Raw genomic sequence first — 55,788 nt, 5'->3', positions numbered from 1 at the left:
TTGGCGGCATTTCTCGTAGGGGCCGGTGCAGACACCTGCGCAGACGTGCTGGTCGAAGCGCTCATTCTTGCGCATCTAACTTAGCAACACATTCTTGCAAAATTCAATTCGCAAGGCTATACTTCCACTTTAGGAGGTGACGCCATGCTCGAAAAAATTTCACAAAAGCTAATCGGCTACCGCGTCAAAGCGGCGCGCGATGCGAAGGGCTGGACGCAGGATCAGCTCACGCAGGGTCTCGGCTTGAACGATCGGCAGTCGGTCTCAGACATCGAGAACGGCAAGCGCGCACTGAAACCGGAAGAACTTCTGGAACTGTCCGATCTACTGGATCGGGACATCGAATATTTCATCGACCCGTTCGCTGTGGCTGGCGAGGCGCAGTTCTCGTGGCGTGCCGCCCCGGAAGTGCCCGAGGACAGCCTCGACGGTTTCGAGCTGAAAGCTGGTCTATGGATCGGCCTGCTGCGCTGGTTGCGTGAGCAACAGAACAGTCAGACGAGCGTGCTCAAGCGTGCTTTGCGTTTGTCTGCGCAATCCTCGTTCGAAGACGCCCAGGAGCGCGCAGAAAGCTTGGCAGCCGAACTCGATCTTGGCGTCATTCCGGCAGAGTCCTTGATCGACAAGATCGAGCGCGAGCTCGACATCCCGGTGTTGTTCGTCGACACCGTGGAAGCTGAAGACGGAAAATCCATCTCTGGTGCGACCTGCCACCTCGAAGAAATGGGCGTCATCCTCATCAACCGCAACGAAACCGAGGCGCGTCGTTTCTACGATCTGGCGCACGAGCTTTTCCACGCGCTGACCTGGGATGTGATGAAGCCCGACCACCGCGAATCCAACTCCGTCGAAGAGCGCAACAAGAAGAAGCGCATCGAGCAACTGGCCGACAATTTTGCGGCCGCGCTGCTGATGCCGCGTGCGTCTCTCGACAAACTGATCGACCATGATCGGCAAGACGACATCGCACATCTCTGCGAAGTCGCCGCGCTGCTGCGCGTTTCGCCCGTGGCGCTCGCTTGGCGCTTGTTCAATTTGCAGCGCATCAGCAGCGATACCTGCCAGCGACTCAAACAAGAGAAACAACGGATATCCGTATCTGGCCCACCCAAAAGATTTTCAACTACCTTTGTGCGGATGCTGCACGAGGCGGTAGAAAACGGGCGGTTGTCGGCGCGCAAAGCCGCCAAAGCCATGGGTTTGGGATTGGGCGGTTTGACCGAGCTTTTTGCTCAGTACGACCTTGCAGCACCGTTCGAGCTGTGAGGTGCGTACCGTATGCAGAAAACGAACGCCGCAAGTGCCGCAAAAACCCGAGTCTTCGCTGACACCAATGTCATCCTCGAGGCATTCCGCACCAACTGCTGGACAGCGATCAGCAGCCACTTCGCCATCGAAACCGTCGAAAAGTGCGTCGAAGAAACGCTGACGGGCAACCCCGGTGATCCCCGCCATGTATCAGTTCCTCCGGCAGATCTAAACGCAGGTCTTTCCGGACGTCATCCAGTGACACGCAAGGAGCTTGCATCGCTGGTGCTCGCTCATCACTCATGCCGCACGCTCGACGACGGCGAACAACACCTACTGGCCTGGCTGCTTGCCAACAAACTGCTGCCATCCACGATCATCGTCGTCACCACCGCCGACAAGGCGGCATTGGTGGCAGCGCACGGCCTCGGATGGCTCGACTGCACGGTATCGCTGGAGGATCTTGCTCGCAGGGCCGGGGTGGGTCGCACCAATCTGGACGCGCTCGCGTTGCAGTACCGGGAGGACTGGCTATCGAGCATCAAAACCAAGATTCGAATGGGGATCATCCCATAACGAGAGCGCCAGATGATGGTGTCGTTGCCTTTGTCGTCGGCATAGAACTCCGAGGCAGGGCGAAATACATATTCGCGGTATCGCGTATGGTTTCTTGAAGGGCATGGAGAAAGGGGAAACAACAATGAAGGTTTTCAACGCGCGGCATTTCTTGCGGCATATCTCGATGCCGACGCTTCGAGAGTTCACTGAGCCCCATGTCTTAGGGCAACGGCTAACGATTGATTGGACACAACCTCCTGAGTCTTTGCCAGAAGCAATCTCGGACGCCGTTGATGCCATGACTGCATCGTCGCGCGATCCTGCTCTCGACGTCACGGAACGAGAGAGCCTTGAGAAAGACCTACTGCACTGGTACGACGATTTGCGCCGCGCCCACCTCCTGGGGCATGGACAGGCGATTGCCGAGTTCCGCAGCATTTGTGCCAACGACCCCGAAGTCACGACGGCATTCGCATCGCGAGATGAACGCGAGACCGCACTGTGGATGCTGACGAACCGCGACAAGGCATTCCGCGATGCCGAATTGCACATCGCTTTTCAAGCCAAGGCAAACGGCAAGTATTGGAAAAAACACCGCATCCAGCCGGGGCTCGATCCCACGCGTGACCGCGCCCAGTTGGAGACGTTTTGCCACGACGTGGCCAATTTGTACAAAAAGGTCGGCGGTGGCGATGGTGTTCATGTCGAAATCAGCGACCGCACTGCCGACGAGAGCGTGCAACTGACCATCTATGTCGAAGGGCCAGTGACCGCCCTGGCGCATTTCGCACAGAACAATTTCACCCGGATCACCACTCGCATCGCGCTGGAAACCGCCATCGTCTATCACCCCGCAACCGGCATCGTCGAGACTATCGTCAAGGGCGGCGCAAAGAACCATACAGCTGTGCTGGAACTGTTCGGCAAGCATGTCGTTAAGCAGGAAATCACACCTGAAGCCATCGAGAAAAAGCGCTTCAACTTGAATGCGATGCGTGATGGAATGATGGAACCATTCGATGATTGGTCGACCTACGGCGTCGATAAAGTACGCTTGCGCCGAGCGCGCTTCTGTCCAGTCGGACGTACCGGCATTAGCTTCCAGGTCGAAGCATCACCCGAAAAAGATCACGACGATGCGATCCAGCTTGCCCTCGGGTCGCTGAAGGTCGAGCATTCGTTCGAGGCCGAGTACAACATGGACGGTGCCAGCGTCATCGTCTACACGACTGCCACCGAAGACGGCAAATCCCCCCACTTCAGCTTTGATCTGTACTCGTCCGGCTCGTCCACGATCAAGAACCTGTCCGAACACAATCAGCCCATCGCCAACGCAGTATTGACCGCGCTGAATGTGATTGAGGCTGAAGAACAAGCGCCGGAGATGGAGTTGCAAGCTGCATGAGTGACAGCCAAGTCCAGGCGACCAGCCTGTTCTGCCGGTTGCTGGAGCAGTCGAAGCCGGAAATCAACGGACAGGCGCTTTGTGGTGGCGATAACGCCGTCGCCGCAACGCACCTGCTGCGTGAACGTGTGCTGGTGCTCGGGAAGCCGCAGGATTGGGTGACCTGTCCAGAATGCGGTATCGAAACCGCACGCGTGGTGCGCGATCTCACGCCAGATCTGATCGCTCTGCATTGCCCAGAGTGCGGCGATGTCTCGGCGTCACGGCGCTTACGCGAAACCCACAAGGTAGCGTTGCAGAAATTCATCGCCAGCTTGCTGAATGGTCTCAGCTTCGCTGCCAACAGTTCGAAGCAGATCGAACCCGATCTGATCTGGCGGCTTGGTACAACCGAGGCCACACGCGGCAAGGCCATCACATGGTATTTCGCGCGCCAGTTGTACCGCCCGGATATCGCTGTTCGCCTGCGCGAGCAGATCGCCCTCGAAAGAACTACCCAGTCCTGCGTGGTGTTGACCAGCAGCGAATTGCCGCTACCCGCAGGGTCGGCGATGACGGAGTTCGATGTGCGCTCCCTGTTCACGGTCGGGCGTGTCGGTCAGAGCACGTTCGAGTTCTTCCCGGATCGGCAGGCCGCGCCTGGGCCACAGGTCTTGGCCGAGGCCGCGCCGGGCACCACGCTGCGTTATGTCAGGACGGACGGCAAGGCGTTCATCGCGGGGGGCGAGTACCCACTGGAGCCCCGTCAGAAAACCATCTTGGTCGCGCTGTTCGACGACCTCGACCACGAAATGGACAACGACGCGCTCAAGAGTGCTTGCGGATCACAAGCGCAACGCTTCTCGCCCAGCAAAGTGTTCGAGCGCAATGCGCTCGTGTACCAGACATTCATTCGTTACCAACGTGGCGACGAGCGCTACGCATTGATCATTCCCGACGAAGACCGCGACTGGCTGCACTAACGCCCCAGTATCCGCAGCGTTTTTCCGCAATGGCCCGGCTCTGATTCTCAATCAGGCCGGGTTTTTTGCATTCAGGCCGCACTGATTGGATTTGAGGAACGCATCCGAGGATTCTGAGGAACGATCTGTGGCATCCCCTTCGAGACGATGACGTATCGGTTAGCAGTGCTGATTCAAGTGCCTGCAACCGGTGACAACCCATCATCGAAGGAGATGCAAATGCACAGCGAACAGCTGAAAACACGGCATCTGACCCAGCGCGAACTCGCAGACCGCTGGAATAAGTCGGAAGCCACGATTGAACGGTACCGGTCTGACGGCGTCGGCCCCCGTTTCTTGAAAATCGGCGGTGCCGTCCGCTACCGCCTGGAGGACATCGAGCAATTCGAGCGCGAGTGTCTGTATGACAGTCCGAACAGCCGCAGTGAAGTAGCTGCGGCGTCGACGGCATCGAAGGTACGCGGGGTGGCGGCATGAATATCGTCGCTCTCCGGCACGTCCTCAATCAAACCCCAGCGGACTACGCGTCTGCGCCGCTGGACGCCTACAAGCCCCTCGTCGAACAGTGCGAGCAATTGCAGCAACTGGCCAAGACCGTTCGTGAGTTTGTCGAGCAGGTCAATGAGTTGCGCTACGCCGAGGCCGCGCGCCAAGCGCGTCTGACCGAAGGACGTGACTTCGGCATCGTCCGTGTATTCGACCCCAGCGACCAGAACGAAACCGTCGTCTGCGACCAGCGAAAGATCATCGATTGGGATCAGGCCCAGCTCACCGCGCTGGCCACAAAGATCACCGCCGCAGGCGATGACCCGGCGCAGTACATGGACGTGACGCTCAAGGTGCCTGAGTCCAAGTACGCCGCATGGCCAAAAGCGCTGCGCGAGCAATTCGAGCCCGCCCGCACCGTCCGTCCCGGCAAAGCCAGCTACCGGCTTGCCTCCATCGATACCAAGGAATGAGGAGCCGACCATGATTCCAACAATTTTTGAATTTGAATCGCAGTCTGTCCGTGTGGTGGCCGATGAGACCGGCGCACCCTGGTTCAGCGCCAAGGATGTCTGCACGGTGCTGGGCTTTGGCAATGCGCGCCAAGCAATCGACTCTCACGTCGATGCCGAGGATGTCCAAAAACTGGACGCCCTTACTCCCGGTGGTCGCCAGCGGCAGAACCACATCAACGAGTCCGGCTTGTATGCGCTGATCCTCGGCTCCACCAAGCCGGAGGCCAAACGCTTCAAACGGTGGGTGACCACGGAAGTGCTGCCGTCGATTCGCAAAACCGGCTCTTACGTGTCGGCCAATGCAGTGGCGGCGCTGCCTGCTCCGACACAGGACAAGGTGAGCGCGTTGCTGCTGATCGGTGAAGCGGTAGCCAAGGTGCCGGGCGTGCGCAGTGGCATCGCGATGGCGGCGACACTGACCGCGATCTCCGACAACACCGGTATCACGCTGGATGCGCTGCGCAAGGCGCTGCCCGCTGCCAACGAGCCGATCTCTGCACTCAATCCGACGCAGTTGGGTGAACTCCTGGGCTGGTCGGCGCGGGCGGTGAATGCCCGGTTGCGCGATCAAGGGCTGCAATTCCGCAACGACCGCGACGAGTGGCAACTCAGTGAGGCTGGCTGCGCCTACGGCGAAGCCCACCCATACAGCCGCAATGGTCACAGTGGCTACCAGATTCTCTGGCGTGCTGACGTGGCTGACTTGCTCAAGGAGGTGGCGTAATGGCTCTCCCCATCATCAGCGCCGACGAGCGTATGCGCGAACCACGGTGCGCCAAGATCGTCCTGCTCGGCTTTCCGGGTGTGGGCAAGACCAGCCAGCTCAAAACGCTGCCCGAACAGGAAACGATGTTCGTGGATCTGGAAGCGGGTGACATCGCAGTGCAGGACTGGCGCGGCGATACCATCCGGCCGCGCTCGTGGCCGGAATTCCGCGATCTCGTGGTCTTCCTCGCCGGGCCTAATCCAGCAGCCACCGCCGATCAGCCATTTTCGCAGGCGCATTTCGATGCGGTCTGCCAGCGTTACGGCGATCCGGCGCAACTGGCCAAGTATCGCTACTACTTCGTCGACAGCATCACGGTGCTCTCACGTCTGTGTCTCGCATGGGCCAAGACGCAGCCGCAGGCGTTTTCGGATCGCACCGGCAAACCGGATACACGCGGTGCCTACGGTCTGCTGGGCTCCGAGATGATCGCTGCGCTCACCCACTTGCAGCATGTGCGCGACAAGCACGTCGTGTTCGTGGCGATCCTCGACGAGAAAGTCGACGAGTTCAACAAGCGCTATTACGCCCTGCAGTTGGAAGGCAGCAAAACCGCCTCGGAGCTGCCGGGTGTCATCGATGAAGTGGTGACGCTGGCCTTCCTGCAGCTCGAAGCGCCCGCCGATGGCGTTCCGGTTGAAGCAGGCAAAACAGTGGAAAGGGCCAAACCGTTCCGCGCCTTCGTCACCCACACCGACAACCCGTGGGGCTATCCGGCGAAGGATCGCTCAGGCCGTCTGGACGAGGTCGAGGAACCGAACCTGGCCAAGCTGATCGCCAAGTGCGCCGCTGGCCGTTCGCCGCCTGCTGCAGTCGCCAGCACCGCAGCCACCCCCACAACCAAGAAATGAATCAGGAGATCGATATGACCCAATGGAACGACTTTAACGATGCCGGACAACAAGCAGGATTCGACCTCGTCCCGAAAGGCACGCTGGTGAAGGTGCGCATGACCATCAAACCGGGCGGCTACGACGATGCGTCACGCGGCTGGACTGGAGGCTGGGCAACCGAATCAGAACAGACCGGCAGCGTTTTTTTGAATGCCGAGTTTGTCGTGCTCGATGGCCAGTTTGCCAAACGCAAGATGTGGTCGCTGGTCGGGCTCCACTCCTCCAAGAGCGACGAGTGGGCAAACATGGGCCGGGCATTTCTGCGTGCAGCGCTCAACTCTGCCCGTGGCGTGAGCCCACAGGACAACAGCGCGCACGCACAGACCGCACGCCGCATCCAGCACTTCGGTGAACTCGACGGGCTGGTATTCATCGGGCGCATCGACATCGAAAAAGACAGTCGTGGCGACGACCGCAACACGATCCGGCAGGCCATCGAGCCCGATCACAAGGACTACGCCCGACTGATGAGCGGTACGCCATCGACTGGCACGGCAGCTCCGGCTCCCGTGTCCCCATCCACGCCGGCGGCTAGCGCACGCGCCCCGATCAGCAAGCCCTCATGGGCGCAATAAGGAGGGGGTGTGAAATGCTGGGTATGCCATCGACAGGCGCGCGGTTACGGCCACACGGACAACCGTTTCAAAGTAGGCGAACCGCACCGCTATCCCATCGACTGGGTGTTTTGCTCCCGTCGCTGTCAGGATGCGTTTCACGCGCTGTATGGCGCGTGGGGCAAATCCGATCCATCGCTGTCCGACACGTTGACGCGGGAGGCACTCATGATTGATGTCTCTCCGCTCGAACAGCAAGCCATGCGCCGTTGCCTTCGCCCCTTCGGCGATGCGGCTGGCGAAATCGGCTTCGACAAGCCACTCGGTCACTACTCCGAGCAGGAAGCCCTGCGCGTGATCGATGCCATCGTGACGTGCTACGTCGATTCCATGACGCTCGCCCACGAGAACATGCGCTATCCGTCGGTACGGCTGGCCGGGCAAGACCTGCCCAAGCCCTGTGCCGATCCGTTCGCCGATATGGCCGACGACATTCCTTGGGAGGCGTGATGCTCGACTTCAATCACCGACCCAAGATGCATGAGCGCATCGCTGCACTGGTGGATGCCGCCCTGACGCAAGAGCGGCAAAGCCAGCCATCCCGAACCTACCTTGGCGCATCCAGGCTCGGGATTGCGTGCGAGCGCGCCTTGCAGTTCGAGTACGCCGGTGCCCCCGCCGACCCGGGGCGCGATTTTCCCGGTCGTGTGTTGCGCATATTCGAGGTAGGTCATTCGCTGGAAATGCTGGCGATCCGCTGGCTGCAAATTGCTGGCTTTGAATTGCAGACCCGCGACGCCTCCGGCGAGCAATTCGGCTTCGCGGTTGCCGACGGACGCATCGCTGGCCATGTCGATGGCATCGTGACCGCCGTTCCGGTCGAACTCGGGCTGTCCTGCCCGATGCTGTGGGAATGCAAAACCATGAACGACAAGAGCTGGCGTGAGTGCGCGAAGAAAGGCGTCGCGCTGGCCAAGCCGGTATACGCCGCGCAGTTGGCTGTCTATCAAGCCTACCTGCACGAAACCTGCCCTGGCTTGGCCGACAACCCGGCGCTTTTCACCGCGATCAACAAGGACACGCAGGAATTGTGGCTCGAACTCGTGCCGTTTGATGGACTGCTCGCGCAGCGAATGTCGGATCGTGCCGTGCGCATCGTTCGGGCTACCGAGGCAGAAGAACTCCTGCCACGCGGCTACGCCGAATCCACGCACTTCGAGTGCCGGATGTGCGCATACCAAGATCGCTGCTGGAGGACGCAATGATGACCTCCATCCAAGTACGGGAACACGCCAAGGCAGATCTACCGCGCCCCTTGGTCGGCATTCGCGCCATCGAGCGTCTGCTGTTGCGCCATGCCACCGGGCCGACTCCGGAGAAACGGCTGATCGTGGCTGTGATCTGTCAGGCGATGGTCGACTCTCGATGCGGCAACAAGGACGAGTTGCGTTCAGGCCGATCATTTCTGGAAGGCCGCGATCTGGAGGCGTGGGCAGCCTTGGTCGATTTGAATCCGGTGTTTCTGCGGGAAGTGGCGCGCAAGACCCACTACCTGCCGCACGAGCCACAAGCGCTCAGCGCCACCACAAGAACAACGAATGGGAGGAAGCATGCTGGATTTCAATCCTGCTCCGCCCACGCGTGATGTAGCCACCAGCAATGAGCGTGACGAGATTCGGGCGGCTCTGCTGTCGCAGATCGAGTCCGTCTTGCTACTGCTGCTGCCTGCTGCCAAGCGCGTCAAAGGCAAGCTGGTCGTCGGCGACGTGCTGGGCAGTCCCGGACGCAGCCTGGAGATCGAGATCATCGGCGAGCGCGCCGGGCTCTGGATTGACCGGGCAACCGGGAACGGCGGCGACATCTTCGACCTGCTTGCTGCCAATCTGGGATGCGACGTTCACATCGACTTTGCGCGGGTACTCGAGCTGGCGCGCAGCCTGCTCGGGCGTCCGATGCCGGTGACAGGTCGCACCGCAAGCAAGCGCAAAAAGGACGCTGCCACGGATGATCTCGGCCCGGCCACGGCCAAGTGGGACTACTTTGACGCCGACAGTCATTTGATTGCGTGCGTCTACCGCTATGACCCGGTGGATGAGGATGGCGTGCAGCGCAAGGAGTTCCGGCCGTGGGACGCCAAGCGCCGCAAGATGACGCCGCCCGATCCGCGTCCGCTTTACAACCAGCCCGGCCTGCTGCCCGCCGATCTGGTGATCCTGGTCGAAGGCGAGAAATGCGCGCAGGCGCTGATCGATGCCAGCATCACCGCCACCACGGCCATGCACGGTGCCAACGCACCCGTTGACAAAACCGACTGGAGCCCGGTCGCAGGCAAGGCAGTGCTGGTCTGGCCGGACAAGGACAAACCCGGATGGGAGTACGGGCTGCGTGCGGCAGAAGCAGTGTTGGCGGCTGGCGCATCCAGTTGCGCCGTGCTGCTGCCTCCGGACGACAAGCCTGCTGGCTGGGATGCCGCCGACGCGCTGGCCGAAGGCTTCGATGTCGTCGCCTTTATCGAGCGTGGCGAGCGCTACGTGATGCAACCCACCGTACCGTCTTCTGGCGCGAGTTCGGGTGACGGAACGGATGGAGAGCGCAGTGTCTGGGCGACGGAAGACGCGTTGGCGCTGGCCTTCACCCGCAAATTCGCCGAGGACTGGCGCTACGTCTGCGCGTGGGGGCGATGGTTGGTATGGACGGGCCAGCGCTGGCAGCACGAAGAAACCCTCAAGGCGCAGCACCTGATCCGCAACGTCTGCCGCGATGCGGCACTGTCGGTGGACAGCCATCGCACCGCCACCAAACTGGCATCCAGCAGCACCGTGGGCGGCGTCGAGAGGCTGGCGCGCACCGACCGCAGACACGCGGCCACCAGCGAAGAATGGGACGCCGACCCATGGCTGCTCAACACGCCCGGCGGCGCACTCAATCTGCACACCGGACTGCTCACGCCACACGAGCGCACGGATCGTTCGACCAAGATCACCACGGCGACACCCAAGGGCGAATGCCCGGTCTGGCTGACCTTTCTGGCTTCAGCCACCAATGGCGACGAGCCGCTGCAGAGTTATCTCGCGCGCATGGTGGGCTACGCGCTGACCGGGTCGACGCGGGAGCACGCGCTGTTCTTCATCTATGGCACTGGCGGGAACGGCAAATCGGTGTTCATCAACACCATCGCCAGCATTCTCGGCGAGTACGCCACCAGTGCGCCGATGGACACGTTCATGGAATCGCGCTCCGACCGGCATCCGACCGACATGGCCGGGCTACGTGGTGCGCGCATGGTGTGCTCAGTGGAAACCGAGCAAGGACGGCGCTGGGCGGAATCGAAGGTGAAGTCGATGACCGGGGGCGACCCGATCTCAGCGCGCTTCATGCGGCAAGACTTCTTCCAGTTTTCGCCGCAATTCAAGCTGGTGATCGCGGGCAACCACAAGCCCGCTATTCGCAACATCGACGAAGCGATGCGTCGCAGGCTGCACCTGATCCCGTTCACGGTAACGATCCCCGCCGAGAAGCGCGACAAGCACCTCACCGAGAAGCTGCTGGCCGAGCGTGACGGGATTCTGGCGTGGGCAGTGGCCGGATGTCTCGAATGGCAGCGCACTGGACTACGACCACCGCAATCGGTGGTGGAAGCCACCGACGAGTATTTCGAAGCCGAGGACGCGCTCGGGCGCTGGATTGCCGAGCGTTGCGTGCTGCACTCGAATGCCAAGGCACTGACCATCGAATTGTTCAATGACTGGAAGGCATGGGCCGATTCGGTAGGCGAATACGTGGGCTCGAACAGGCGGTTTTCCGACTTGTTGCTGTCGCGCCGCTTTGAGAAGTGGCGCAACGCCATCGGTATTCGAGGCTTTGTTGGCATTGGCCTGAAAGAACCCGCAAGCGCCCCGCAAACCTCCTATCCATACATCAACGATTGAGGACGACATCATGATTCAAAAACAAGAAATTCAAGGCCAACTGACGCAGCTGACCCATCAAGACGTTTACCGCTCACGCGCGCATACGCACACACACGTAGAGGAGTTACGACGTAATGAGTCGGCTGCGTCAGGCCAGCGCTTTTCCATCATCGCCATCGACTTGGGCACCACGACTGGCTGGGCCACGCTGCAAGAGGATGGGCTGATCCGGCATGGCAGCGCGGCCTTCCACGCCCAACGCTCTGGTGGACGATTTGAAGGTGGTGGGATGCGGTTTCTCAAGTTCCGACGTTGGCTCAGTGAGATCAAGGCCGGGCTCGACAAGGTCGATGCGGTGTTCTTCGAAGAAGTACGTCGCCATGTCGGAGTCGATGCGGCCCATGCTTACGGTGGTTATCTGGCCACGCTCACCGCATGGTGCGAGCACCACCAGATTCCCTACCAGGGCGTACCGGTCGGCACGATCAAGAAGCACGCGACCGGCAAAGGCAATGCCAGCAAAGCCGAGATGATTGCAGCAACCATGAAGCGAGGCCTAACAGTTGCCGACGACAACGAAGCCGATGCCCTTGCTCTGTTGTACTGGGTCATCGAGACGGGACAGATGGAGGTGCTGTCATGAAGGTACCGGCATCCCAATACCAATGCGCCCTTGGACGGCTGCAACCACAGCTCACGGATCTGGAAGCAATGAAGCGCAACGGCTGGCGCGACCAACACATCCTGGTGGTCAACGAGTCTGACGAACGCTTGGACTTCATCGAGCGCGAGATCGTGCGACGCATCGGTGAACGGCTGTACGGTGCAGGAGGGACATGTCATGGCTGAGTGGACGATTGATGACGTGGCTGCACGCTTCTCGGATGCTGCTGACACCGGACGACGCCTGCCTCCGGTACGTGTGCAGGGCTACTTCAATACGTGGCCTGCCTTCGTGCGCAAGGAGTGGGAAGCGTTCTCGGCTGGAGAGACTGTGTACCGGCCCTTCCCACCAAGCCCGGTTGACATCGACCGGATGCTGGAGACGATGCGTTGGGTGCAATGGCTTGACGTCGAGCAGCGTCACCTCGTATGGATGCGTGCCAAGCGGTATGGCTGGAGAGACATCTCCATCCGCTTTGCTTGCTGCACCAAGACGGCACAACGTCACTGGCAGCGCGCATTGCAGACTGTGACTGACCGGCTCAACGGTGTCATGGCCCGTGATGGCATGAACAATATTGAGCAATATTGACAAAGGCTTCTGGCTAATGCGGAACGCTTCGGGTTGCTTCGGGTTTTGGGACACGGCAGGTGTGTCGCATCTCGGGCGGTTTTACCCTACAGTGACGGCTATGGTTGCGAAAGGTGCGTCAGTAGCGGAGTTGGCCCGAGGCAAAAGGGGTCCTTCCTCGCCAAATCGCAATGCGGGGGGCGCGAGCGCGGCATTGCTCTAGCGTCCGACTGCAAACCGAGGTTTGCAGGGTTTGCAGTTTGCACCCCGCCACCATCGGCCACACATCACGAACCCGCCCACGGTCTTAAACGTCGGCGGGTTTTTCATTTCAATCCTGCAATGCCGCTTGCGGCCCGCGACGAGGTTCAACACCTGCTCGTCCGGGCTGCTTTTTTTGGGAAGCACAAACAGAACATGCTCAACGTCGAGTACCGCAAGGTCGAGGCGCTGATTCCTTATGCCCGGAATCCGCGCACCCACACCGACGAGCAGGTGGCCAAGATCGCCGCCAGTATCGTCGAGTATGGCTGGACGAATCCTGTGCTGGTGGATGGCGACAACGGCATCATCGCGGGCCACGGTCGCTTGGCTGCCGCCCGCAAGCTGGGACTGATTGAGGTGCCGGTGATTGAACTGGCGCACCTGTCGCCGACACAGAAGCGCGCCTACGTCATCTCCGACAACCGCCTCGCACTAGACGCAGGCTGGAACGAAGAACTGCTGGCACTGGAGTTGACCGAATTGTCCGAGGCGGGATACGACCTCGCGCTGACCGGCTTCGAGGACGGCGAAATCGAAGCCTTGCTGGCTGACGAGATTGCCGACGATGAAAGTGGGCAGGAGCAGGACGAAAATGAGCCCGATGCCGCCGACGATGTGCCCGACACTCCGGCGACGCCGGTGTCTCGCACCGGCGATGTCTGGGCCTTGGGTCGGCACCGGCTGATCTGCGGCGACGCCGCCGACCCGGTAGTGATCGCGGCGCTGATGGATGGCGCACAAACGAAGCTCTGCTTCACTTCGCCGCCCTACGGCAACCAGCGCAACTATGCCAGTGGCGGCATCACCGATTGGGATGGCCTGATGCGCGGCGTGTTCGCACGTCTGCCTGTGGCCGAGGACGCACAAGTCCTGGTCAACCTCGGGCTGATCCACCGCGACAACGAAGTCATCCCGTATTGGGATGGCTGGCTCGGATGGATGCGCACGCAATGCTGGCGGCGTTTCGCGTGGTACGTCTGGGATCAAGGGCCGGGGATGCCCGGCGACTGGTCTGGACGACTGGCTCCCAGCTTCGAGTTCGTTTTTCATTTCAACCGGCAAAGCCGCAAGCCCAATAAGATCGTGCCTTGCAAACACGCCGGTCAGGAATCGCATCTGCGCGCCGACGGCTCCTCGACCGCGATGCGCAGCAAGGATGGCGAGGTCGGCGGCTGGACGCACGCGGGCCAGCCCACGCAGGACAACCGGATTCCCGACTCGGTGATTCGGGTGATGCGCCACAAGGGCAAGATCGGACAGGACATTGATCACCCGGCCGTGTTCCCGGTGGCGTTGCCGGAATTCATTCTCGATGCGTACTCCAACATCGGTGACATCGTGTTCGAGCCCTTCGGTGGATCGGGCACGACGATGCTGGCCGCAGAGCGCACGGGCCGTCACTGCCGCGCCGTCGAAATCGCACCCGAGTACGTGGATGTGGCGGTCAAGCGGTTCCAGCAGAATTTTCCCGGCGTGCCGGTGACGCTGCTGGCCACCGGCCAGACCTTCGACGCCATTGCTGCCGAGCGACTGGCAGACACCGAGGTGGTGCAATGACCGCCTCTTGGTTGGCCGACAAGATCGAGCAATGGCCGACGACCAAGCTGCTGCCCTACGCCCGCAATGCACGGACGCACTCGGAGGAACAAGTCGCGCAGATCGCAGCCTCGATTGCCGAGTTTGGTTTTACAAACCCAATCTTGGCCGGGAGCGATGGTGTGATCGTCGCCGGTCACGGTCGGCTCGCCGCCGCTCAGAAGCTTGGAATGGAAGTGGTGCCAGTAGTCGTGCTCGACCATCTGTCCGCGACTCAGCGCCGCGCACTGGTGATCGCCGACAACCGCATCGCGGAGAACGCAGGCTGGGACGAAGCGATGCTGCGCGTGGAACTGGTGTCACTGCAAGATGATGATTTCGATTTGGCGCTGACGGGTTTCGATGCCGATGACCTGGCCGACTTGCTCTCTGGCGAGGACGCCGACGGCGCGGGCCAGACCGATGACGACGCTGTGCCGGAAATCACCGAGACGCCGATCTCGCGACCCGGCGACATCTGGCTGCTCGGCGGTCACCGTCTGCTGTGCGGCGACTCGACGCAGGCCGGGAGCTACAAGCAACTGCTGCAAGACGAACTGGTGGACATGGTCTTCACCGACCCGCCGTACAACGTGAACTACGCCAACACGGCCAAGGACAGGCAGCGCGGAAAAGACCGCGCGATCCTGAACGACAACTTGGGCGACGGCTTCTACGATTTCCTGCTGGCGGCGTTGACGCCGACCATCGCGAGTTGCCGGGGCGGGATCTACGTGGCGATGTCGTCCAGCGAACTGGATGTGCTGCAGTCCGCGTTCCGCGAGGCAGGCGGCAAATGGTCGACCTTCGTTATCTGGGCCAAGAACACGTTCACTCTGGGCCGCTCCGACTACCAGCGCCAATACGAGCCGATCCTGTACGGATGGCCCGAGGGTGCGACGCGCCATTGGTGCGGAGATCGAGACCAGAGCGACGTCTGGCAGATCAAAAAGCCGCACAAGAACGATCTGCATCCGACGATGAAGCCGGTAGAACTGGTGGAGCGTGCGATTCGAAATTCGAGCCGCCCCGGCAACGTGGTGCTCGACCCCTTCGGTGGCTCCGGCACCACGCTGATCGCCGCCGAGAAGACTGGGCGGCTGGCGCGCATGATCGAACTCGACCCCAAGTACGTCGATGTGATCGTGCGCCGCTGGCAGGAATGGACTGGCAAGCAGGCCACCCGCCAGTCGGACGGCGCTGCCTTCGATGATCAGGCGGCGAGCGATTCCTCGACGATCTCGCAGTGAATCACGAAGCCAGTCAAGTATGGCAAGCCGCGCGGGATGCCGTAGTCCTTGGCGGTGTGGCGATTGATCTTCCAAGTCATCCACTGCGTTGTTGCCGCATGGATCGCGTCGACCAAAACGCGGCCCGCGTAGATCTGGTTGAGGACGTCGTCTGCAAAGTGACGCCCGTGGCGGCTGTCGAGGAAGGCACGTACAGCATCCCGAGCGGTGCCGGTGGCCTCTGCAATCGCAGGGAGGGCAATCGGCCACGCTGCGGTGGCGTGTTGGTTCATCGTGCCCCAAAAGCCCCATTCTTCGTTCTGGGTGGCGGGGATCTGGTCGGTGGTGTTCATCGTTGGCTCCTTGTAATTGATCGTTGCGACACCTGTAGTAACGCGCTATTCGATTGAGAAGCCAAGCGATGTTGGCTTCATTTCTCAATCTTTCTCGATCATGCAATCCGGTACACGCGCTCGCCGCCTTCCGGCTTGTCCGAGACGATGGTGAGCCCGAGTTTTTTCTTGAAGGCTCCGGCAAACGTGCCGCGCACCGTGTGCGCTTGCCAGCCCGTGGCCTCGCAGATTTGATGAACCGTTGCGCCCTCGGGGCGTTGCAGCATCCGGATCACGGTGGCTTGCTTGCTGTTCTCGCGCGTGCGGGGTTTGGCTTCGGCGCGTTCTTGCGCCCACGTGGCCTCTGCGGCCGTCACGGCGGCCTCAATCTCGGGGTCTGCGTTCAGGGGCGCAGGCGCAGGACGTTCGCAGCCCAGGGCGTCGTAACCCTCGGCGGCAACGAACCAGTCAGTGCCGGAGGGGGTAATCAGCGCGCGATTGAAAAGTCCGTCGAGAACTTTCTTGCGCGCCCCGCCTTTGACGTTATCGGGAAACCATTCGAGCTTGCCGTCGGTGTGGTGAATAGCGTGGGCCAGGACGGCGTGCTGGGTGGCGGTGAGTTGGGTGGTGGTCATTTGCTGCTCCTTCGTGGTGGTTGATAGTGATGTGATGAACGCGCTGTTCGTTTGTGAAGCCAAGCGCTTTCTGCTTGGCTTCGATGACTTCCGATCAGGTGTTGGCAATCTCCGACTCCGTGGCCTTCGGCATCGACGCGCCGACTTCGACGCCCGCTTTGAATGCGGCTTCAAGGGCGTCGCGGACGCACCAGACCGCCGTGTCGTGGAAGTCGAGGCGGTCTGACTTGCGTGTTTCCAGGGTTTCAATCCCGAGGTGCTTCTGGGCGATCAGGGTGAGGATGGTGTCGATCTGGCTCATGTCTGTGTCCTTGTGACGTTGTTGATGACGAACGTATGAACGCGCTGTTCCAGATGGAAGCCAAGCTGATTCCAAAAAATATTGAACAAATGATTGAAGAGGCCGATGGGAATTTCGATACGCGCTTACGCCCGTCACCGTGGGGTCACCGACACCGCCGTACACAAGGCAATTCGTGCCGGTCGCGTTACGCCCGAGGCTGACGGCACCATCGATGCCGACCGTGCCGACCTCGAGTGGGCACGCAATACGGACACACCGAAGAAGGGAACACAGCAGCGCGCGGAGAGCGTTACGGTTCGAGAGAACGCCGGGGAGCAGACTGCCGCGCTGCCGTCGGGTGGCACGTCACTGCTTCAGGCACGGACAGTCAACGAGGTGGTCAAGGCGCAGACGAACAAGGTTCGTCTGGCACGATTGAAGGGCGAACTGGTGGATCGGCCGCAGGCCATCGCCCACGTATTCAAACTGGCGCGATCCGAGCGCGATGCTTGGCTCAACTGGCCAGCTCGCATCTCCGCGCAAATGGCAGCCAAGCTCGACGTCGATCCGCACTCGATGCACGTCGCGTTGGAAGCCGCCGTGCGCGAGCACCTGCAGGAACTGGGTGATCTGCGCCCACGGGTGGACTGATGCTGAACACAACTGCGGTGGATCAGTACGAAGGCGCCGCCGAGATCGAACGCGCATGGCGCGAAGGGCTGACGCCCGACCCGCTACTGACCGTGTCCGAATGGTCGGATCGGCACCGGATGCTGTCGAGCAAGGCGTCTGCCGAGCCGGGGCGCTGGCGCACCAGCCGCACGCCGTACCTGAAGGCGATCATGGATTGCCTGTCGCCGACATCACCAGTCGAGCGCGTGGCATTCATGAAAGCGGCGCAGCTCGGCGCGACCGAGATGGGATCGAACTGGATCGGCTACGTGATTCACCACGCGCCCGGGCCAATGATGGCTGTGTGGCCGACGGTGGATATGGCCAAGCGCAACTCCAAGCAGCGGATCGATCCTTTGATTGAGGAGTCGGCGGCGTTGATGGAACTGATCGCCCCGGCGCGCTCGCGAGACTCGGGCAACACCATCCTGGCCAAGGAGTTCCGGGGCGGCGTGCTGGTGATGACGGGTGCGAACAGCGCGGTGGGTTTGCGCTCGATGCCGGTGCGTTACCTATTCCTCGACGAGGTCGACGGTTATCCGATTGACGTCGAGGGCGAAGGCGATGCGATTTCGCTGGCCGAAGCCCGGACGCGGACGTTTGCGCGCAGGAAGATTTTCATCGTCTCGACCCCGACGATCTCGGGGGCGAGCGCCATCGAACGGGAATATGTGGCATCCGACCAGCGCCGCTACTTCGTGCCGTGCCCGCATTGCGCGCACCGGCAGTGGCTGCGCTTTGAGCATTTACGCTGGGAAAAAGGCGAACCGGAAACGGCAGCCTACGTTTGCGAGTCGTGCGACGAGCCGATTGCCGAACATCACAAGACGTGGATGCTGGAGCACGGCGAGTGGCGGGCGATGGTTCCAGAGAATGGAATCAAGACGGCAGGTTTTCACCTCTCGTCCCTGTACAGCCCGGTGGGCTGGCGCAGTTGGCGCGATATCGCCGCTGCGTGGGAGAGCGCGGTGAACAAGGAATCGGGATCGGCAGCCGCCATCAAGACTTTCAAGAACACCGAATTGGGCGAGACGTGGGTCGAGGAAGGCGAAGCGCCCGACTGGCAACGTCTGGTCGAGCGCCGCGAGGACTACCGCATCGGTGCGGTGCCCAACGGCGGCTTGCTGCTGGTGGGTGGTGCCGACGTGCAGAAGGATCGTATCGAAGCGTCGATCTGGGCTTTCGGGCGAGGCAAGGAATCGTGGCTGGTCGAGCACCGCGTGCTGATGGGCGACACCGCCCGCGATGCGGTGTGGAAACGGCTCGGTGAACTGATCGCCGAAACCTGGACGCACGAGTCTGGTGCCGCATTGCCTTTGGTGCGGTTCGCGCTCGACACCGGCTTTGCCACACAGGAAGCCTACACCTTCGTGCGCGCGTGCCGCGATCCCCGCGTGATGCCGGTCAAAGGCGTCCCGCGCGGCGCGGCCTTGATCGGCACGCCGACGGCGGTCGATGTGTCGCAGGGCGGCAAGAAGCTGCGCCGGGGCATCAAGGTGTTTTCGGTGACGGTCGGCATCGCCAAGCTGGAGTTCTATAACAACCTGCGTAAAGCAGCCGACGTGGCCGAGGATGGCGTGACCACCTCGTTCCCTACCGGCTTCGTCCATCTGCCGAAGATCGATGCGGAGTTCATCCAGCAGTTGTGTGCCGAGCAGTTGATCACACGCCGCGACCGGAACGGCTTCGCTATCCGCGAGTGGCAAAAGATGCGCGAGCGTAACGAAGCGCTCGACTGTTACGTGTACGCCAGGGCCGCCGCATCGGCTGCTGGCCTGGATCGTTTCGAGGAGCGCCACTGGCGCGAACTGGAACGACAACTCGGGATGGAACGGCCACCGGATGAGCCGCCCCCGATTCAAGCATTCGCTCCCAATGAGGCCACCCATTCCAGCACGGATCGCGGTGGCCTTTCTGATTCTGGAGCCAAGAAATCCGGTCGGCGCGTGATCAAAAGCCGCTGGCTGTCCTCGTGAGCACCACTGTGCTTTCTTTTCGTTTTTTTTATAAGGAGTTTCACCCATGAGTTTGCAAGTTCGCATTGAATCGCTTGTCCTGCGCCTCGCCGCAGAGTTCAAGACCATCTATGGCCAGATCGGTACGCTGGCCGATCTGTCGACCACCGACAAGACCAACCTCGTCTCGGCGATCAACGAACTGCGCACGCAGATCGAATCGGTCGCTGGCACCACGTTGATTGACGACGCCAACGCGGCGGCGACCTCGACCACGTTCTCGGCCTCGAAGATCACCGGCTTGCTGGACGCCCTCAAGGCTGACCTGTTGGGCGGTGCAGATGCCGCCTTCGACACCCTGAAGGAATTGCAGGACGCCATCCTCAATGACCAGACCGGCATCGCCGCGTTGCTCGCTGCCGTGGACGCTCGTGTCCGCTTCGATGCGCCGCAATCGCTGACTGCCGAAGAACAAATGCAAGCCCGTCAGAACATCGGCGCGCTGGCGGCCGATGCGGTGGGTGATCCCGAAACCGACTTCGTCGCGATCTTCGAGACCGCCCTGATCGGCGTCTAACCATGACACTGGCCCGGAACATCGCCGACCTCGCTACGGCCATCGGCCGCGAGATCAAGACCCGCATCACCGCGCAACACCCCGGCGTCGCCAAGGCATGGGTGTGCTTCGGCTATGTCGGCAATCAAGTGGTGATCCGGGCCTCCTTCAACGTCCAGAGCGTCGCGCGAATTGCTGTCGGCAAGTACCGGGTGACGTTTGCGATCCGGATGCCCGACACCGCCTACTGCTGGACTGCATTTGCCCGCAACGCGGGCAACCAGACGGCGCTAAAGATCGCCGCCGCGCGCGTGAATGCGGAAGCCAAGACGACCCAGTACGTCGAGGTCATTTGCGCCACGCAGTCCGGAACGCTCTCGGACACCACCGAACTCAACCTGACGGTATTTCGCTAATGGCCTACACAGAAGCCCAACTCCAGGCATTGGAGACCGCGCTCGCCAAAGGCGAACGCCGCGTCACTTTCCAAGACAAGACCGTCGAGTACCGCTCGGTCGATGAACTGAAGGCCGCGATCCGCGAAGTGAAGCGCGGCATCTTTGAACAAGCCGCTGCCACCGGGCTGTGGCCGGGTGCGCCGCGCCAGATCCGGGTCACGACCTCGAAGGGATTCTGATGGCCTGGTACTCAAAACTTCGCAGCCTGTTCGGCCAGCCTCCGGTTCACGAGGCCGCCGGTCGCGGGCGACGCTCATTGGCGTGGATGCCCGGCAATCCCGGCGCTGTAGCCGCGCTACTGGCCACCAACACCGAAATGCGCAGCAAAAGCCGCGACCTCGTGCGCCGCAATGCATGGGCGCAGGCCGGGATCGAAGCCTTCGTGGCCAATGCGGTCGGCACCGGCATCAAGCCGCAGAGTCTCGCCACCGATGAGCGATTCAAGGCCGACGTGCAGGCGCTGTGGCGTGACTGGACAGAGGAAGCGGATGCAGCAGGCCAGACCGATTTCTACGGCCTGCAGGCGCTGGCGTGTCGGGCAATGCTCGAAGGCGGCGAGTGCCTGATCCGGTTACGTCCCCGCCGCCCGGAAGATGGGCTGGCCGTACCGCTGCAACTCCAACTGCTGGAGCCTGAGCACCTGCCGATCAACCTCAACACCGATCTGGCCTCCGGCAATGTGGTGCGCTCCGGCATCGAGTTCAACAACCTTGGGCGACGCGTGGCCTACCACCTGTACCGCTCGCATCCCGACGATGGGCGACTGGCCCCGATGTCGGGCCAGGGTGGGATGGACACGGTGCGCATCGACGCCAGCGAAATCATCCACCTGTTCCGTGTTCTACGCCCCGGTCAAATTCGTGGCGAGCCGTGGCTGTCGCGCGCACTGGTCAAGCTGAACGAACTCGACCAATACGACGACGCTGAACTGGTACGCAAGAAAACTGCTGCGATGTTCGCCGGGTTCATCACCCGACAGAGCCCAGAGGACAACCTGATGGGCGAAGGCGCACCCGACAGCGATGGCATTTCGCTGGCAGGGCTGGAGCCGGGAACGATGCAGATTCTGGAACCCGGCGAGGACATCAAATTCTCCGACCCGGCTGACGTGGGTGGCTCTTACGCCGAATTCTTGCGCACCCAGTTCCGCGCGGTGGCAGCAGCCATTGGCATCACCTACGAGCAACTGACCGGCGACCTGACCGGCGTGAATTATTCGTCCATCCGTGCCGGGCTGCTGGAGTTTCGACGTCGTTGCGAGATGGTGCAGCACTCGGTGCTGGTGCATCAAATGTGCCGCCCGGTGTGGGCCGCGTGGATGAAGCAAGCGGTGCTTGCAGGCGTCCTGGATGCGCCGGGTTTCGCTCGTGGTGGTGCGGCTCGCCGACGCCAATACCTACAGGTCAAGTGGATTCCACAGGGCTGGCAGTGGGTCGATCCCGAAAAAGAGTTCAAGGCCATGCTGACCGCCATGCGCGCTGGCGTGATGAGTCGCTCGGAAGCGATCTCGGCCAACGGCTACGACGCAGAGGACGTGGATCGCGAGATTGCCGCCGACAACGCGCGTGCTGATGCGCTCGGCCTTATTTTTGACTCCGACCCGCGCCGTACATCGAAAGACGGCGGCAGCGCCGAGCCGAACAAACACATGGGCGACACCGCTTCGCCTCCTGCCTGAGAGATTCCCATGACCTTGCTGCCACACGTAGCGGCGCGCCTGTTCGGTGCGCCGCTGCTGATCCATCGCCCAAAACTTGACGTGATCCTGGCCGTTCTCGGCCCGCGTGTCGGCGTGATCGACCTCGCTGCTCCTGCTGGCTACGCGCCGCCAGAGCGCCCCGCACCGTCGGCTAACTTGAAGATCGCCGTAATCCCGATTCACGGCACGTTGGTTCGCCGCACGGTGGGTCTTGAAGCCGAGTCGGGGTTGTCCAGCTACGCCGCTATCGCAGATCAGTTGGACGCGGCGCTGGCCAACCCGAACGCTGCCGCGATCCTGCTCGATATCGACAGCCCGGGTGGCGAGTCGAGCGGTGTGTTCGATCTCGCCGACCGCATCCGCGCCGCCGCCAGCGTAAAGCCGGTTTGGGCGGTGGCCAACGACATGGCGTTCTCAGCCGCCTATGCGCTCGCGTCCGGTGCCTCACGCATTTTTGTGTCACGCACAGGTGGTGTTGGCTCCATTGGCGTCATCGCGATGCACGTCGACCAATCGGTCAAGGACGCGCAGGACGGCGTTCGCTACACGGCGGTTTTCGCAGGTGACCGCAAGAACGATCTCAACCCGCACGAGCCGATCTCCGACGAAGCCCACGCCTTCCTCAAGGGCGAGGTGAATCGCGTCTACGGCCTGTTCGTCGAGACCGTGGCCAAGCATCGGGGACTCAAGGCTAACGCCGTAGTTGCCACCGAAGCCGGTCTGTTTTTCGGCAAAGACGCTGTGTCGGCAGGACTGGCCGACGCCGTCGGCACCTTCGACGACGCGCTCCTGCAACTCACGCAGCTCACCGAAACCATTTCCTCGCGCCCGAAGTTGAAAGCCACTGCTTCGGGTTCTTTCCTCAACCTCCAGACGGAGTACCCCATGAATGATTTATCCGACCCCGCTGCTACTGATCGGCCTGCTGCTGATCCTGCTGGCACTCATCCTCAACCGACCGCCCCCGCCACCATGACTATCGCGGACGCAGTCGAAATCGCACAGACCTGCTCGCTCGCAGGACGCACTGACCTGACCGCAGGCTTTCTCGAAGCGCGCGTTTCCCCGGCCAAAGTGCGCAGCCAGTTGCTTGCAGCACAGGCCGACAACTCGCCCGAGATCGTGAGCCGCATCTCGCCCGATGCCGCCACATCCATCACCCCGACCAGCAACCCGCTGGTCGACGCCGCGAAACAACTCGCGGCCAAGTCCGCATCACTGAAGAAGGAGCTCTGAAATGCCTACCGTTTTTGTTGAACCGATGAACTTGGGCGATCTGCTCAAGTACGAAGCACCCAACCTGTATTCGCGCGACCGCGTGACGGTCGTCGCCGGTCAGAACCTGCCGCTTGGCGCGGTGGCCGGAATGGTCACCGCCTCGGGCAAGGTCAAGCAGATCGACCCGTCCGCCACCGATGGCAGTCAGTACGCCGCTGGCGTGCTGATGCAGAACTGCGACGCCCATCTGGCGGATCGCGATGACGGCCTGATGGTCGCGCGTCACGCCATCGTTTCCGACCACGCCCTGCAATGGCCGGTCGGTATCACCACCGGCGAGCAACAGGCCGCCATTGCCCAGTTGAAGGCGCTGGGCGTTCTCGTTCGCCAAGGAGTCTGACCATGCAAAACATCTTCGAAAACCCCGCCTTCTCGATGACGGCGCTCACCACCGCCATCAATCTGCTGCCAAACAATTACGACCGGCTGGAACGGATGAACCTGTTTCCGCCCAAGCCGCAGCGCTTCCGTTCGATCACGGTCGAAGAAAAGAATGGCGTGCTGACGCTGCTGCCCACAATGCCGGTCGGCTCGCCCGGCACCGTCGGCGTGCGCGGCAAGCGCAAGGTGCGCTCGTTCTCGATCCCGCACATCCCGCACGACGACGTGATCCTGCCCGAAGAAGTCCAGGGCATCCGCGCCTTCGGCTCCGAGAGCGAAATCCAGACCGTGGCCGGGGTGATGGCCGAGCATCTGCAGACGATGCGCAACAAGCACGCGATCACCGTCGAGCACTTGCGCTTCGGTGCGCTCAAGGGCCAGATTCTCGATGCGGACGGTTCGACCATTTACGACCTGTTCGACGAATTCGGCATCACGCAGAAAGTGTTCACTTTCACGCTGTCCGACCCGGACTTCGACGTGAAGAAGGCTTGCCTGGACGTGACCCGCTACGTTGAAGACAACCTCGAGGGCGAACGGATGAGCGGCTTGCTGTCGTTCGTCGGCGAGGACTTTTACGACGCGCTCACCGGCCACGATCAAGTGCTGGAGGCTTACAACCGCTGGCAGGACGGTCAGGCACTGCGCAGTGATATGCGCAGCGGCTTCGCTTTCGCAGGCATCACCTTCGAGGAACATCGCGGTCGCGCGGTCGGCACAGGCAACAGCGTGCGCCGCTTCGTCGGCAAGGGCGAGGGCTACACCTTTCCGCTCGGCACGATGGACACATTTGCCACCTATTACGCGCCAGCGGATTTCAACGAGACGGCCAACACGGTCGCCTTGCCGCTGTACGCCAAGCAGGAGCCGCGCAAGTTCGACCGGGGCACCGATCTGCACACGCAGGCAAACCCGCTGCCGCTGTGCCACCGCCCGGCGCTGCTGGTGAAACTGGAGATGGCGTGATGAACCTCGTCGAGAAAATCTACGAGGCGGCCGCCAGCGTCGGCTTCCTGAAGGAGTGCATCTGGCATCCCTCCGACGGCAGCCCGCCGCGCACCAACATGATCGGCCTGCAAGCGCCCGATGACACGGTGCTCGACAACCTCACGGTCACCACCGACACCACGATGTCTTATCCGGCAACGATCTTCGACGGCCTCGCCCCGCGCGAAACCGTCGAGATCGAAGGTGTGGCGTTTCAGGTGCGAGAAATCCGGGCCGTGGGCGACGGCTCCGAGATGCGCGCCAAGCTCACGCGGATTTAACCCCGATGGCTGGCAATTCAATCCGTGAGCAGATTCTGCTCGCGGTGGTGGAGGCTTTGCGTCCAGCGGCAACAGACCTTGGCGCGACCCTGCACCGCTCGCCCACGGTAGCGATCACCCGCGAGCAGTGTCCGGCACTGGTGGTGTTCCCTGAATCGGAATCGATCACCGAACGCGCCAACGACCGTGTCACCCGCGAACTGACGATGCGCATCACGGCGCTCGCCCGCGCTGTGCCACCTGCAGCGCCGGAAACGCAAGCCGATGCATTGCTCACTGCTGCCCACGCCGCGCTGATGGCCGACGTGAATCTCAATGGACTGGCGCTCGGCCTCAGGGAAATCGAATGCGAGTGGGACGTGGAGGATGCCGATGCGGTGGCCGCTGCGATCCCCGCCCGCTACCGCATCACCTACCGGACGCTGGCCGCCGATCTTGCAACCCCAGGATGACCATGAAAACCAGACTCGTACTGACCCGTCCGCACACCCACGCGGGCAAGCACTACCAGAAGGGCGACCGGATCGAAGTCGATTCCGATCTTGGGCAATGGCTGTTGTCAATCGGCAGCGCTGCGCCCGAACCGTCGCCCACAAAGGCAGAACACCAACCCGCCCCCGAACCAAAACCCTTCCAACGTAAGGAACCCAAGCAATGAGCACCTACGCATCTTTCCAAGGCCGAGTATTCCTCGGCAAACGCGACGCCCTCGGCAACCCCATCGAAGTGCGCTCGCCCGGCAACGTGGCCGAACTGAAACTCTCGCTCAAGACCGATGTGCTGGAGCATTACGAGAGCCAAACCGGCCAGCGCACGCTCGATCACCGCATGGTCAAACAGAAGTCGGCCACGGTGAATCTGACCATCGAGGAATTCACGAAAGAAAACCTCGCGCTGGCCCTCTACGGCAATTTTGTGACCGCCGTCCCGGGCACCGTGACCGACGAGCCGATTGGCGGGGCCACGCCAATGATCGGCGACCGCTATTTCTTTGCCCACCCCAAGGTAGCAAGTCTCGTCCTCAAGGACAGCAGCGCAACGCCCGTCACTCTGGTGGCAGGTGTCGACTACACCGCCGATCCGGATTTCGGCGCGCTCCAGTTCTTGCGCCTTGATGATGGAGGCGCTCCTGCCACGCCTTACGTTGCGCCATTCAAGGCGAGCTACGCCTTCGGTGTCGCCACCGAAATCGGCATCTTCACGCAGCCGCTGCCGGAGCGCTATCTGCGCCTCGAAGGGCTGAACACCGCGCAGGGCAATGCCAAGGTGCTGGTCGAGCTGTATCGCGTGGCCTTCGACCCGCTGAAGGAAATCTCCTTCATCTCGGATGAGTACAACAAGTTCGAGATGGAAGGCTCGCTGCTGGCTGATGCCACCAAACCCTTCGACGCGGTGCTGGGCCAGTTCGGCCGCATCGTTCAACTGTAATGAATCAGGAAAGGGCGGCAATGAACGACTTGGAAAAACTCATCCCGCAGGCGGTCGATCTGATCATCAATGGCGAAACGCTGGCGATCAAACCCTTGAAGGTCGGCCAGATGCCCGCCTTCCTGCGTGCGATCTCGCCGGTGATGCAACACCTCACCCGGACGGAGATCGACTGGCTGGCGCTGTTTGGCGAACGTGGTGATGACCTGCTGTCAGCGATTGCCATTGCTGTCAGCAAACCGCGCCAGTGGGTCGATGATCTCGCCGCCGACGAAGCGATCCTGCTGGCGGCCAAGGTGATCGAGGTCAATGCCGATTTTTTTACACGGGCGGTGATGCCGAAACTGGACGGCCTGTTCGCACAGACCAAAAACCTCGCGCCGACATCTGGTTCGACGCCGTCCAACACCTGATCGACCACGGTCACCGTTTGCCCGACATCCTCGACTACACGCTGGCGCAGTTGCGTGGCTTCGTTGACGCGACCGCACGTCAGGACGCAGCGCGTGATGCGCGACTGCTGTCCCTGATCGCCATCGGCACGCGCGGCGACGCCCGCAACCTCGACCAGACCCTCGACCGCCTGACCGACCGCGCCCAACGCCCATGAAAGTCACCATCCGAATCGATAGTGCCGCCGCGCAAGCGCAACTGCGCCGTTGGGGCGGCGAGTTCCGGGACAAGGTAAAGAAAGCGGTCGCGCGTGCCATTGCGAGCGAGGCGGCCGAGATCAAGCAGGAAGTCCGCAGCCACGTCGCGGGCCAGATGGCCGTGGTCAAGAAATCCTTCCTCAAAGGCTTCTCGGCCAAGGTGCTGGACAAAGACCCGACACGACTGCCTGCGCTCTACGTTGGCTCACGTATCCCTTGGTCGGGAATGCACGAGAGGGGCGGAATGATCGGTGGACGAATGCTGATCCCGCTGCACGGACGGGTTGGACGCAAGCGCTTCAAAGCCCAGGTCGCCGAGCTCATGCGCGGCGGCAATGCCTACTTCATCAAGAACGCCAAAGGAAACATCGTGCTGATGGCCGAGAACATCAAGGAACACGCCCGGCCTCTCGCGGGCTTCAAGCGCCGCTACCGCAAGGCCGACGGCATCAAACGCATCAAGCGCGGGGCCGATATTCCCATTGCGGTACTGGTGCCCAAAGTGGTTCTCAAGAAACGGCTCGACATTGAGCGGCTGGTCGCGGGTCGCATTCCGCGCCTCGCCGCTGCCATCGAAAACAAAATCGGCATGGTGGATAACTAAAAATGGCGAAGCGAATCTCGATCCTCGTCGCACTGGAAGGAGCCGACGAAGGTCTTAAACGCGCCATCACGTCTGCCGAACGCAGCCTTGGCGAGTTGTCGTCTTCAGCCAAAACTGCTGGAACCGAGGCCGCTGCCGGGATAGCGGAGGTCAAGGCCGGTGTATCCGCATTTGGTGATCAGATATCGACCGCCAGAACGCAGTTGCTCGCGTTCCTCACAATCGACTGGGCCGGTGACAAGGTGCTGGAGATCGTCCAGATTGCGGACGCGTGGAACATGATGGCTGCGCGCCTGAAGCTCGCCACGGCAGGTCAGCGCGAGTTTGCGACCGCACAGAAAGAGTTGTTCGAGATCGCCCAGCGTATCGGCGTACCGATCCAGGAGACGGCGATTCTCTACGGCAAGCTTCAGCAGGCAGTACGAATGCTGGGTGGCGAACAGAAGGACGCGCTCACCATCACCGAGAGCATCTCGCAGGCGCTGCGCATCTCAGGCGCATCGGCGACCGAGGCGCAATCGTCACTGCTGCAGTTCGGGCAGGCGCTCGCCTCCGGTGTGCTGCGCGGCGAGGAATTCAACTCCGTCGTCGAGAACAGCCCGCGTCTGGCGAAGGCACTGGCCGACGGCCTGAACGTCCCCATCGGGCGGCTGCGCAAGCTCGCCGAGGAAGGTCGGCTGACCGCCGACGTGGTGGTCAACGCGCTGCTGTCGCAGAAGGACAAGCTCGCCGCTGAGTACACGCAACTGCCTCAGACCGTAAGCCAGGCTTTCGAACGGCTGAGGAACGCCTTCGGACAATGGGTCAACAAGGTCGATGAATCGACCGGGCTTACCAAAAAGCTGGCCGACGCATTGACGTGGCTCGCTAAAAACCTCGACACGGTGATGCAGTGGTTAAAGCGCATTGCCGAAGTGGGCTTGGCGGTGCTGGCCTATCGACTGATCCCGGCGCTGATCACCGCGTGGCAGACGCTAGGCGCAGCAGCGACGACGGCCGCCAGTGCCACCGCAGCGGCATGGGCAACGGCCAACCTGTCGGTATCGGCCGCCGTGGTCAGCATCGGTGTGCTCAAGACCGCCTTTGTAGTGCTGGGTGCCTTACTGGTCGGATGGGAAATCGGAACGTGGCTCTCGGAAAAATTCGAGATCGTGCGCAAGGCGGGCATCTTCATGGTGCAGGTGCTGATGAACGGCATCGAGCACTTGCGCTTCCAATGGGAAGTGTTCGCTGCGGTGTTCACCTCCGACACCATCGCCGAAGCCATTAAACGCCATCAGGCGCGGTTGGTGGAAATGAACCAGATCTTCAAGGAGATGTACGCCGACGCCAGCAAGGGATCGGAGGCCGCCAAGGGCGCAATGAACACAGCCGCCAGCGCTGCCGAAGAGATTGCGAAACGGTTAGAGGCCGTGCGCCAAGGCACGCAGGAAGCGGTCGGTCGCGGCATCGAGGCGCTTCACGGCGCACTGGAAAAACTGAAATCGCGGCTCGGTGAAGTCGAACAAGCGGTCGGCAAGGCCAACCAGACGGTGAATGACGCCACCGCAAAGATGGCCGAGGCCTACAAAGGGCTGACCTCCATCGTCGAGGCGAATCTCCAAAGGCAGATCGAAGCCGTCAAGGCGCGCTACCAGCAGGAGCAGTCGGCACTCGAAACTTCCAAGCAGTCGGAAGCCGCGCTGATCACCAAATCGACGCAACTGCTGACCGAGGCGCTGACCCAGCAGACCACGCTGCGTCGGCAGGCTACCACCGACACACTGAAACTGATCGACGACGAGTCCAAGGCACGGATCGAGGCGGCTCGTCACCAAGGTCAGACTGAGGAGGAGCGGCGCGCCAACGTGCAGCGCGTCGAGAACGAGATTCTCGCCACCAAGCGCCAGACGCTCACACAGTCGCTGGCCGAGTACCGCCAGCACATCGATGCGCTCAATGCCGAGGCCAACCGCCATCTAGCCGAGATCAAGCGTATCGAGGAAGAGAAGCGCCAGCTCTCGATGTCCACGGAGGAGCGCATCCGCGAAATCCGTCGGGCTGGGCTATCCGATTTCGAAGCCACCGAGGATCGCAAGCGCCAGATCGCGGAGATGCAGGAGAAGGCGCGCGAAGCCTTGGCACAGGGCGAATTCGAGCACGCGCGGCAACTGGCGCAGAAGGCGATGGATCTGGCAGCACAGGTGGCCAGCGCGCAGACCAGTGAGGCCAAACGTGCTGAGGAGGCCCGCAAGCAGGCCGAACAGGGCGTCTCCCAAGTCACGCAACTGGAAGCGCAATCGCGCGAGGCTTACCGCAAACAGGAGTATGCACAGGCTGATGCCCTGATGCGTCAGGCCGAGCAACTGCGCGCCGAACTGGCCCAGAAAACCAAGGACGCCGATGCCCAGATCGCGCAAGGCAAAGAAGGTGTCAATCGCGCGATCCAGAACATCCGCGACTCGCAGGAAATTCTGAACCAGAGTCTTGATGCCGAAGCCAAGGCGCACCAGAAGGCAGCGCAGGCTGCGGTGTCGGCCCGCGACGAGATCAAGCAAACGCTCACACAGACCGAAACCCAGATCGACCAGATCACGGCCAAATTGAAAGATGGCCTGAAGGTCACCATCGACGCCGATACCACTCGCTTCGATAAAGCCATCGTCGATCTCGACAAAGCGCTCGCAGAGAAAGAGCGTCTGATGGTGATCAAGGCCGATCTGGAGCAGGCGCAAAAGAAGCTGCAAGAGTATGAGCAGCTACTCAAGGAAGGGAAAACGCTGCCGGTCGATGCCGACGTATCCAAGGCCAAGGCTGCACTCGACAAACTCAATGCCTATGCCAAGGAAACCTCGGAATTCGAATTGAAGATCGCCACCGAAAAAGCGCAGGCAGCGATCACCAATGTCGAAGGCCAACTCAAGGCGTTGGATCGCATCCAGACGGAATCAAAGCATCAAGTCAACACCAATGCCGGTGCTGCGCGCTCGGAAGTGATGTCGTTAAATGGCGTGACCACGCACTCGGAACACATCATTCATGTGCGCAAGGTCGAGGCAAACGCGACAGGCGGTCTGGTCGGTGCAGGCGTGCGGAAATTTGCAGACGGTGGCGCGGTCGCACCGGCGTTCCCACGAATGAATGGTGGTTCGGTGCCCGGCTCCGGTCATAACGACACGGTGCCGCGCACGCTGGATGCCGGAGCCTTCGTTCTGCGCAAGGCTGCGGTGCAGAAGTACGGCAGCGGTGCGCTCTCGAAACTGGCGAACGGCGTGGCGAAATTCGCCACCGGCGGCGCGGTGCTGTCCTTCGGCAAAAACAAGGTACTCGGCAGCGCCGATGGCGATGCCTCTAAGCGCAACCGCGAAGCGGTGGAAGTGCAGAAGATGATCGAGCTTGGTCTGCAAGGGATGAACGACTACACCTCGTGGTTGCAATGGAATTACGGTGCCTCGGTCAGCCTGGATATGCGCTCGAAAACGATGGACAGCTACGGCAAACAAGCGCAGCAGGATCGCAATGCCATCGAGAAATTCATCAACCGCAAGACCCTCACAGGCAACGAGCGTCAGGAACTGGAACAGATGAAGCAGACGTGGCGGCAGGCGATGGCTCAGCCGCTGCTCTGGGGTAAAGACCTGGAGCGCGATCTGATCGATTACATGGAGCAGAACCAGGGTGCGTTCTACCGGCGTGGTGGCGTGGCCAAGTCGGACAGTGTCCCGGCGATGCTCACCCCCGGTGAATATGTCGTGAACAAGCAGGCTGTCGACCGTCACGGCGCGGGTTTCTTCGAAGCGATCAACAACCTGTCGATACCTGCGCAGGCGCTCGCCCAGAAGGTGCAAGGTTTCGCCACGGGCGGCATCGTGCGGCCAATGGCGGGAATGGCTGCGCGCGCATCACGCGCTGTCAAAAATCTGCCGACTGCCGATCTCGGCAGCATCGTGATGGAAAGCATCGCTGCATCCATGCGAATGCCAACACCTGCCTTGGCAACAGAGGGAGCCGCCCCCAGCCGCACGATCCGGGTGGAACTCGCCTCGGGCGAGCGCAAGGTGGTGGCCACCGTGGATGCCCGCGATGAGTCGCGGCTGCTTGAACTCTTGAAGGAAGCCAAGGCTCGTTCCTAATGAGCCGGGCTTTGTGATCCCTTATGCAATTGAAAAACCTTGCGGACAGCGCTCTTGTGGCGCTGCCCGATGACCTCCTTTGGTCTGACGAACATGCGTGGACGCCTGCTGTGGCGGCGGTTTCCTACCTGCTGACCGGCGCGCTGCTGGTCGAGTCTGCCGCCCGCCAGAAGGGGCGACCGCTGACGCTGGTGGGCAGCGCCGACATGGCATGGGTCACCCGCGAGACAGTGAACGCACTGTATGGCTGGGCTGCCCTTCCGAGCCGCCAGTTCGAACTGACGCTCACCGATGGTCGCGTCTTCACCGTGGCATTTCGCCATCACGAGACAGCCATCGAGGCCGAGCCGGTGACGGGTTTCCCGGCGCGGCACAACAACGATTTCTACCGATTAACCCTCCGACTGATGGAAATCTGAATGCCTATTCTTTCCGGCGACGTGAAGCTGCTCGCCTCCGAACGCCTGCTCGATACGCCTGATGGTGGGGGCCGCATGACCGGCCACGTCGTCGTCGACGGGCAGTCGAACAACCTGTTCCCCGACATCTCGGAACTCGACCGCACCTACGGGCGCGTGTCGCTGCGCAAGTCTTATGTCGGCGTGCTCACCGATTCGACCGACTCGTACTACGGGGCGCACGCGATCATCGCCGACGCACCGGATGACCCTCGGGTCTCGGTCACGCTGTTCACGACCAAGTCCTGGACTGACCGGCGCGACGCCGCCAAGGATCGGGTCGAACGCTATCTGGCGCGTGGCGTGAAATGGCCGGGCCAGTTGCTGGAGCGCCAGCTTACCGGTCAGCGCGCCATCGCACTGCTGCTGAAACTTGCCGACCCGCTGCCGCGTGTGGGGCAAGCGCTGGTACTGGTGCAAGACGAAACCAAGCCGACCGAGTACGAGCAGTACGTGCGCATCACGCGTATCACGACGGTCGAGCGCGAGTTCACGGTCAACGATGGCAGCGGCACCATCAAATTCACCGGCGTGGTGGCCACCTGCGAAATCTCTGATCCGCTGCGCTACGACTTTGAAGGGCCGCCGCCATCGAGCCGCGACGACATCTCAACCAAGGCGGTCGTGCGCGACTCCGTGATTGCCAATGCCGCCGTGTATTACGGCATCGCGCCGACGGTGATCGACACGCAGGTCGGGGACGTGCGCGTGCAGGTGCCCAGCCTGTTCGGCCAGTTGGTGCCATCGGCGCAGTCGGAAACGCCGCTGGTCGATCTGACCGCTGCCGGTCAAACCGTGCCCCTGCTGGAGAGCGGCAATGGCGTACTGACCTACACCACTTCCGGCCAAGTCAGCAGCGGCAAGAACCTGTATCTGGGTAACGGCTGCGTACCCGGCAGTTTGCGCATCAACGGCGCAGGCTACGAGTTTGTCGATGTCGCTGGCGAGCTGAAATCCGGCACCAACGTGATCGGCACCGTGGACTACGCGCGAGGACTGATCGCGTTCAAGGATGGAACGCCGGGGTTCTCCGGTGGGTTTCAGGTGAGCTTCCGGCCTGCAGGTGCGCCGATCCGGGTGGCGGACACGGCGGCGATTGCCATCTCGCAAGAGAACCGTGGCTACGCCTACACCATCACGCTCTCGCCACCGCCCAAGCCGGGGGCGCTGATCGTGTCGTTCATGGCGCAGGGCAAGTGGTACGACTTGCGCGACCGGGGCGACGGCGCGATCCGTGGCACCGACTCGTCATTCGGCGCGGCGACGCTGGACTATGTGACCGGGTCGATCATCCTGACCACCGGCGCGCTGCCCGATGCCAGCACGGCGATCCTGTTCGCCTGGGGTACCGGCGCGAGCTATTTCAATCGCGTCACTGCGCCAGTTACGCCGCCGACCGTTCGCCACACCGTCGAGCATCCGGGCATCGTGCCGGGATCGGTGCTGATTTCTTGGACGGACGGCAGCAACAACCGGCTGGCTATCGACAACGGACACGGCGTGATCAGCGGCGACGCTGTAGGCACGGTGCGCTACGCACGCGGCGAACTGGTGTTCCGGCCCAACGCGCTGCCCGCAGGCGGTGCATCATTCTCCATCGACTACGAGTGGGGGCCGCCGCAGGAGGTGAATTTCCCGCATCCGCTGCGTGGCGGTGACGGCACCATCAGCGTGACGCTGCCGCAAACCGACATCCGGCCGAACACGGTCGAGCTCGAATTCAATCTGCTGATCGAGGATTACGAGGCCAAGTATTCGACCACCGTAGAGTTCATCCCAGCACCGGGCCGCCGCATCGACCCGATCAAGATCGTGCGTGATCAAGCCAGCGGCCCCAATGCGGCAAGTGGCAGCTTCGACGGTGCGCTGGCTGGCACCATCGACTACGTCACAGGCGCGATCACCTTTCGCCCCGAGGCAACGGTGCTGATCCCCAAGCCGGTGTATGTCAACAAGCTGCTTGGAGAAGCGCGCACCGTCACGGCACAAGGTACGACCATCACCCGGACTTACCGCTATCTGTTCGACCATTGGGAATACATCCCTGCAGGTGCCCTGATGCCGTATGACGAATCGGGCTATGTGAAAGTGAGGTACCGCGCAGTCGACACACCCAACAGCGCAACTGAAACTGTCACCCTCAGCCAGCTTGAACTCGATCTGACCGATCGCTACGCTGAGCGCATCGTGCCCGGCAGCATCCGGTTCGCGCTGGGCAGCAAGGTCTACATCGACCGGCTCGGCAATCTGGTGACCGACATCAACGCCAATACCGGCGCAGGGACGCAGGCAGGCACCATCGACTACGCCTCCGGCCGCGCGTTGCTGACGGTGTGGCAGCCGGGTTCGGCCAACGCCGTATCGATGCTGTCGCTGCTCACCGAGCTCGGTGGCCAGCCGGTCGATGAGGTCACCTTCCGTGTTCCTGCCGCACCGGTGAGGCCGAGTAGTTTGCAAATTCGAGCGACACCGCTCACCGGTGGCCAGATCTCCGCGACCGCGAACTCTGACGGCACGATCATCACCAGCGGGATGATCGGCAACGTCGACTATCAGACCGGCGTGGTGCGCGTGCGTTTCGGACGTTACGTGACTGCCCAAGGGAACGAAACCCAAGTCTGGTACAGCGCAGATGCGGTCAATAACGGGCAGATCTTCAAGCCGCAGCCGGTGTTGGCCGACACCATCCGTTTCAATGCGGTGGCCTACACCTACCTGCCGCTGTCCGCCGATGTGCTGGGCCTCGACCCGGTGCGTCTGCCGCTTGACGGACAAGTGCCGATCTACCGTCCGGGTGACGTGGCCGTCGTGCATCACACCGCAAGCACACCGTTCCCTAACAACGTCACGGCGGGCTATACCTTGGACGTCGGGCGCGTGCGGCTGTCCTCGCTACGCGTTCTCGATGCCGAAGGCAAGCTGGTGCCCGCCGACCGTTACACCGTCAATCTTGACGCAGGCATCATCACGCTCAAGACGCCGCTGAACATCGCCGGATTCATTGAGCCGCTGCGCGCCGAGCATCGCGTCGAAGACATGGGCTTGATCTCCGACACCCAGATCAACGGTGTCCTAACCCTGACCCGACCACTGACGCACGACTACCCGGCGCAGGAATCGCGCGTGTCCTCGGCGCTGATCATCGGCGATCTGCAATCGCGCGCGCACACGTTGTTCGCACAACAGACCTGGACAGGCGAGTGGAAAGACTCTCGGCTCGGTGCCAACACCATCGCTCAGTACAACGAGACGGTCTATCCGCTGGCGGTGAGTAATCGCGGGGCCATCGAGGAACGCTGGGCGCTGATCTTCACCAACACCAACGAGTTCCGGGTGATCGGCGAATCGGTCGGACAGATCGCCATCGGCAACACCGCCGCCGACCTCGCGCCAACCAACCCCGAGACGCACGCCCCGTACTTCACGCTCAAGGCGGGAGGATGGGGTTCGGGTTGGGCCGCTGGCAACGTGCTGCGCTTCAACACGGCGGCTGCCAACTTTCCCGTGTGGGTCGCGCGCACCGTGTTGCAAGGCCCGGCGACGCAGACCAACGATTCCTTTCAGATCCAGATTCGCGGCGACATCGACAGATAAGCGACCGCCAACCAACCTCCAGGAGCTATTCAATGACCATCAAGTGGTACCAATCCAACCAGAACGGCGCACCGCAGATCACCGGCCAAGCCGGATCGCTGATCGCTGTACTCAACGCGTGCCTGCTCAACGGCTTCAATCTGCGCACGCTGACCACGATCACGCGCGTCGGGAACGTGGCCACGGCCACGGCGGATGCCGGGCACGGTTTTCGTGAGAGCGACACTGTGCTGATCGCCAGCGCGAACGAGACGGCCTACAACGGCGAAAAGCGCATCCGCAATGTCACCACCAACAGCTTCCAGTTCGATGTGACCGGTGATCCGGCCACACCGGCGACCGGCATCATCACGGCCAAGGTTGCACCGCTGGATTGGGAGTCGCCGTTTTCCGGCGCGAACAAGGCGGTCTACCGCGCCAAGGACGTGACCGGCAATCGGCTGTTCCTGCGCATTGATGAGACACCACTCACAGGTGACGCCAACTATGGCCGGGGAGCCCGCACCGCGCTTGCGCAGATGTGGGAGGTGCTGAACGACATCGACAATGGCACGGGCAAGTCCGAGACTTGGTGGCGCAAGGCGCACAACGAAAGCGCGACGGCGCGTCCTTGGGTGCTGGTGGGCGACAGCAAGCGCTTCTGGCTGGCGGTGAACTGGAGCGAAAGCTATCCGAACCGCTACGTGCCGTATTTCTTCGGTGACTTCCCATCTTTCAAGGCTGGCGACGCCTACGGCACGGTGATCGCTGGTTACTACGATCTCATCTACAACTGGGGCGACCCGGCATCGAACGAAGTATCGGATTACGTCTATTCGGTCGGCACCGCCGTCGGCAACACCGGCATCTGGCTTGCGCGCGGCTACTCGCAATTGGGTGGGCGCATCAATGCGCATTGGGTCAGCGCACCGGCAGCCAACGGCGGCACCGGGTTGGGCTACACCGGCATTCCCTATCCGAACCCTGCCGACAACGGTATCTACGTGATGCCGATGATGATTCAGGAACAGACCGGGCCGTCGCTACGCGGCCGTCTGCCCGGCCTGCTGTGCCCGCTGCAATCCATTCCCGCGCCGGAGCCGTGGAAATACCAGGGCTTCGTCATCGACGGGACGCAGCGTGAACTGCTGGTGGTAAACGGCTCGCAGAGCAGCGGCGGCGCGAGGATGGCCTTCGATCTGACCGGGCCGTGGGACTAACGCGATGGCTGGCGAGATCCCGAAATTTGTCGGCACATTCAGCAAAACCGCACCCGGCGCAGTTGCCGGTGCGCCCTCCCGCCACGTCCTGCACAACGAGGCGCACTGCGCACCGGGGAGCATTTCAGGGCCGTCGACGTCGCAGGTGCTGGACAGCCTCACCCGCAACGCGTCGTTCTGCCACGAGGGTGTGTCGCCGACCCGCCACGGCGAAATGCCAAGCTCGCGCCCACGCGACTTCTGGGGTAACGGCGCTATCACCGGCAAGGTCAGCATCGAGGGGACACCCGCTGCGCGCAAGGTGCGCTTGTTCGATGTGCTGACGGGCCTGCTGGTCGCCGAGGCATGGTCGCGCAAGGACGGTCAGTACCGCTTCGACTTTCTCGAACCGTCGCGCGAATACTTTGTGCTCGCTCACGATTACGTGCGTCAGTTCAACGCAGTGATCGCCGATTGGGTCAAGCCTGAGCCAACGGTCTACCCATGATCACTTTGTCTGTGCCGATCAGAAACAGTCGGCTGGCAGTGATTGGAAATGCACTGGATTCGGCTGCTGCCGGCGGACTATTGCGAATCTACTCGGCCCCGCGACCAGCCATTGGCGAACTGCTTACCGAGCAGATTCTGTTGGTCGAGATTCGGTTGCCGAAACCCTCAACGTGGAGTCTGGACGCAGGGAAACTGACCTTCGCATCCATTGGCGAGGCGCTGTGCCGCCGATCTGGCACTGCAGCGTGGGCGCGACTGCTTGACGGCGACGAACGCTGGGCTGCCGATCTGGATGTCGGACTGACTGACAGTGGCGCAGAAGTGGAACTGTCCAAGCTCGCCCTGTTCGCAGGTGGCGCGGTCAACGTGCAATTAGCCGAAATCAGCGAGTGATGAACCGTGGGCCTGGATCTGGACTTCAAAGGGGCATGGACGCCTCCCGCCGGTGGATCGACCAATCTCGACTTCGGATTGCAGCAGGAGAACGGCGAGACACCCGAGGCCACGAGCGCCACGATCCGCATTCAGTTGCCGCCGCCGACCGTCCATATTCGGGCGGCGTACAACAACCTCGTGAACCGCAAGCTCGAGGCCGGTGGCAGGATCAACTGGCAGCGCTCCGACTGGCAAGCCAGGGCGACGCAGGATGGTTGGGGTGACACTGGACACGACCGAGTTGCGACTGCGCTTGCGTGGAATCACGGCCAGCAGTCCACCGCGTCGTTAGCATCAAGAAGTGGCGAGAACGTCCGCAGCCGTGATGCCAGTCGCGTTCATTGGGACGACACGGAGCAGATCGCTGAAGCGACGACAGAGCACTTCGATCCGTTGTGGCCGAAGCACGACCTACTCGGTTTGCACTGGGGTGAGGGCGAAGCATTTGCCGATGCTGTGGTCAGCCCGTTTGTTTGGCTGGTGCCATTCCCTAGCCATCAGTTGCAGCCGTGGCAAAAGGCAGTGGCTTTATCGAAGCGCTGGCATTTCGGATTCGCGCACGGCATCTGGCAATCAAAACGCTGGGGTTTGCCGTGGGAGATTGGTCGCCAGCCCCGTTTCGGCGAGTCGCACCTGCCGGTCAACCCGCCCGTCGAACCACCGCAGCCAAAGTACCACCCGAATCTCGATTTCATCTGCCGCGCGACTCGAGCTGGTGTCGCGTGGCGACCGCTGTTGCTACTCGACTTTGGCGCGCACCCGTGCCCGAGCGGAAGCTTCAGCGTCCCCATTCTCAAGGTCTACTTCGTGAGCAACTCTGTCGACGTCGTGCGGCTCCCGGGTCGCGAACCCATCCCGGTCAAAAGCATCCAGATCGGCATCGACACCGATTCGTGGGCGTGGGGATTCTCGGCCAATCTGCCGTACTCTGCGCTGGAATTGATCGAGCCAACCTCGTCCGGGCCGGTGGAGATCGAGATCACCATCAACGGCGTGACCTGGGTGATGCTGGTTGAGGGCTTCGACGTGCGGCGCGAATTCGGCCAGTCGAGCCTTGGCATCCGAGGGCGGTCGCTGGCGGCGTATCTGGCCGAGCCCTACGCACCAAAGCGCTCGTTCGTACCCACCTCGCCCTTCACGGCACGGCAACTGGCCGAACAGGAACTCACGCGGCCGGGACTGGTGACCGGTTTCAACCTCGACTGGCGCTTGCCCGATTGGCTGGTGCCCACTGGCAGTTGGGGCTACCAGTCCCTGAGCCCGATGGGCGTCATCGGTCACATCGCTGAGTCGGTCGGCGGTTACCTCAATGCACACACCCGGCTCAAGACACTGGTGGCCAAGTCGCGCTATCCGGAATTGCCGTGGAACTGGGCGACGTTGCCACCGGATCGGTCGTTGCCCATCGATGTCGTCAAGACACTGAACCTGCGCTGGCAGGAGAAACCTTCCTTCAACGCAGTGTACGTGTCGGGCGAACGCCAGGGCATTACCGGCCACGTCATCCGATCCGGCACGGCAGGCGACGCCGTCGCGCCGATGGTGGTCGACGGTCTGATCACCCACGCCGACGCGGCACGCGAACGCGGCCGCACGATCCTGGCCGACACCGGCAAGCAGGCCGTGGTCACGCTGGAACTGCCAATGCTGAATTCGGTGGGCCTGCTCGATCCCGGGCTGCTGATCGCTGTCGGCGAAGGAACGACCAACTGGCGAGGTCTGGTGCGTGCCACCAGCATCGCCGCCGATTGGGGTGAAAGCCTGACCGTGCGCCAGACCATCGAAGTCGAACGCCACTACCTGTAGGAGAAATTCAATGCCAAACCTGTGGCGGCAGTTCGAGGACTTGCTGCCGGATTCCCAGTTGCTGCTCGGCACCGTGGCCACCCATCACGCCGATGGCACCGTCACTGTGGAACTGCTTGATGGTGGCTTGCTGCGTGTGTCCGGTAGTGGCTCCGTTGGCGACCGCGTGTTTGTGCGCGACGGCAGAGTGACCGGCGACGCACCTACTTTGCCGACTGTCGAAATCGAAATCTGATCAACCCCTTTACCAACCCTGAGACCCGCCCGCGTGGCGGGTTTCGCATTTCTGGAGAACGCGAAATGAACGCACCGACTGTGACCGACGGCATGGTGACCATGCCCAAGGATGAATTTGAAGAACTGCTGGAGCGCGTCGCTGAACGCGGCGCGCGTGCTGCACTGGCCGAGGTTGGCCTCGACGGCGAGGATGCCGCCAACGACATCCGCGCGCTGCGTGGCCTGCTCGAAGCCTTCAACATCGCCAAGCGCACAGCGTGGCAGACGGTGGTCAAGATGATCACCACCGGCTTTGTGCTGGCGCTGGTCGCGGGCGCGATCATCAAGCTCAAAGTTTTCGGCGGGGGAAACTGATCATGTTGACCCTGCTCGGCTCCCTACTTGGCTTCCTCGGTTCCGCCTTCCCGGAATTTCTGAAACTCTGGCGCGAGGGCAAGGATCGCGACCACGAACTTTCCATCCTCGACCGCCAGATGGAAATGCAGAAGCTTGGCCACACCCAACGACTGGAAGAGATCCAGATCGGGGCGGATGTTGCCGAGTCACAGGCGCTCTACAACTATGCCAACCACCCGACTGGCATCGCGTGGGTTGAAGGCCTGCAAGCCTCGGTACGCCCGGTCATTACCTACGCCTTCTTCGTGGTGTTCGCCGTGATCAAGATCGCCACACTGACGTCGCTGATGGGAGGCCAGGGTGTCCAATTGCTGGACGCCCTCCGGCTCGTGTGGGACAACGAAACACAGGCGCTGTTCGCCGCCGTGATGTCGTTCTGGTTCGGTAGCCGCCAGATCGCCAAGATGCGCCGGGGTGGCTGAGATGCGCCACGTCACCGATGTCGGGCTGGCCCTTATCAAACGCTTCGAGGGTTTCAGTCCGACGATCTACATTTGCCCTGCGGGCTATCCGACAATCGGCTACGGTCACGTCGTCTTGCCAAAGGAACGTGCTCGATTTGCGGATGGAATCTCTGAGGAAGAGGGCGTCGAACTCCTGCGGATAGATGCACAGATCGCGGAAGCAGCCGTTGTGCGCCTGATCCGCGTGCCGCTGACCGATGGCCAGTTCGACGCATTGGTGTCATTTACATTCAACCTCGGCGCGGGCGCACTGCAACGCTCGACTCTTCGTCGGCGAGCCAATCGTGGCGAACACGAGGCGGCGGCCGGAGAATTCAAGAAGTGGATTTGGGCGGCTGGAAAGCGCCTGCCCGGACTGACCAGCAGAAGACGCGCCGAATCAGTGCTCTACTGCACTTGAGTTGCCAACGCGCAAAGGGAAACCTTTAATCATATCAAACTTCCCAAGCGTATCGATCATCCGTTAAAATGTCGTCTTAGAGGGGCTACCAAAATGACTGTTTTCACCATCGGCTATGAAGGACTTGATATCGACGCGTTTATGTCGTTGCTCGCTGAGCACGACATCGACACGATTGTCGACGTCCGAGAGCTGCCCCTGTCCCGCAAGCCCGGCTTTTCGAAGAAGGCCCTTGCAAACGTGCTGAACCTATCAGGTCGCGAATATGTTCACATGGTGGAACTGGGCTGTCCGAAACCCGTGCGCGACCGCTACCGGGAAGACAGCAACTGGAAGCGCTACACGGAAGGGTTCATGAAGTACCTCAAGACGCAAGGCGATGCCATCGTTGAGCTTTCGTCTTTGGCGGTAGCGTCAAACTGCGCGCTGCTTTGCTTCGAGGCCGACTCGAACTTCTGCCATCGCTCGATGGTGGCGAATGCGGTCAAAGATTACTGCGGTGCGCGTGTCACACACATCAAGGCAGCAGCTAAAACAGCGAGCCCTGCGGCGTCACTTCAACTGGCTTTCGCTTAGGCGGGTAGATCAGACTGATGATCAGCCACTGGTCTTGAAACCGGTGCTGATTACCCATCAGGAACATTAAATCCTTTCCCGTCAACTCCTCTTCTAGTTTGGCCCGAAACGGCTTTTCCCAATTGACCCCGTGACTCTGGCTGCAATGCCAGAATAAAACACCGGCCTCCCAATCGACGATCTTGTGCTTGAACACCTTCTCGCCCTCCGGCGTGTCGCAGACGTATCGATAGTAGAAGTCGAATGGCACCTTCCTCAGCGTCTGCGTCATTTTCTTGACCTCGGTGTCGCTGAAAAGCTGCCCCTGCATTTCGTAGCGCAGTAGCTTCTCGCGCTCCTCGTCAGTCCATTCTGCGGCCCTCGCCTCAACGATCTCCAGCGTCAATACTTTCTTCGGTCGCATCAGCGCCAACGACAACCCCGTTTCGATCCGGGTCGCTTCGAGATCATCGAAATTCGTGAACGTTGGCAGCTTTTCGATCCACGGCCACCGGGCATCCCACTGCTTTTTCGTATCGATCACATCACCACAGGTGATCGTGTCGACGTAGAGCTTGTGGCTTTCAGTCCGATGATCTTTGTTGGCCTTCTCGACGCGCACTTCGATCCACTGCCATTTCTTGAACTTCTGGCCTTCCTCAATTAAGCGGAAGGGCACAGGATACAAGCGGCGCATCGCACCTTGCTCGTTGATACCAGCGACGCACGACGTTTCAACGTGCTGTGCGCTGGGCGACGGGTAGGTCTTGGCCAGAATCAAAATGCGTTCGATTTGCGATGCCATCAACTCTCCTTCAGCCAATTCGGTTCTGCTGTCTCGTCCCTACGCTACGATTTCCACATAGCCAATCAGCTCTGCCGAATAGCTGCCATCGCCATTCGCTGCGCCCTTGTGCTTGAGTTCTCGTTGCAACGTCGGTTCGACGACGTGGGAGAAGAGGTCAAGCCGTTGCTCTGGCGAAAACTTCGGCGTGGTGGTCGGTGCTTGCAGGTAGCGCTCGCATTGACGCTCGACGGCGGGCACGCGCGTCCCATCCTGCTTCACCGCAATCGACTGCACCGCCACGCGACGTTCGCCGTTTCCGGCAGAGGCTTCCACCAGCCAGAACGAAAGCAGCACCGCTGCATCCACGTCGCCCTCGACCGCGATGCCAATCTCTTCTGGTGGGACGCTACGCCACCGTCCCAGCTCTTCCTGTACCAGCGAATGATCAAGACCCATGAGTTCCAAATCGTCACGGCTTGTGGCCGTGTCGCGGTTCAGGGTGAACCGGGCGCGGCGAGCACCATCCACCGTCACGATGTCGTAGGTATCGTCGTCTACCTTGATGACGCGCTGCTGGCGATCTGCCACCGCCGCCGACATGAAGCGCACCAGTCGATCCAAGCCCGACGACACGTCGGAGAATGGTTTGTAGTCGTCGAGACTAAAGCCGTTGAGGTCTTGGAACAGATCGAACACCACCTGCCGCGCCTCGCGGGAATTTGACAGGGCAGCTTCAAGCTCCACCTTCGTCCGCTTCAACTCAGGATCAGATAGCGCTTCCTGGTACAGCCGGTCATAGTTGAGCCGCTCGGACAACTGGCCAAGAATTTGTGCGCGCAGGTCTTCGGCGACGTTGCCCTGGTCGTCGACCTTGCCGACGGTGCGCGCAATCTCGGTGAGCTTTTCATCCAACAGTAGGAAGATGCGCCCCTCGATGGTGTCCGACAGCACAAGGTTGTAGACCTGTGCCGTGTCGTTTTGCCCGTAGCGATGGATGCGCCCGATGCGCTGCTCAATATCCATCGGGTTCCACGGCAAGTCGAAATTGAACAGGATGCGAGCGAATTGCAGATTGATGCCTTCCCGACCGGCTGCAGTGCAGACCAGCACGCGCGGGCCATCCTTCTGACGGAAGCGGCGCTCTGCCGCGACCTTGGCTCCGTGGTCGCCGCCGCGCAATACGGCCACACCCTGTCCAGGAAACGTTTGTTCGATTTCACGGGCGATCAAATCTACCGTGCCGAGGTAAGTGGCGAACACCACGATCTTCTCGTTCGGGTTTTGTCGCCAAAGCGTTCCCAGCCCGTCGAGCAGCTTCTGCGCCTTGGTTTCGCGTTGCTGCGGGAACACCGCCAACAACTCTCCAATGCGCAAACGCTCCTCCGGCAGATGCAGATCAACCACGGCCGATGCCGCTTCCTCGGCATGGCTTGCTGAATACTCGCTGCCATACGGGTCGGAGGCCAACTCCAGCGCCTCCTCGTCGAGTTTCTTCACCAACCGGTACTTGAGATCGGCCAGCACCCTATCGGCCTCGCTGCGACCGATGTTGTCGCGCGAGAGGTTAAATTCTTGGTGGATCAGTTCGCGCGCTTCATCCGTCAGCCGCTCACGACCCTCAATATCGAGGTCTTTATCGCGCAGGAAGGCTTCGTGCAGCGTGAGCATCAGCAGCCGTCGCTTGAGCGTGCGCCGGACGGCGGCAAAACTAGACGCTGCAATCTTCTGGAAGATCGCCATCAAGAAACCGAGGGCTTGACCTTTGCCTCCCTGACGACGCGCAAGATTGAACCCGTCTTCCAGATACTCGCGTAGCTTCTCGTAGAAGCGCCGTTCCTCCTCGCCCATTACGAACGATTCGGTATGCACCCAGCGGCGGGCAAACAGCGGTGATCCATCTGGCTGGCACGCGTCTGCCTTGGTGCGACGGTACATCACCGTGTTCAGACGATGGCGGTTTTCCAACATGTCCTCGGGACTACCGAACAGTGTCGGATTCAACAACTGCACCAACATCCAGAACTGGAAATGATTACCTTGGTGCGGTGTGGCCGAAAGCAGCATCAGATCGCGCGAGTGATCTTTCAGCGCCTCGGCCAGCTTGTAGTTTTCGGTTTTCCTGACCTTGCCGCCGGTGCGATAGGCGGTGAGGTGATGCGCCTCGTCGAACACCACCAGATCCCATCGCGGGGCATCCAACAGCCGCTTGATGCGTGCCGGGCGCTTGAGGGTATCGATACTGGCGATCAACCGATCGTGCTTAGCGAAGGCGTTCGTCTTGCGGTCGGTGATGTCACCCTCGGAGCCGAACACTTCAAAGTCGAGGTTGAAAACCTCGTTCAGTTCACGATGCCAGTTGTTCACGAGACCAGCAGGCACCACCATCAATGCGCGTGTGAGTTCACCCCGGCTCGCCAGTTCGCGCAGGATGAGCGCGGTCTCGATAGTTTTGCCCAACCCGACTTCATCCGCGATCAGGTAACGGCGAGGTGATGCAGTGGCGATCCGATGGGTCAACACCACCTGGTGTGGCAACAGATCGATCTTGGCCGACGTCAGCGCCGATGCACTCTCCATCACTGGAAGTGCGTGTGCCTCATAGGACAACCACGCCTTTCGCGCCCGATCCGCACTGCCATCGACCGCACGCAGAATACGCTCCGTGCGCGAAAGCTCCCTGCGGATCGACGCGAGCGGAACTCGACGTTCACCGACGCCGAAGAAGGCGCGCAAGTAACCGTCATGCGCGGCATCAAGGACGACACCCTGGCCAAACTCCGTGTGGGTGATCCGTTCTCCAGGCGTGAATTGAGGCTGATCCGTCATTGAAGCCTCATGTGATTCGCAAGTGAAAGAGTCCAGCGGGCTTCGCTCCCTCGCGCAGCAATATTTCCTGCGGATACTCACGCGCCTCACCCCACAAGACGCGCCCGAAATCGAGGTTCTCGTGGGCGTGTGGGTGAGCACAGCGCCAGCTCACGGCGTCTGTGGCCGAGTTGATGGAAATCCGGCCAGCGCCAGATGGCAGCCAGAACACCAATGCCGCTTGCCCGTCGTAGGACTCTTGGAAAGACAGGATGGCGTCTTTCATCTCCGCACCCAGCCAGCTCTCCGCATCGGAAGGTAAAAGCAAATCCAAGCAACCGTCCATCCCCGCAACCACCAGAGTATTGCTGTCATTGCTGGGCAGGTCTTCGGGCCAATGTCCGTTTGCCTGAATGAATTGACGCAGGCTCCACACCTCGCTGGCCGAACACACTTGGGCCAGCGCCTCAGCATCCCATAGCCAACTCGTACCGCGCCGCTGCCATACGGTGTCTCTTAGCTGCTTCATAGTTCGTACTCCTCAAACAGAGAACCTTGCAGCGGTTTCGGAGCCTGCGTCGCTGCCCAGTTGTTGAAAATCGACACCGCACGGGATGCCGCATTGCGGGCAGGTGGATTGGCTGCGCGCCTGGACAGCCATTCAAGTAGCGGTTTTAAAGCCACATGTGGCTTGAAATTTTCGTTTTTGAGCGTGTCCGATGCATTGATTCCGCTGCCGTCGTAGCAGGCTCCGATCAATACCAATGCCTGATCAAGATCGGAGGTGAGCTTGCGTTTGTGCTTGCCCTGCCAATCACGGGCAAAGTCGAGGGGATCGGCAGCTATAAAAATCTTGCTCTTTTCGGAGCACCAACCACGCTGCACGAATTCATCCGGTGTGGTGATCGAACCCTTGAGGAACTTCTGCAGTTGATCACGGGCAATTTCAGCCTTTCCGTCAAAGGTACGGAGAAACTGGCGTGTCATTGGCTCCGCATTGACCGGAGGTGGCTCCTTGCCCTTATCAGCATCTTCGTCGATGAGCTGATTGATACCCACAAGCGCCTCTTTAACGGAAATTGCACGCCCTTCATCAACGTAGACCTTTCCGTAATGCCGCGAGAAGTATTCCAGGGCCTTGCCACGCCGGATGACTTGAATGTCGGCAGCAGGCAACCCTTCCTTGGCGTGGTTTTCAAGCATCGCCTGCAACTGACGCACATCGGCCATCACCTCGCGGCGCATACGGCCCCAGCTCACCGCCTTGGGTTCTTCGGTACGTTTGCGGCAGACATGGATGATGTCGTACTCAACTTTCTGTGATCCGAATTGCCCTTCGCCCTTCGTCTCGTCCGAGCGAATCGGATAGGTTGCTTCGAGGTAGTACCCCGCATCGAACAGCGACTCCAGCACGGCCACCCATGGCTCATCTTCGCTATGATGGAATGTGAAAGCGAGAATGCCAGATGGTTTTAGAACGCGGTACCCTTCGCGCCAACATTCGGTCAACAACCGTTGATAGAACCCGTTGGGGTTTTCAGGCTCTCTAAACTTATTTGAGACGGCTTCTAATGTCTTTGGCGTGTACTCGCCGCCGAAGATCGTTGGATACTGCTTTGCGAGAACACAGCGGAGCCAAACATAGAAGAAGTCTGCCAGTTCAGAATACTGAATCAAGTCACCGAACGGTGGATCAGTAATTACTAAGTCGACTGTACTGCTCTCAACCTGCGAAAGCTCTGTAGACGAGCCCTGAAAAACCGCTCCTACTTGGACGGGATCTCCCGGCGACGCTTTTTCACTTTTTCCTGAACAATTCTGTGCAAGTTCTGGATGCGTACGACCGAGCTGTTGAAGACTGACAAGCTCCCAGGGCTGCTTAGCCCACTCCTTGCCTTCAACAATACCCTCGACGCACGACGCCCAATTGCCACGTCCCAGGTTTGGGAACACACAGTTCTCAATCGCCGTTGTTTTCGGGTGATAGTTATTGTTTGAAAAGTGCGGCTCCGGCGTGTCGCGCTGCGGATTCCAGAAACAAAACATGTTCTGGTTCCGAAGGTACTGCTGGAATCCACCAAGAACATATTCACGAACGGCCCAGTCGTATTTGCCGAGTGTTGTGATCGCCTTTAACAAAAGCGCATGCACGAACAGTTGGCGCGGATTGAAAAAATCTGTCCAATAGTTGTACCCATGCTGGTCAAGCGGACGACGCTGATGTGCTTCGTGGCCGCGCGGGATCTTGCTGTCTTTTGGCCAGTATGGGAGTAAGTCTTGATCCTTCCGTAGATCCCATTCGGCCAATGCTGCATCGTATTGGCGAGCAGCTTGAGTATTGAATGGTGCAAAGAAGCGTCCGTTGTAAGCATCGCCTTTTTCACTACTAAGGGGTGCGTATCCCTGAATCGCATAACCCGCAGAAGGGCCTGTCTTACCGGTAGCTTTGAAACTACTGAGTTGATCTTTAATCGTGCCACAGGAACGACATATGAAGTGCCCTTGCTTCGGCACGGAGCCTTCGATCTCGCCAGTCTTGAAGGTGACCTTCGTTTCTGGACAGGTAACATCCTCCGGAAGTGCGCCACGCACCTCCAACAGACGAATCTTTGATGCACGTTCTGCATTCCAGCGAGCCGTCGATACAGCGTCATCTTGCGCCGAGCCACCGAAAGGCAGTCCGTTGGCATCCTGTTTTGCGCTACCCGCGAGCCACTGCGGATGCACGAGCAAACTGAGTTCGACCTTTTTGTTTTTGCCTCTACCGAGGTTCACGAGCGCTGTATGTCCGCAATGCGGGCATATGACACCTTTTTTCCGATCAAGAATAGAGAAGGGGCGCTCGGACGGTGCTACGTAGAGCGGCACATCGGGAGCCATTCGCGCGGCGTTGTCCTCGACATCGAACTCACCACCGCACTTGCCGCAACTATGCTCCCAGTGCTTCACGCTGATGGTTTTCACTGCCATTACCGGGCTGGTCATTATCGGTGTGCGATGACCGCAGCCTGTTACTTGACATGGCCCATGTTTGGCCCAGAAGGTGTAAATGATCTCTGGGCCTTCATAACTGTACTCACGCCGCTGCTCTTGGTTGAGGCTTAGTGGATCAAAATCGGTGGACATCACGCGCTTACTTGGCAGGTGCGTCCATTTGCCTTTCTCACCGTTTGGGCCGTCGCAGTAGTAGAACGGCATGATCTGCGGTTTGACCTCGGCCTCGATGTCGGCGAGCAGGCGCTTCACCTCCTCGAGATCGACGTTGGCCAGTTCCTGCCTCACGACAAACCAAGCGACTGGGTTCAAGTCGTTACCGTACATCTGCATCCCGAGTCGCGAGCCTTCCACCAACGTGGTGCCACCGCCCATGAAGATGTCCGCTACCTTCAGGTGCTTGAACGCGCCTTTTTTCTGGTGGTTGGCGTAGTAGTTGTCCCACACCAGTTTGGCCGCATGCGATTTGTCTTCCGGGGCCTTGGTTGCTGCTGCAATCAGCATCGAGCGGAACACACTGGAGCGCCGCCGCGCCCACCATTTCGACATCTGGTAGATCGGCTTACCAGCATTGCCTTCGATGATCGCCACCTGATTGACGGGCAGGATCGGGAAGTCGACTTCCAGACAGGTCTTGGGGCGATTCGGATCATTGAAATCAACTGTTTCGAGTGCTACGACTTTGCCTGCGCCCACTGCCTTGGCGACTTCTTGCGCCAGTTGTTCTTTTTTTGTTGCCACGCGAGGCTTTCCTTATTTGGTGAGTTCGACGAAGGGCGACAGCACCTCAAGCAACGAGAGGCCGCCGTGCGTCAACGTCGGGTAACCGCCTTGGCTTTTCCATTTCCAACGGCCAACCGCGAGGCGGTGCGCGCCGTGCGGGCTGTTGATTTGCATTGCCACGGGCGGCACAAAGGGGCCAGTTTCACCGCCTCCAGCCGTGCTACGTCCGCTGGCGAAGGTCTTCTTGAGGAATTGCCCCACCTCACCGTCCGCGTCTGGAAAATAGCCGGTGGCGGCATAGCCGTGGTCGGAGGTAATCACAAGCCGACGTCCCGTCGCCAAGCGTTCGACCAACGCCCAGAAATCATCGCTGGTCAATTGCTCCGCCGCGTCGCGCGTCAACGTATCGAGCCCCTGGCCCGCACCCGAGCCGTCATGCACCTTGCTGTCGGGCCAGTGATGCCAGAACACCCAATTCGGTGATGCATCAACCAAACCGGCGCAGTCTTTCCACGCTATATCCACGCATTCGGTGTGGGTCGGAGTCAACTTGTGGGCCAGTCCACCACCGTTGTTCTGTAGCTGACTGCGGCTGCCAAAGCCGAGTGCTCGGGCAAACTCGTTTGTTTCGCCCGGCAGCTCCGACGCGTTTGCTGTCACTTCGTGCAGTGTGAAACCACGTTCTTTCGCGCCTTGCAGCAGCCACGGCAGCTCGCGCAACGATAGGCCATCAAGGATCAGCACTGCCTTCGCGCTGTAGGGTTCGGCCCACCAGCGCACCAGCCGATCCGAGGTGCGTTCGACGGTGTCGCCGAAGGCGTGCCACAAATCCCATCCGCTGGTCGAGAGGAAATGATCGAGTGTCCCGATCTCACGGTCGCGCTTGGTGACTTCGCCCGGGGCATTGCCTGCGGCGAGCGGCTTCGCGGCAATCTCGACTGCCTTGTTGATGATGACGCGCCATGCGTCTTCAGGTGTGCCTTTGGTCAGGCGGTGGAGAATCCCGGCGTCGAGCGTCATCAGATGTCTTCCTTCTCAAGGGTGAGCTCGAAGGTCATGCCATCGGGCAGTTTCTTGAGCAATTCCTTCACCTGTGCGCCGGTCGCGGCGGACACCTTGATCGTCACTTCCGTAACCGGGGTCGCGGGGCCAATGCCCCAGCCTTCCAGCTTGCCGATGAGATTCAGCGCAGAGGTGGCTGGGTTATTCAAGCTCACGCGCGGCTTGCCGCCGGTAGTGGTCGGCTCACCACCAAAAATCCCGCCATTGGTTTGGGGCGGTGTTGTGTAGCCACCTGCTGTGGGGTCACCACCAGTGGGCGGTACCGGCGGTGTTGTCCCGCCACCAAAGAGGCCACCGCCGTTGGGATCTCCGACAGGCGGCGCGGGCTGCGCCGTGCCGCCCGTTGTCGGCACTGCAGATGGCTCCAACAAGAAAACTTCGTCGAGCTGGCGACCGGTATAAGAGAGCTTGGGCCGCAAGCGCTTCCACGCGGTGTCTTCATCCTCGCCGGGCTGCGCTTGGAGGAATTCCATGCCGCGCAGGTTGATCGCGATCTTGCCCCGTGCGCATAGACGCAGGATGCGTTCCTTCATCGAAGTCTCGCCAAGCCACGGAATGCAGTTCTGACCTGCCGGACGTGGCTCCTGCAATTCACGCAGCAGCTTGCCGACCGGAGAGTTCTCGCCAGCGGCTTCCAGAACAAGGTCTTCGAAATCCTCGGGCACGAAAAGATCGTTGATCAGCGCTTCCTCGATGCCTTCCGGGATCTGCGCACCTTGCTTTTTCAGGCTCTCGATACTGAACTCGCACTGGCTTGGGTCACTGAAATTCCAGCGGTGCAGCACGGCGAAACGGTCAAAGCGCTTTTTCAGGATGTCGCGCAGCTCGCCTTGGTACTTGTGCTGCAGTTTCTTGTACTCCGGGTTTTGACTACTCCATTCCTGCGCTTTCATTTCAGCGCGGGCAAGGATCAGGAGATCTCGGTCTTGAAAAGCATTCGACGAGCCCGAGCGCGGCAGCAGAAAGCGAACGGTGTTGCGACGCTTTTGCAGATGGTCTTTCAGCCACCCACCCAGGCGCTCATTGAGCTTGTCCGGCTCCTCCGGCAGAACGAGGATCGGCAGGCGGTCGTCCCAGCGGTCAGGCTGCTCGGTTTCGTCGAGCGACGACCACGGGTCGGACGGCCAGGATTTCGGCAACGCGATGACGCGGAACGTCTTGGCAACCTCTTCGGTACCGCCGATGACGTAGCGCACTTCCTTCGCGAGCTGGGCAAGGTCAGAACCGTCCAAGAACAGCTTGTCGTTGCGGGCGCAGGCCATCAGCTTTGCCTGTGGGTTCTCTTCCTCCCGAAACACCAGCCGAGGGCCGTCTTGATGGATGTTGAAGCTGTTCTCGACGACCGTGTCCAGTTCAACTTGGAAGGCGTTGTCGTCGATAGCCTTGTCGCGAGTGATGTCGGCCTGCAGGGTGGCAGGCTCGGCACCGGCGAGATTACCGACAGCAATCGAACGCAGCCAGAGCGCGCCAACGATCTCCTGCAAGTGCGGCGCTGTGCTGGCGTGGCCGGGCACGGCTTCGGTCACCGATGTGATGTTGCGCAGCGCCTTTTCGCGCAGCGTGCGGTGCTGCTGATTCGACACCGAATCGAGCAGCGCGCCAATGCCTGCGGCGTCGTCATCCAGCCGGAAGTCGGCAGCGGTGAGGATCGGTGCAGTTTCGCCTCGGCTCTTAAACAGGTTGGCCAGAATGCGAATCATGTCGCGCGTTTCCTGCGCATCAGTGGCTACCAACACCTGGTCTTCGAGCAACTGCAGCAGGTGCGGGGCGTAGGGCCAGGATTCGACGAACTCCTTGCGCTTGCGGTCTTGCTCAGAGGACGGCACGTCGAGCAGGCGGAAATACTCCGCGACGTGTTTTGTCACCAGAGAGTCGACATTGGCAGCGGGAACTTGCATGCGGTTGTCGAACAGACGGTGCAGCAGCATGCGCCGACGATCCTGCTGGATGCGCTCGGGACTGCCGCCTGCCTTGAAGTCGATAGGAATCGGATTGACCCGGTGTACCTGCTGGTATGCGTCGCTGCCTCCGTTGCGCACCGAGATGACGAGCACCAGCAGCTCAGGATGTTCCTTGGCGATCTCCGAGAGTATCTGGATGAAATTGAACGCCCAGTTCTTCCACGGGTACTGCTTGGTGTTGGTCAGGCCGTCGTACCACGTCTGGAATTCGTCGAGTAGCAGCATCGTTGGGCTGTGCTGCAGCAGCTCAAGGATGAGCTTGTCGGACGGGATGTCGGTTTTCGCCGCGCCCATGCCTTCCCACTTGCCCTTAATGTAGGTGCCGTGGGGATGACGTTCTAACAGCAAATCCCACAGGAATTTGTAGCGCTGGCGGTGCAAGCTCTCGCCGATCACCAGCATCCCGCTGCGCAATGCGATCTTGCCGATCTGCGGCTCGCCCAGCGTGGTTGCCCATGAATTGAGCCAAGCGCCAGTGGACGTTGCGTCATTCACGGCGTGATAAAGCGCCGCCATCAAATGCGACTTACCAAGGCCGCGCTCACCAATTACCACCACGGGCCGCCCTTGGTGCGGCCCAACGGCCTCGATTCCCTTCAGCACGTCATGCGTGGGATAGGTGATCTCCAGGAATTCCTGTGCCGCGATCTGGGTCGCGCCGGTGTTCGTTTCGTTGGAGAGCTCAATGGCTGTCCCTTTGAGGCGTTTGCCCCGGAATTCTTCTCGTAGAGTCAGTCCAAACATTACTTTCGCTCCCCATCATTCAATTGGCTTTTGGCCTGGTCTTCCTCGTCACGGCCCTGGTCAAGTGCCTCCATCGACTGCTGCTTGATCCAGCTGTCGATGTCTGCACGCGAAAACCGCCACGTCCCGCCGACCTTGAAGGCAGGGATCTTCTTGGCCGCAGCCAGCCGGTAGATCGTCCGCTCGGTGACCTTCAGATAATCCGCGACCTGCCTAATGGTGAGGATCTCGCCCTCAGTAGTACTGGTTGACATGGAAATGACCAATTTATGGCAAACCACGACAGAATAGTGCAAAATTTTCATACCAGCAACAGCAACTGGCAGAATTCGGAAAATTATGTAGGGCTGGTGGCTCACTGCGTGAGCTTCTCGCGACATCCGCGTCGCGGGGTGTCTAGCGAGACCTCCCCGACTGGATGAATGCAATTACGAAGTTGACTGAGAGACTCCGGCATCGCTGACTTGCGGACGCGGGTTCGATTGCGAATCACGGAATCGAACTGAGTCGTCGTAGGCAGCCTCGTCCGGACTGAAGTGCAAGCAGGCCCGCTCGAACTGTTCGATGTCCTCAAGCCGGTATCTGACCGCGCCGCCGATCTTGAGGTACTTGGGGCCGACGCCATCGGAGCGGTAGCGTTCGATGGTGGCCTCGGATTTGTTCCAGCGGTTGGCCAGCTCGCGCTGGGTGAGGTGACGTACTTCGGTTTCCATTTGGTTTTCCTTGGAAGTGGTTGCAGGGAGGCACATTGAGGCGCTGCTCCACGCGAAAGCCAAGGAAAACGTCACTTCAAAAAAAGACGCGCCCGCTCCATTGGGAGTGCGTATGAAAAAGCTTCAAATTCGGGTCAGCGGTAGTAAGGGGCAGTCTGTCGAATGGGTTAAAATCCACCACCAATTTACTCAATAAAATCATATATTTATGCTTTATTGACTGTCATTATTCGGGGTGTTTTGGGGCTGTTTTGGCACCAGAATGACAATGTAATGACAACATTGAAAACACCCACCTTACTGAGTAAGGTGGGTGTTTTTTCATTCGCTTGTTTTTGCGGTGTAGATTACGCTGGTTTTTAGACACCGCGACGAACACATAAAAAATCGCGCTTGGCTGCTTTGAAACAGCACTCGGCACCTCGATTTCCTAACGCAAATGCCTACTACAGACTGGAAACAGTCTGTAGTAGGCAACTCGGCGCGGCCGACTCCAGCCGATCATCCACGGCCTGTCTGAGCCACAATCGAATGACGCAAAACATGATGTCCCATACCTCTATCGAAGTCTTAGGAGGCCGGCCCGACTCAGCTTACTTCACGAGTTCCAGGACTTCACCCTTCTTCTTTTTGATCAGCACCACAAGAAACTTGGCGGGCTGGCTGGTGCTAGCATTGCGGCCTACGGTGTGAATGTCGTTGGGGCCTTCGTAAAAAATCTGCCCCGCTGTCAGCGTGACTTCTTTCCCACCCTTGACCTGCATCACGATGGAGCCTTCGAGCACGTAGATAAAACCATGTGCACGGTGGCGGTGTACCGGGTCGGCAGCGCCGGGGGCGTAGTCCACGGTAATGACCAGGCCTTCCTTACCGGGCAGGTCGGAAAGATCTTTTGACATGAGCGGCGTGACGCTGACGCCGTCGATGCCGCTGGCCAGGGCGTACTGGGCGAACAACGTGCTGGCTGCCAGAAGCAGGGGGATGCAGATTTTTTTCATGGTTTGACTCTTTAAGTTGGTTGGCGAGACCGGGCTCACGCGCATGCACGTGAGCCCGCTCCCGACGGGGGTAAATTTCAGACGCCGGTTGCGACTTAAAGGATTCTGGTCATTCCAGTGGCTTTCCGGACGGCGGTTGCCGCATGCCCACCGCCATGCGGTTCCAGGCGTTAATCTGCGCCACCGCCCAGGTGAGTTCGACAATTTCCTGGTCGCTGAACTGTCCCTGCAGTGCCGTGAAGGCTGTGTTGTGATCGCCATGCTCGCCGGCGAGCCGGGTCAGCGTCTCGGCCCAAGCCAGTGCGGCTCGTTCACGCTCGCTGTAAAAGCCGACTTCGCGCCAAGTCGAGAGGTTATTAATGCGTTGCCAGGTTTCGCCGTGCTTGCGCAGATCGCGCGCATGCATGTCGATGCAAAAGGCGCAGCCGTTAATTTGCGACACACGGGTCTGCACCAGTTCGATCAGGGGCATGCCCAGCGTGGATTGGCTGGTGATGGCGCCGACGGCAGCCATTGCCTGGTAAGCCTTGGGGGCAATCTGGGTCCAGGGGAGTCGAGCTTCGTTCATGAGGTTTCCTTCGGGTTTAAGTGCCTCGAAATTGAGATGCACATATCTGCAAGACGGCTGTCGGTGCTGTTTTGTGACACAAGCTACCCTGTCCTTAGAAATTTCAGCATTTTTTTAAACCGGCTTTTAGCGGTTCAGAGTAGCAGCCGGTTGCGCGAGCTTGTCGGGTTGCATTGAACCAGGCCGTCGATCTCAAAAGACTTTGCCGCTTCCAGCACACCACCTATCTATCAGGCTGATGGCGCGGCAGCACTGGCGACAACTCCAAAACTGGTTAGTGAGTCTTTGAGCCTTCAGTTCCGATGAAGCCTGGGGCAGACCCCCAACCTATAAAAACATAGTCATTTATGCAAATATTTATTGAACTGCAGGCGGTTTTGATGTTTATTATGCGGGGTTCTGTGAAGCGAGTTTTCCGCCACGCGTCGTCCGAGGCGGATGAGGACGGGCTGCTAAGCAAGCGCAGCAGCGTTTCCTGAACGGAGGAAA

Annotated in this window: 59 protein-coding genes; 46 read left to right on the top strand and 13 right to left on the bottom strand. The window is 60.6% G+C overall.

Annotated features, from left to right (window positions below):
• Positions 1 to 144: 144 nt before the first annotated feature.
• The 18 genes from LPB67_RS02570 (at position 145) to LPB67_RS02485 (ending at position 15,621) form a co-directional block, all read left to right on the top strand.
• Positions 145 to 1,266 carry an XRE family transcriptional regulator gene (locus LPB67_RS02570; protein ID WP_262835500.1) on the top strand — a complete coding sequence of 374 codons (1,122 nt, stop codon included), beginning with the start codon at positions 145 to 147 and terminating at the stop codon, positions 1,264 to 1,266.
• A gap of 12 nt (positions 1,267 to 1,278) precedes the next feature.
• Positions 1,279 to 1,824, top strand: coding sequence for a hypothetical protein (locus LPB67_RS02565; protein ID WP_262835498.1), 546 nt, complete (start codon positions 1,279 to 1,281; stop codon positions 1,822 to 1,824).
• 280 nt (positions 1,825 to 2,104) lie between these two features.
• Positions 2,105 to 3,211: a glycine hydroxymethyltransferase gene (locus LPB67_RS02560; RefSeq protein WP_262835497.1), complete on the top strand. Its 1,107-nt coding sequence runs from the start codon at positions 2,105 to 2,107 to the stop codon at positions 3,209 to 3,211.
• Complete coding sequence (locus tag LPB67_RS02555) at positions 3,208 to 4,173, top strand: hypothetical protein (protein ID WP_262835496.1); 966 nt, start codon at positions 3,208 to 3,210, stop codon at positions 4,171 to 4,173. Before LPB67_RS02560 ends, LPB67_RS02555 begins: the two co-directional genes overlap by 4 nt.
• Before the next feature lie 147 nt (positions 4,174 to 4,320).
• On the top strand, positions 4,321 to 4,650 hold the full coding sequence (locus tag LPB67_RS02550) for a helix-turn-helix transcriptional regulator (RefSeq protein WP_262835495.1): 330 nt from the start codon (positions 4,321 to 4,323) through the stop codon (positions 4,648 to 4,650).
• On the top strand, positions 4,647 to 5,132 hold the full coding sequence (locus LPB67_RS02545; RefSeq protein ID WP_262835494.1) for a hypothetical protein: 486 nt from the start codon (positions 4,647 to 4,649) through the stop codon (positions 5,130 to 5,132). Before LPB67_RS02550 ends, LPB67_RS02545 begins: the two co-directional genes overlap by 4 nt.
• 10 nt (positions 5,133 to 5,142) lie before the next feature.
• Complete coding sequence (locus LPB67_RS02540; protein ID WP_262835493.1) at positions 5,143 to 5,898, top strand: Bro-N domain-containing protein; 756 nt, start codon at positions 5,143 to 5,145, stop codon at positions 5,896 to 5,898.
• Positions 5,898 to 6,791, top strand: a complete 894-nt coding sequence (locus tag LPB67_RS02535) for an ATP-binding protein (protein ID WP_262835492.1) — start codon at positions 5,898 to 5,900, stop codon at positions 6,789 to 6,791. The genes LPB67_RS02540 and LPB67_RS02535 overlap by 1 nt, the downstream gene beginning before the upstream one ends.
• A gap of 14 nt (positions 6,792 to 6,805) precedes the next feature.
• Positions 6,806 to 7,408, top strand: coding sequence for a hypothetical protein (locus LPB67_RS02530; protein WP_262835491.1), 603 nt, complete (start codon positions 6,806 to 6,808; stop codon positions 7,406 to 7,408).
• 9 nt (positions 7,409 to 7,417) lie between these two features.
• The gene (locus LPB67_RS02525; RefSeq protein WP_262835490.1) at positions 7,418 to 7,897 is read left to right on the top strand and encodes a DUF6511 domain-containing protein; all 480 of its coding nucleotides are present in this window, start codon (positions 7,418 to 7,420) and stop codon (positions 7,895 to 7,897) included.
• On the top strand, positions 7,897 to 8,652 hold the full coding sequence (locus LPB67_RS02520; protein ID WP_262835489.1) for a hypothetical protein: 756 nt from the start codon (positions 7,897 to 7,899) through the stop codon (positions 8,650 to 8,652). Before LPB67_RS02525 ends, LPB67_RS02520 begins: the two co-directional genes overlap by 1 nt.
• Positions 8,649 to 9,032 carry a hypothetical protein gene (locus LPB67_RS02515; RefSeq protein ID WP_262835488.1) on the top strand — a complete coding sequence of 128 codons (384 nt, stop codon included), beginning with the start codon at positions 8,649 to 8,651 and terminating at the stop codon, positions 9,030 to 9,032. The genes LPB67_RS02520 and LPB67_RS02515 overlap by 4 nt, the downstream gene beginning before the upstream one ends.
• The gene (locus LPB67_RS02510) at positions 8,998 to 11,316 is read left to right on the top strand and encodes a phage/plasmid primase, P4 family (protein WP_262835487.1); all 2,319 of its coding nucleotides are present in this window, start codon (positions 8,998 to 9,000) and stop codon (positions 11,314 to 11,316) included. Before LPB67_RS02515 ends, LPB67_RS02510 begins: the two co-directional genes overlap by 35 nt.
• A 148-nt stretch (positions 11,317 to 11,464) precedes the next feature.
• Positions 11,465 to 11,941: a crossover junction endodeoxyribonuclease RuvC gene (locus LPB67_RS02505; protein ID WP_262836143.1), complete on the top strand. Its 477-nt coding sequence runs from the start codon at positions 11,465 to 11,467 to the stop codon at positions 11,939 to 11,941.
• Positions 11,938 to 12,147, top strand: coding sequence for a hypothetical protein (locus LPB67_RS02500; protein ID WP_262835486.1), 210 nt, complete (start codon positions 11,938 to 11,940; stop codon positions 12,145 to 12,147). The genes LPB67_RS02505 and LPB67_RS02500 overlap by 4 nt, the downstream gene beginning before the upstream one ends.
• Entirely contained in the window at positions 12,140 to 12,553 is a 414-nt protein-coding gene (locus tag LPB67_RS02495) for a DUF6362 family protein (protein ID WP_262835485.1), read from the top strand. The genes LPB67_RS02500 and LPB67_RS02495 overlap by 8 nt, the downstream gene beginning before the upstream one ends.
• A 396-nt stretch (positions 12,554 to 12,949) precedes the next feature.
• Positions 12,950 to 14,353: a site-specific DNA-methyltransferase gene (locus LPB67_RS02490; RefSeq protein ID WP_262836142.1), complete on the top strand. Its 1,404-nt coding sequence runs from the start codon at positions 12,950 to 12,952 to the stop codon at positions 14,351 to 14,353.
• Positions 14,350 to 15,621 carry a site-specific DNA-methyltransferase gene (locus LPB67_RS02485; protein WP_262835484.1) on the top strand — a complete coding sequence of 424 codons (1,272 nt, stop codon included), beginning with the start codon at positions 14,350 to 14,352 and terminating at the stop codon, positions 15,619 to 15,621. The genes LPB67_RS02490 and LPB67_RS02485 overlap by 4 nt, the downstream gene beginning before the upstream one ends.
• Here the strand turns inward: LPB67_RS02485 and LPB67_RS02480 are convergent.
• From LPB67_RS02480 to LPB67_RS02470, 3 genes are all read right to left on the bottom strand, one after another.
• On the bottom strand, positions 15,585 to 15,953 hold the full coding sequence (locus LPB67_RS02480) for a hypothetical protein (RefSeq protein ID WP_262835483.1): 369 nt from the start codon (positions 15,951 to 15,953) through the stop codon (positions 15,585 to 15,587). The two genes, LPB67_RS02485 and LPB67_RS02480, sit on opposite strands and share 37 nt — an antisense overlap.
• Before the next feature lie 98 nt (positions 15,954 to 16,051).
• The gene (locus tag LPB67_RS02475) at positions 16,052 to 16,567 is read right to left on the bottom strand and encodes a DUF3489 domain-containing protein (RefSeq protein WP_262835482.1); all 516 of its coding nucleotides are present in this window, start codon (positions 16,565 to 16,567) and stop codon (positions 16,052 to 16,054) included.
• Between the two features lie 94 nt (positions 16,568 to 16,661).
• Positions 16,662 to 16,868: a DUF6900 domain-containing protein gene (locus LPB67_RS02470; RefSeq protein WP_262835481.1), complete on the bottom strand. Its 207-nt coding sequence runs from the start codon at positions 16,866 to 16,868 to the stop codon at positions 16,662 to 16,664.
• A gap of 105 nt (positions 16,869 to 16,973) precedes the next feature.
• On the opposite strand from LPB67_RS02470, the gene LPB67_RS02465 reads away from it, so the two are divergent.
• The 28 genes from LPB67_RS02465 (at position 16,974) to LPB67_RS02330 (ending at position 41,965) form a co-directional block, all read left to right on the top strand.
• Positions 16,974 to 17,501: an elements of external origin gene (locus LPB67_RS02465; protein WP_262835480.1), complete on the top strand. Its 528-nt coding sequence runs from the start codon at positions 16,974 to 16,976 to the stop codon at positions 17,499 to 17,501.
• On the top strand, positions 17,501 to 19,498 hold the full coding sequence (locus LPB67_RS02460) for a phage terminase large subunit family protein (RefSeq protein ID WP_262835479.1): 1,998 nt from the start codon (positions 17,501 to 17,503) through the stop codon (positions 19,496 to 19,498). The genes LPB67_RS02465 and LPB67_RS02460 overlap by 1 nt, the downstream gene beginning before the upstream one ends.
• 46 nt (positions 19,499 to 19,544) lie before the next feature.
• Positions 19,545 to 20,054, top strand: a complete 510-nt coding sequence (locus tag LPB67_RS02455) for a hypothetical protein (protein ID WP_262835478.1) — start codon at positions 19,545 to 19,547, stop codon at positions 20,052 to 20,054.
• A gap of 2 nt (positions 20,055 to 20,056) precedes the next feature.
• The gene (locus LPB67_RS02450; protein ID WP_262835477.1) at positions 20,057 to 20,449 is read left to right on the top strand and encodes a hypothetical protein; all 393 of its coding nucleotides are present in this window, start codon (positions 20,057 to 20,059) and stop codon (positions 20,447 to 20,449) included.
• Entirely contained in the window at positions 20,449 to 20,670 is a 222-nt protein-coding gene (locus LPB67_RS02445) for a phage head-tail joining protein (RefSeq protein WP_262835476.1), read from the top strand. Before LPB67_RS02450 ends, LPB67_RS02445 begins: the two co-directional genes overlap by 1 nt.
• Positions 20,670 to 22,169 carry a phage portal protein gene (locus tag LPB67_RS02440; protein ID WP_262835475.1) on the top strand — a complete coding sequence of 500 codons (1,500 nt, stop codon included), beginning with the start codon at positions 20,670 to 20,672 and terminating at the stop codon, positions 22,167 to 22,169. The genes LPB67_RS02445 and LPB67_RS02440 overlap by 1 nt, the downstream gene beginning before the upstream one ends.
• Positions 22,170 to 22,178: 9 nt before the next feature.
• On the top strand, positions 22,179 to 23,426 hold the full coding sequence (locus LPB67_RS02435) for a S49 family peptidase (protein ID WP_262835474.1): 1,248 nt from the start codon (positions 22,179 to 22,181) through the stop codon (positions 23,424 to 23,426).
• A gap of 1 nt (position 23,427) precedes the next feature.
• Positions 23,428 to 23,808: a head decoration protein gene (locus LPB67_RS02430; RefSeq protein ID WP_262835473.1), complete on the top strand. Its 381-nt coding sequence runs from the start codon at positions 23,428 to 23,430 to the stop codon at positions 23,806 to 23,808.
• A 2-nt stretch (positions 23,809 to 23,810) separates the two neighbouring features.
• Positions 23,811 to 24,815, top strand: coding sequence for a major capsid protein (locus LPB67_RS02425; protein ID WP_262835472.1), 1,005 nt, complete (start codon positions 23,811 to 23,813; stop codon positions 24,813 to 24,815).
• Complete coding sequence (locus tag LPB67_RS02420; RefSeq protein ID WP_262835471.1) at positions 24,815 to 25,117, top strand: hypothetical protein; 303 nt, start codon at positions 24,815 to 24,817, stop codon at positions 25,115 to 25,117. The genes LPB67_RS02425 and LPB67_RS02420 overlap by 1 nt, the downstream gene beginning before the upstream one ends.
• Before the next feature lie 5 nt (positions 25,118 to 25,122).
• Entirely contained in the window at positions 25,123 to 25,569 is a 447-nt protein-coding gene (locus tag LPB67_RS02415) for a hypothetical protein (protein WP_262835470.1), read from the top strand.
• 2 nt (positions 25,570 to 25,571) lie between these two features.
• A complete protein-coding gene (locus LPB67_RS02410; protein WP_262835469.1) occupies positions 25,572 to 25,775 on the top strand; it encodes a hypothetical protein in 204 nt (67 codons plus the stop codon).
• The gene (locus LPB67_RS02405) at positions 25,772 to 26,545 is read left to right on the top strand and encodes a hypothetical protein (protein ID WP_262835468.1); all 774 of its coding nucleotides are present in this window, start codon (positions 25,772 to 25,774) and stop codon (positions 26,543 to 26,545) included. Before LPB67_RS02410 ends, LPB67_RS02405 begins: the two co-directional genes overlap by 4 nt.
• 20 nt (positions 26,546 to 26,565) lie before the next feature.
• Positions 26,566 to 26,958 (top strand): hypothetical protein, encoded by a 393-nt coding sequence (locus LPB67_RS02400; RefSeq protein ID WP_262835467.1) that lies wholly within the window; start codon positions 26,566 to 26,568, stop codon positions 26,956 to 26,958.
• A gap of 17 nt (positions 26,959 to 26,975) precedes the next feature.
• Positions 26,976 to 27,155: a hypothetical protein gene (locus LPB67_RS02395; protein WP_262835466.1), complete on the top strand. Its 180-nt coding sequence runs from the start codon at positions 26,976 to 26,978 to the stop codon at positions 27,153 to 27,155.
• Complete coding sequence (locus tag LPB67_RS02390) at positions 27,152 to 27,799, top strand: DUF6441 family protein (RefSeq protein ID WP_262835465.1); 648 nt, start codon at positions 27,152 to 27,154, stop codon at positions 27,797 to 27,799. The genes LPB67_RS02395 and LPB67_RS02390 overlap by 4 nt, the downstream gene beginning before the upstream one ends.
• A gap of 2 nt (positions 27,800 to 27,801) precedes the next feature.
• Positions 27,802 to 31,911, top strand: coding sequence for a tape measure protein (locus LPB67_RS02385; RefSeq protein ID WP_262835464.1), 4,110 nt, complete (start codon positions 27,802 to 27,804; stop codon positions 31,909 to 31,911).
• Positions 31,912 to 31,934: 23 nt separating this feature from the next.
• Complete coding sequence (locus LPB67_RS02380) at positions 31,935 to 32,330, top strand: hypothetical protein (protein ID WP_262835463.1); 396 nt, start codon at positions 31,935 to 31,937, stop codon at positions 32,328 to 32,330.
• Positions 32,331 to 35,963: a hypothetical protein gene (locus tag LPB67_RS02375; protein WP_262835462.1), complete on the top strand. Its 3,633-nt coding sequence runs from the start codon at positions 32,331 to 32,333 to the stop codon at positions 35,961 to 35,963.
• 32 nt (positions 35,964 to 35,995) lie between these two features.
• On the top strand, positions 35,996 to 37,162 hold the full coding sequence (locus tag LPB67_RS02370) for a hypothetical protein (RefSeq protein WP_262835461.1): 1,167 nt from the start codon (positions 35,996 to 35,998) through the stop codon (positions 37,160 to 37,162).
• Between the two features lie 4 nt (positions 37,163 to 37,166).
• Entirely contained in the window at positions 37,167 to 37,649 is a 483-nt protein-coding gene (locus LPB67_RS02365; protein WP_262835460.1) for a hypothetical protein, read from the top strand.
• Positions 37,646 to 38,044 (top strand): hypothetical protein, encoded by a 399-nt coding sequence (locus tag LPB67_RS02360; protein ID WP_262835459.1) that lies wholly within the window; start codon positions 37,646 to 37,648, stop codon positions 38,042 to 38,044. The genes LPB67_RS02365 and LPB67_RS02360 overlap by 4 nt, the downstream gene beginning before the upstream one ends.
• A gap of 6 nt (positions 38,045 to 38,050) precedes the next feature.
• A complete protein-coding gene (locus LPB67_RS02355; protein WP_262835458.1) occupies positions 38,051 to 39,892 on the top strand; it encodes a hypothetical protein in 1,842 nt (613 codons plus the stop codon).
• 10 nt (positions 39,893 to 39,902) lie between these two features.
• Positions 39,903 to 40,127 (top strand): hypothetical protein, encoded by a 225-nt coding sequence (locus tag LPB67_RS02350; RefSeq protein WP_262835457.1) that lies wholly within the window; start codon positions 39,903 to 39,905, stop codon positions 40,125 to 40,127.
• A 65-nt stretch (positions 40,128 to 40,192) separates the two neighbouring features.
• The gene (locus LPB67_RS02345; protein ID WP_262835456.1) at positions 40,193 to 40,483 is read left to right on the top strand and encodes a DUF6127 family protein; all 291 of its coding nucleotides are present in this window, start codon (positions 40,193 to 40,195) and stop codon (positions 40,481 to 40,483) included.
• A 2-nt stretch (positions 40,484 to 40,485) separates the two neighbouring features.
• Complete coding sequence (locus LPB67_RS02340) at positions 40,486 to 40,947, top strand: hypothetical protein (RefSeq protein WP_262835455.1); 462 nt, start codon at positions 40,486 to 40,488, stop codon at positions 40,945 to 40,947.
• Position 40,948: 1 nt separating this feature from the next.
• Positions 40,949 to 41,389 carry a lysozyme gene (locus LPB67_RS02335; protein ID WP_262835454.1) on the top strand — a complete coding sequence of 147 codons (441 nt, stop codon included), beginning with the start codon at positions 40,949 to 40,951 and terminating at the stop codon, positions 41,387 to 41,389.
• Positions 41,390 to 41,482: 93 nt separating this feature from the next.
• Positions 41,483 to 41,965 carry a DUF488 family protein gene (locus tag LPB67_RS02330; protein WP_262835453.1) on the top strand — a complete coding sequence of 161 codons (483 nt, stop codon included), beginning with the start codon at positions 41,483 to 41,485 and terminating at the stop codon, positions 41,963 to 41,965.
• Here LPB67_RS02330 and LPB67_RS02325 read toward each other — a convergent pair.
• The 10 genes from LPB67_RS02325 to LPB67_RS02280 all read right to left on the bottom strand — a co-directional run bounded on the left by LPB67_RS02325 (position 41,919) and on the right by LPB67_RS02280 (position 55,299).
• Positions 41,919 to 42,749 carry a hypothetical protein gene (locus tag LPB67_RS02325; RefSeq protein WP_262835452.1) on the bottom strand — a complete coding sequence of 277 codons (831 nt, stop codon included), beginning with the start codon at positions 42,747 to 42,749 and terminating at the stop codon, positions 41,919 to 41,921. The two genes, LPB67_RS02330 and LPB67_RS02325, sit on opposite strands and share 47 nt — an antisense overlap.
• Before the next feature lie 39 nt (positions 42,750 to 42,788).
• On the bottom strand, positions 42,789 to 45,557 hold the full coding sequence (locus LPB67_RS02320) for a DEAD/DEAH box helicase (protein WP_262835451.1): 2,769 nt from the start codon (positions 45,555 to 45,557) through the stop codon (positions 42,789 to 42,791).
• A gap of 7 nt (positions 45,558 to 45,564) precedes the next feature.
• A complete protein-coding gene (locus LPB67_RS02315; protein WP_262835450.1) occupies positions 45,565 to 46,065 on the bottom strand; it encodes a hypothetical protein in 501 nt (166 codons plus the stop codon).
• The gene (locus tag LPB67_RS02310) at positions 46,062 to 49,271 is read right to left on the bottom strand and encodes a DUF1156 domain-containing protein (RefSeq protein WP_262835449.1); all 3,210 of its coding nucleotides are present in this window, start codon (positions 49,269 to 49,271) and stop codon (positions 46,062 to 46,064) included. Before LPB67_RS02310 ends, LPB67_RS02315 begins: the two co-directional genes overlap by 4 nt.
• Before the next feature lie 12 nt (positions 49,272 to 49,283).
• Entirely contained in the window at positions 49,284 to 50,273 is a 990-nt protein-coding gene (locus tag LPB67_RS02305) for a hypothetical protein (RefSeq protein ID WP_262835448.1), read from the bottom strand.
• Positions 50,273 to 53,020: an ATP-binding protein gene (locus LPB67_RS02300; protein ID WP_262835447.1), complete on the bottom strand. Its 2,748-nt coding sequence runs from the start codon at positions 53,018 to 53,020 to the stop codon at positions 50,273 to 50,275. The genes LPB67_RS02305 and LPB67_RS02300 overlap by 1 nt, the downstream gene beginning before the upstream one ends.
• Positions 53,020 to 53,274 (bottom strand): methylation-associated defense system helix-turn-helix domain-containing protein MAD1, encoded by a 255-nt coding sequence (gene mads1, locus LPB67_RS02295; protein WP_262835446.1) that lies wholly within the window; start codon positions 53,272 to 53,274, stop codon positions 53,020 to 53,022. The genes LPB67_RS02300 and mads1 overlap by 1 nt, the downstream gene beginning before the upstream one ends.
• 174 nt (positions 53,275 to 53,448) lie before the next feature.
• The gene (locus LPB67_RS02290; protein ID WP_262835445.1) at positions 53,449 to 53,733 is read right to left on the bottom strand and encodes a helix-turn-helix transcriptional regulator; all 285 of its coding nucleotides are present in this window, start codon (positions 53,731 to 53,733) and stop codon (positions 53,449 to 53,451) included.
• Positions 53,734 to 54,326: 593 nt separating this feature from the next.
• Entirely contained in the window at positions 54,327 to 54,731 is a 405-nt protein-coding gene (locus LPB67_RS02285; RefSeq protein ID WP_262835444.1) for a cupin domain-containing protein, read from the bottom strand.
• Positions 54,732 to 54,840: 109 nt separating this feature from the next.
• Entirely contained in the window at positions 54,841 to 55,299 is a 459-nt protein-coding gene (locus LPB67_RS02280) for a carboxymuconolactone decarboxylase family protein (RefSeq protein WP_262835443.1), read from the bottom strand.
• Between the last annotated feature and the right edge of the window lie 489 nt (positions 55,300 to 55,788).

The sequence above is a fragment of the Undibacterium sp. Jales W-56 genome (assembly GCF_025548535.1).
GTDB lineage: Bacteria > Pseudomonadota > Gammaproteobacteria > Burkholderiales > Burkholderiaceae_D > Undibacterium.
This window is presented reverse-complemented; position numbering and strand designations above follow the sequence as displayed.

Excerpts from the sequence above, each read along its gene's own strand:
- LPB67_RS02470 (WP_262835481.1), bottom strand. The coding sequence starts at position 16,868 with ATGAGCCAGATCGACACCATCCTCACCCTGATCGCCCAGAAGCACCTC.
- LPB67_RS02285 (WP_262835444.1), bottom strand. The coding sequence starts at position 54,731 with ATGAAAAAAATCTGCATCCCCCTGCTTCTGGCAGCCAGCACGTTGTTC.
- LPB67_RS02565 (WP_262835498.1), top strand. The coding sequence starts at position 1,279 with ATGCAGAAAACGAACGCCGCAAGTGCCGCAAAAACCCGAGTCTTCGCT.
- LPB67_RS02405 (WP_262835468.1), top strand. The coding sequence starts at position 25,772 with ATGAGCACCTACGCATCTTTCCAAGGCCGAGTATTCCTCGGCAAACGC.
- LPB67_RS02390 (WP_262835465.1), top strand. The coding sequence starts at position 27,152 with ATGAAAGTCACCATCCGAATCGATAGTGCCGCCGCGCAAGCGCAACTG.
- LPB67_RS02545 (WP_262835494.1), top strand. The coding sequence starts at position 4,647 with ATGAATATCGTCGCTCTCCGGCACGTCCTCAATCAAACCCCAGCGGAC.
- LPB67_RS02445 (WP_262835476.1), top strand. The coding sequence starts at position 20,449 with ATGGCCTACACAGAAGCCCAACTCCAGGCATTGGAGACCGCGCTCGCC.
- LPB67_RS02495 (WP_262835485.1), top strand. The coding sequence starts at position 12,140 with ATGGCTGAGTGGACGATTGATGACGTGGCTGCACGCTTCTCGGATGCT.
- LPB67_RS02365 (WP_262835460.1), top strand. The coding sequence starts at position 37,167 with ATGGCTGGCGAGATCCCGAAATTTGTCGGCACATTCAGCAAAACCGCA.
- LPB67_RS02490 (WP_262836142.1), top strand. The coding sequence starts at position 12,950 with ATGCTCAACGTCGAGTACCGCAAGGTCGAGGCGCTGATTCCTTATGCC.
- LPB67_RS02480 (WP_262835483.1), bottom strand. The coding sequence starts at position 15,953 with ATGAACACCACCGACCAGATCCCCGCCACCCAGAACGAAGAATGGGGC.
- LPB67_RS02415 (WP_262835470.1), top strand. The coding sequence starts at position 25,123 with ATGGCTGGCAATTCAATCCGTGAGCAGATTCTGCTCGCGGTGGTGGAG.
- LPB67_RS02300 (WP_262835447.1), bottom strand. The coding sequence starts at position 53,020 with ATGTTTGGACTGACTCTACGAGAAGAATTCCGGGGCAAACGCCTCAAA.
- LPB67_RS02430 (WP_262835473.1), top strand. The coding sequence starts at position 23,428 with ATGCCTACCGTTTTTGTTGAACCGATGAACTTGGGCGATCTGCTCAAG.
- LPB67_RS02370 (WP_262835461.1), top strand. The coding sequence starts at position 35,996 with ATGACCATCAAGTGGTACCAATCCAACCAGAACGGCGCACCGCAGATC.
- LPB67_RS02515 (WP_262835488.1), top strand. The coding sequence starts at position 8,649 with ATGATGACCTCCATCCAAGTACGGGAACACGCCAAGGCAGATCTACCG.
- LPB67_RS02560 (WP_262835497.1), top strand. The coding sequence starts at position 2,105 with ATGACTGCATCGTCGCGCGATCCTGCTCTCGACGTCACGGAACGAGAG.
- LPB67_RS02465 (WP_262835480.1), top strand. The coding sequence starts at position 16,974 with ATGGGAATTTCGATACGCGCTTACGCCCGTCACCGTGGGGTCACCGAC.
- LPB67_RS02345 (WP_262835456.1), top strand. The coding sequence starts at position 40,193 with ATGAACGCACCGACTGTGACCGACGGCATGGTGACCATGCCCAAGGAT.
- LPB67_RS02290 (WP_262835445.1), bottom strand. The coding sequence starts at position 53,733 with ATGGAAACCGAAGTACGTCACCTCACCCAGCGCGAGCTGGCCAACCGC.
- LPB67_RS02280 (WP_262835443.1), bottom strand. The coding sequence starts at position 55,299 with ATGAACGAAGCTCGACTCCCCTGGACCCAGATTGCCCCCAAGGCTTAC.
- LPB67_RS02460 (WP_262835479.1), top strand. The coding sequence starts at position 17,501 with ATGCTGAACACAACTGCGGTGGATCAGTACGAAGGCGCCGCCGAGATC.
- LPB67_RS02400 (WP_262835467.1), top strand. The coding sequence starts at position 26,566 with ATGAACGACTTGGAAAAACTCATCCCGCAGGCGGTCGATCTGATCATC.
- LPB67_RS02330 (WP_262835453.1), top strand. The coding sequence starts at position 41,483 with ATGACTGTTTTCACCATCGGCTATGAAGGACTTGATATCGACGCGTTT.
- LPB67_RS02320 (WP_262835451.1), bottom strand. The coding sequence starts at position 45,557 with ATGACGGATCAGCCTCAATTCACGCCTGGAGAACGGATCACCCACACG.
- LPB67_RS02555 (WP_262835496.1), top strand. The coding sequence starts at position 3,208 with ATGAGTGACAGCCAAGTCCAGGCGACCAGCCTGTTCTGCCGGTTGCTG.
- LPB67_RS02450 (WP_262835477.1), top strand. The coding sequence starts at position 20,057 with ATGACACTGGCCCGGAACATCGCCGACCTCGCTACGGCCATCGGCCGC.
- LPB67_RS02385 (WP_262835464.1), top strand. The coding sequence starts at position 27,802 with ATGGCGAAGCGAATCTCGATCCTCGTCGCACTGGAAGGAGCCGACGAA.
- LPB67_RS02425 (WP_262835472.1), top strand. The coding sequence starts at position 23,811 with ATGCAAAACATCTTCGAAAACCCCGCCTTCTCGATGACGGCGCTCACC.
- LPB67_RS02570 (WP_262835500.1), top strand. The coding sequence starts at position 145 with ATGCTCGAAAAAATTTCACAAAAGCTAATCGGCTACCGCGTCAAAGCG.
- LPB67_RS02335 (WP_262835454.1), top strand. The coding sequence starts at position 40,949 with ATGCGCCACGTCACCGATGTCGGGCTGGCCCTTATCAAACGCTTCGAG.
- LPB67_RS02375 (WP_262835462.1), top strand. The coding sequence starts at position 32,331 with ATGCCTATTCTTTCCGGCGACGTGAAGCTGCTCGCCTCCGAACGCCTG.
- LPB67_RS02350 (WP_262835457.1), top strand. The coding sequence starts at position 39,903 with ATGCCAAACCTGTGGCGGCAGTTCGAGGACTTGCTGCCGGATTCCCAG.
- LPB67_RS02360 (WP_262835459.1), top strand. The coding sequence starts at position 37,646 with ATGATCACTTTGTCTGTGCCGATCAGAAACAGTCGGCTGGCAGTGATT.
- LPB67_RS02315 (WP_262835450.1), bottom strand. The coding sequence starts at position 46,065 with ATGAAGCAGCTAAGAGACACCGTATGGCAGCGGCGCGGTACGAGTTGG.
- LPB67_RS02550 (WP_262835495.1), top strand. The coding sequence starts at position 4,321 with ATGACGTATCGGTTAGCAGTGCTGATTCAAGTGCCTGCAACCGGTGAC.
- LPB67_RS02475 (WP_262835482.1), bottom strand. The coding sequence starts at position 16,567 with ATGACCACCACCCAACTCACCGCCACCCAGCACGCCGTCCTGGCCCAC.
- LPB67_RS02500 (WP_262835486.1), top strand. The coding sequence starts at position 11,938 with ATGAAGGTACCGGCATCCCAATACCAATGCGCCCTTGGACGGCTGCAA.
- LPB67_RS02440 (WP_262835475.1), top strand. The coding sequence starts at position 20,670 with ATGGCCTGGTACTCAAAACTTCGCAGCCTGTTCGGCCAGCCTCCGGTT.
- LPB67_RS02325 (WP_262835452.1), bottom strand. The coding sequence starts at position 42,749 with ATGGCATCGCAAATCGAACGCATTTTGATTCTGGCCAAGACCTACCCG.
- LPB67_RS02540 (WP_262835493.1), top strand. The coding sequence starts at position 5,143 with ATGATTCCAACAATTTTTGAATTTGAATCGCAGTCTGTCCGTGTGGTG.
- LPB67_RS02380 (WP_262835463.1), top strand. The coding sequence starts at position 31,935 with ATGCAATTGAAAAACCTTGCGGACAGCGCTCTTGTGGCGCTGCCCGAT.
- LPB67_RS02530 (WP_262835491.1), top strand. The coding sequence starts at position 6,806 with ATGACCCAATGGAACGACTTTAACGATGCCGGACAACAAGCAGGATTC.
- LPB67_RS02485 (WP_262835484.1), top strand. The coding sequence starts at position 14,350 with ATGACCGCCTCTTGGTTGGCCGACAAGATCGAGCAATGGCCGACGACC.
- LPB67_RS02410 (WP_262835469.1), top strand. The coding sequence starts at position 25,572 with ATGAAAACCAGACTCGTACTGACCCGTCCGCACACCCACGCGGGCAAG.
- LPB67_RS02435 (WP_262835474.1), top strand. The coding sequence starts at position 22,179 with ATGACCTTGCTGCCACACGTAGCGGCGCGCCTGTTCGGTGCGCCGCTG.
- LPB67_RS02340 (WP_262835455.1), top strand. The coding sequence starts at position 40,486 with ATGTTGACCCTGCTCGGCTCCCTACTTGGCTTCCTCGGTTCCGCCTTC.
- LPB67_RS02455 (WP_262835478.1), top strand. The coding sequence starts at position 19,545 with ATGAGTTTGCAAGTTCGCATTGAATCGCTTGTCCTGCGCCTCGCCGCA.
- LPB67_RS02535 (WP_262835492.1), top strand. The coding sequence starts at position 5,898 with ATGGCTCTCCCCATCATCAGCGCCGACGAGCGTATGCGCGAACCACGG.
- LPB67_RS02420 (WP_262835471.1), top strand. The coding sequence starts at position 24,815 with ATGAACCTCGTCGAGAAAATCTACGAGGCGGCCGCCAGCGTCGGCTTC.
- LPB67_RS02520 (WP_262835489.1), top strand. The coding sequence starts at position 7,897 with ATGCTCGACTTCAATCACCGACCCAAGATGCATGAGCGCATCGCTGCA.
- LPB67_RS02305 (WP_262835448.1), bottom strand. The coding sequence starts at position 50,273 with ATGACGCTCGACGCCGGGATTCTCCACCGCCTGACCAAAGGCACACCT.
- LPB67_RS02510 (WP_262835487.1), top strand. The coding sequence starts at position 8,998 with ATGCTGGATTTCAATCCTGCTCCGCCCACGCGTGATGTAGCCACCAGC.
- mads1 (WP_262835446.1), bottom strand. The coding sequence starts at position 53,274 with ATGTCAACCAGTACTACTGAGGGCGAGATCCTCACCATTAGGCAGGTC.